This window comes from Jiella sp. M17.18 (assembly GCF_041027365.1).
Classification (GTDB): Bacteria; Pseudomonadota; Alphaproteobacteria; order Rhizobiales; family Rhizobiaceae; genus VKMB-3413.
This window is the reverse complement of record NZ_JBFTEH010000007.1, coordinates 115,344-171,114: the sequence shown is the minus strand read 5'-3', so window position 1 is coordinate 171,114 and position 55,771 is coordinate 115,344. Positions and strand designations below refer to the sequence as shown.

The 55,771-nt window shown below is 68.3% G+C and carries 50 protein-coding genes (2 of these 50 only partly in view); 18 read left to right on the top strand and 32 right to left on the bottom strand.

Going from position 1 to position 55,771, the window contains the following annotated elements; genetic code table 11:
* The 3 genes in view from AB5S17_RS14625 to moaA are tightly spaced (at most 12 nt apart) and all read left to right on the top strand, a layout consistent with a single transcriptional unit that may run on beyond the window.
* Positions 1-782, top strand: partial view of a peptidylprolyl isomerase gene (locus AB5S17_RS14625; RefSeq protein WP_369240605.1) — the 3' portion only. It extends 118 nt beyond the left edge of the window; the window shows 782 of its 900 coding nt (coding positions 119-900); its start codon lies off the left edge, out of view; its stop codon occupies positions 780-782.
* 12 nt (positions 783-794) lie between these two features.
* Positions 795-1,085 carry a hypothetical protein gene (locus AB5S17_RS14620; protein ID WP_369240603.1) on the top strand — a complete coding sequence of 97 codons (291 nt, stop codon included), beginning with the start codon at positions 795-797 and terminating at the stop codon, positions 1,083-1,085.
* Complete coding sequence (gene moaA / locus AB5S17_RS14615; RefSeq protein ID WP_369240601.1) at positions 1,082-2,086, top strand: GTP 3',8-cyclase MoaA; 1,005 nt, start codon at positions 1,082-1,084, stop codon at positions 2,084-2,086. Before AB5S17_RS14620 ends, moaA begins: the two co-directional genes overlap by 4 nt.
* Positions 2,087-2,211: 125 nt before the next feature.
* On the opposite strand, the gene AB5S17_RS14610 is transcribed toward moaA, so the two are convergent.
* The 6 genes from AB5S17_RS14610 to AB5S17_RS14585 all read right to left on the bottom strand — a co-directional run bounded on the left by AB5S17_RS14610 (position 2,212) and on the right by AB5S17_RS14585 (position 8,020).
* Positions 2,212-2,988, bottom strand: a complete 777-nt coding sequence (locus tag AB5S17_RS14610) for an ABC transporter ATP-binding protein (protein WP_369240599.1) — start codon at positions 2,986-2,988, stop codon at positions 2,212-2,214.
* Positions 2,985-3,821 carry an ABC transporter ATP-binding protein gene (locus AB5S17_RS14605; protein ID WP_369240597.1) on the bottom strand — a complete coding sequence of 279 codons (837 nt, stop codon included), beginning with the start codon at positions 3,819-3,821 and terminating at the stop codon, positions 2,985-2,987. Before AB5S17_RS14605 ends, AB5S17_RS14610 begins: the two co-directional genes overlap by 4 nt.
* Complete coding sequence (locus AB5S17_RS14600) at positions 3,818-4,750, bottom strand: ABC transporter permease (protein WP_369240595.1); 933 nt, start codon at positions 4,748-4,750, stop codon at positions 3,818-3,820. The genes AB5S17_RS14605 and AB5S17_RS14600 overlap by 4 nt, the downstream gene beginning before the upstream one ends.
* Positions 4,747-5,844 carry an ABC transporter permease gene (locus AB5S17_RS14595; protein WP_369240593.1) on the bottom strand — a complete coding sequence of 366 codons (1,098 nt, stop codon included), beginning with the start codon at positions 5,842-5,844 and terminating at the stop codon, positions 4,747-4,749. The genes AB5S17_RS14600 and AB5S17_RS14595 overlap by 4 nt, the downstream gene beginning before the upstream one ends.
* Before the next feature lie 55 nt (positions 5,845-5,899).
* Entirely contained in the window at positions 5,900-7,525 is a 1,626-nt protein-coding gene (locus AB5S17_RS14590; RefSeq protein WP_369240591.1) for an ABC transporter substrate-binding protein, read from the bottom strand.
* 336 nt (positions 7,526-7,861) lie between these two features.
* A complete protein-coding gene (locus tag AB5S17_RS14585; RefSeq protein ID WP_369240589.1) occupies positions 7,862-8,020 on the bottom strand; it encodes a hypothetical protein in 159 nt (52 codons plus the stop codon).
* 237 nt (positions 8,021-8,257) lie between these two features.
* Here AB5S17_RS14585 and AB5S17_RS14580 point away from each other — a divergent pair, with 237 nt between their 5' ends.
* From AB5S17_RS14580 to AB5S17_RS14550, 7 genes are all read left to right on the top strand, one after another.
* The gene (locus AB5S17_RS14580; protein ID WP_369240587.1) at positions 8,258-9,412 is read left to right on the top strand and encodes a transporter substrate-binding protein; all 1,155 of its coding nucleotides are present in this window, start codon (positions 8,258-8,260) and stop codon (positions 9,410-9,412) included.
* Entirely contained in the window at positions 9,409-10,062 is a 654-nt protein-coding gene (locus AB5S17_RS14575; RefSeq protein ID WP_369240585.1) for an ANTAR domain-containing response regulator, read from the top strand. Before AB5S17_RS14580 ends, AB5S17_RS14575 begins: the two co-directional genes overlap by 4 nt.
* Entirely contained in the window at positions 10,040-10,957 is a 918-nt protein-coding gene (locus AB5S17_RS14570) for an ABC transporter permease (RefSeq protein WP_369240583.1), read from the top strand. The genes AB5S17_RS14575 and AB5S17_RS14570 overlap by 23 nt, the downstream gene beginning before the upstream one ends.
* A gap of 1 nt (position 10,958) precedes the next feature.
* A complete protein-coding gene (locus tag AB5S17_RS14565; protein WP_369240581.1) occupies positions 10,959-11,879 on the top strand; it encodes an ABC transporter permease in 921 nt (306 codons plus the stop codon).
* 17 nt (positions 11,880-11,896) lie between these two features.
* Entirely contained in the window at positions 11,897-13,582 is a 1,686-nt protein-coding gene (locus AB5S17_RS14560; protein WP_369240579.1) for an ABC transporter substrate-binding protein, read from the top strand.
* Positions 13,572-14,516 carry an acetamidase/formamidase family protein gene (locus AB5S17_RS14555; RefSeq protein ID WP_369240577.1) on the top strand — a complete coding sequence of 315 codons (945 nt, stop codon included), beginning with the start codon at positions 13,572-13,574 and terminating at the stop codon, positions 14,514-14,516. The genes AB5S17_RS14560 and AB5S17_RS14555 overlap by 11 nt, the downstream gene beginning before the upstream one ends.
* Positions 14,517-14,745: 229 nt before the next feature.
* On the top strand, positions 14,746-16,542 hold the full coding sequence (locus AB5S17_RS14550) for an ABC transporter ATP-binding protein (protein WP_369240575.1): 1,797 nt from the start codon (positions 14,746-14,748) through the stop codon (positions 16,540-16,542).
* A 226-nt stretch (positions 16,543-16,768) separates the two neighbouring features.
* Here the strand turns inward: AB5S17_RS14550 and AB5S17_RS14545 are convergent, their stop codons facing one another.
* The 4 genes from AB5S17_RS14545 to AB5S17_RS14530 all read right to left on the bottom strand — a co-directional run bounded on the left by AB5S17_RS14545 (position 16,769) and on the right by AB5S17_RS14530 (position 20,993).
* Positions 16,769-17,839, bottom strand: coding sequence for a LacI family DNA-binding transcriptional regulator (locus AB5S17_RS14545; protein WP_369240573.1), 1,071 nt, complete (start codon positions 17,837-17,839; stop codon positions 16,769-16,771).
* Between the two features lie 23 nt (positions 17,840-17,862).
* Positions 17,863-19,386, bottom strand: a complete 1,524-nt coding sequence (locus AB5S17_RS14540) for a tripartite tricarboxylate transporter permease (protein WP_369240571.1) — start codon at positions 19,384-19,386, stop codon at positions 17,863-17,865.
* Positions 19,387-19,401: 15 nt separating this feature from the next.
* Positions 19,402-19,821 carry a tripartite tricarboxylate transporter TctB family protein gene (locus AB5S17_RS14535; RefSeq protein WP_369240569.1) on the bottom strand — a complete coding sequence of 140 codons (420 nt, stop codon included), beginning with the start codon at positions 19,819-19,821 and terminating at the stop codon, positions 19,402-19,404.
* Positions 19,822-19,934: 113 nt separating this feature from the next.
* Positions 19,935-20,993 carry an ABC transporter substrate-binding protein gene (locus AB5S17_RS14530; protein WP_369240567.1) on the bottom strand — a complete coding sequence of 353 codons (1,059 nt, stop codon included), beginning with the start codon at positions 20,991-20,993 and terminating at the stop codon, positions 19,935-19,937.
* Between the two features lie 248 nt (positions 20,994-21,241).
* Here AB5S17_RS14530 and araD point away from each other — a divergent pair, with 248 nt between their 5' ends.
* Genes araD through AB5S17_RS14515 form a run of 3 tightly spaced genes read left to right on the top strand, consistent with a single transcriptional unit; the run spans position 21,242 to position 24,644 of the window.
* Positions 21,242-22,966, top strand: coding sequence for an L-arabinonate dehydratase (gene araD / locus AB5S17_RS14525; protein ID WP_369240849.1), 1,725 nt, complete (start codon positions 21,242-21,244; stop codon positions 22,964-22,966).
* Between the two features lie 35 nt (positions 22,967-23,001).
* On the top strand, positions 23,002-23,901 hold the full coding sequence (locus AB5S17_RS14520) for a dihydrodipicolinate synthase family protein (protein ID WP_369240565.1): 900 nt from the start codon (positions 23,002-23,004) through the stop codon (positions 23,899-23,901).
* A 32-nt stretch (positions 23,902-23,933) separates the two neighbouring features.
* Entirely contained in the window at positions 23,934-24,644 is a 711-nt protein-coding gene (locus tag AB5S17_RS14515; RefSeq protein ID WP_369240563.1) for a ribonuclease activity regulator RraA, read from the top strand.
* 22 nt (positions 24,645-24,666) lie between these two features.
* Here the strand turns inward: AB5S17_RS14515 and AB5S17_RS14510 are convergent, their stop codons facing one another.
* On the bottom strand, positions 24,667-26,889 hold the full coding sequence (locus tag AB5S17_RS14510; protein WP_369240561.1) for a CHASE2 domain-containing protein: 2,223 nt from the start codon (positions 26,887-26,889) through the stop codon (positions 24,667-24,669).
* Positions 26,890-27,056: 167 nt separating this feature from the next.
* On the opposite strand from AB5S17_RS14510, the gene AB5S17_RS14505 reads away from it, so the two are divergent.
* Positions 27,057-28,304: a glycosyltransferase gene (locus tag AB5S17_RS14505; RefSeq protein ID WP_369240559.1), complete on the top strand. Its 1,248-nt coding sequence runs from the start codon at positions 27,057-27,059 to the stop codon at positions 28,302-28,304.
* A gap of 68 nt (positions 28,305-28,372) precedes the next feature.
* Here the strand turns inward: AB5S17_RS14505 and AB5S17_RS14500 are convergent, their stop codons facing one another.
* The 3 genes from AB5S17_RS14500 to AB5S17_RS14490 form a co-directional block, all read right to left on the bottom strand.
* Positions 28,373-31,408, bottom strand: coding sequence for a FecR domain-containing protein (locus AB5S17_RS14500; RefSeq protein ID WP_369240557.1), 3,036 nt, complete (start codon positions 31,406-31,408; stop codon positions 28,373-28,375).
* A gap of 11 nt (positions 31,409-31,419) precedes the next feature.
* Entirely contained in the window at positions 31,420-32,946 is a 1,527-nt protein-coding gene (locus AB5S17_RS14495; protein ID WP_369240555.1) for a hypothetical protein, read from the bottom strand.
* Positions 32,947-33,743: 797 nt separating this feature from the next.
* Entirely contained in the window at positions 33,744-34,766 is a 1,023-nt protein-coding gene (locus AB5S17_RS14490; protein ID WP_369240553.1) for a LacI family DNA-binding transcriptional regulator, read from the bottom strand.
* 202 nt (positions 34,767-34,968) lie between these two features.
* Here AB5S17_RS14490 and AB5S17_RS14485 point away from each other — a divergent pair, with 202 nt between their 5' ends.
* Positions 34,969-35,907 carry a sugar kinase gene (locus tag AB5S17_RS14485; protein WP_369240551.1) on the top strand — a complete coding sequence of 313 codons (939 nt, stop codon included), beginning with the start codon at positions 34,969-34,971 and terminating at the stop codon, positions 35,905-35,907.
* A complete protein-coding gene (locus tag AB5S17_RS14480) occupies positions 35,904-37,184 on the top strand; it encodes a D-tagatose-bisphosphate aldolase, class II, non-catalytic subunit (RefSeq protein ID WP_369240549.1) in 1,281 nt (426 codons plus the stop codon). The genes AB5S17_RS14485 and AB5S17_RS14480 overlap by 4 nt, the downstream gene beginning before the upstream one ends.
* A gap of 142 nt (positions 37,185-37,326) precedes the next feature.
* Here AB5S17_RS14480 and AB5S17_RS14475 read toward each other — a convergent pair whose 3' ends face one another.
* From AB5S17_RS14475 to AB5S17_RS14445, 7 genes are read right to left on the bottom strand one after another with little or no spacing between them, the layout of a single operon-like run.
* On the bottom strand, positions 37,327-38,406 hold the full coding sequence (locus AB5S17_RS14475; protein ID WP_369240547.1) for an ABC transporter ATP-binding protein: 1,080 nt from the start codon (positions 38,404-38,406) through the stop codon (positions 37,327-37,329).
* A gap of 55 nt (positions 38,407-38,461) precedes the next feature.
* Positions 38,462-39,415 (bottom strand): SIS domain-containing protein, encoded by a 954-nt coding sequence (locus AB5S17_RS14470; RefSeq protein ID WP_369240545.1) that lies wholly within the window; start codon positions 39,413-39,415, stop codon positions 38,462-38,464.
* A gap of 32 nt (positions 39,416-39,447) precedes the next feature.
* Positions 39,448-40,326, bottom strand: a complete 879-nt coding sequence (locus AB5S17_RS14465; protein WP_369240543.1) for a carbohydrate ABC transporter permease — start codon at positions 40,324-40,326, stop codon at positions 39,448-39,450.
* Entirely contained in the window at positions 40,326-41,231 is a 906-nt protein-coding gene (locus tag AB5S17_RS14460) for a carbohydrate ABC transporter permease (protein WP_369240541.1), read from the bottom strand. Before AB5S17_RS14460 ends, AB5S17_RS14465 begins: the two co-directional genes overlap by 1 nt.
* A gap of 14 nt (positions 41,232-41,245) precedes the next feature.
* Positions 41,246-42,502, bottom strand: coding sequence for an extracellular solute-binding protein (locus AB5S17_RS14455; protein ID WP_369240539.1), 1,257 nt, complete (start codon positions 42,500-42,502; stop codon positions 41,246-41,248).
* A gap of 2 nt (positions 42,503-42,504) precedes the next feature.
* Positions 42,505-43,473: an N-acetylglucosamine kinase gene (locus AB5S17_RS14450; RefSeq protein ID WP_369240537.1), complete on the bottom strand. Its 969-nt coding sequence runs from the start codon at positions 43,471-43,473 to the stop codon at positions 42,505-42,507.
* Complete coding sequence (locus AB5S17_RS14445) at positions 43,470-44,264, bottom strand: DeoR/GlpR family DNA-binding transcription regulator (RefSeq protein ID WP_369240535.1); 795 nt, start codon at positions 44,262-44,264, stop codon at positions 43,470-43,472. The genes AB5S17_RS14450 and AB5S17_RS14445 overlap by 4 nt, the downstream gene beginning before the upstream one ends.
* A gap of 441 nt (positions 44,265-44,705) precedes the next feature.
* Between AB5S17_RS14445 and AB5S17_RS14440 the strand changes: the two genes are divergently transcribed.
* Complete coding sequence (locus AB5S17_RS14440; protein WP_369240533.1) at positions 44,706-45,644, top strand: 3-hydroxyacyl-CoA dehydrogenase NAD-binding domain-containing protein; 939 nt, start codon at positions 44,706-44,708, stop codon at positions 45,642-45,644.
* A 13-nt stretch (positions 45,645-45,657) separates the two neighbouring features.
* Here AB5S17_RS14440 and AB5S17_RS14435 read toward each other — a convergent pair whose 3' ends face one another.
* The 7 genes from AB5S17_RS14435 to AB5S17_RS14405 form a co-directional block, all read right to left on the bottom strand.
* On the bottom strand, positions 45,658-46,590 hold the full coding sequence (locus tag AB5S17_RS14435; protein ID WP_369240531.1) for a 3-keto-5-aminohexanoate cleavage protein: 933 nt from the start codon (positions 46,588-46,590) through the stop codon (positions 45,658-45,660).
* 20 nt (positions 46,591-46,610) lie between these two features.
* Complete coding sequence (locus AB5S17_RS14430) at positions 46,611-47,399, bottom strand: SDR family oxidoreductase (RefSeq protein ID WP_369240529.1); 789 nt, start codon at positions 47,397-47,399, stop codon at positions 46,611-46,613.
* A 34-nt stretch (positions 47,400-47,433) separates the two neighbouring features.
* A complete protein-coding gene (locus tag AB5S17_RS14425) occupies positions 47,434-48,144 on the bottom strand; it encodes an ABC transporter ATP-binding protein (RefSeq protein ID WP_369240527.1) in 711 nt (236 codons plus the stop codon).
* Positions 48,141-48,905 (bottom strand): ABC transporter ATP-binding protein, encoded by a 765-nt coding sequence (locus AB5S17_RS14420; protein ID WP_369240525.1) that lies wholly within the window; start codon positions 48,903-48,905, stop codon positions 48,141-48,143. Before AB5S17_RS14420 ends, AB5S17_RS14425 begins: the two co-directional genes overlap by 4 nt.
* On the bottom strand, positions 48,902-50,176 hold the full coding sequence (locus AB5S17_RS14415) for a branched-chain amino acid ABC transporter permease (RefSeq protein ID WP_369240523.1): 1,275 nt from the start codon (positions 50,174-50,176) through the stop codon (positions 48,902-48,904). The genes AB5S17_RS14420 and AB5S17_RS14415 overlap by 4 nt, the downstream gene beginning before the upstream one ends.
* Before the next feature lies 1 nt (position 50,177).
* Positions 50,178-51,119 (bottom strand): branched-chain amino acid ABC transporter permease, encoded by a 942-nt coding sequence (locus AB5S17_RS14410; protein ID WP_369240521.1) that lies wholly within the window; start codon positions 51,117-51,119, stop codon positions 50,178-50,180.
* Positions 51,120-51,195: 76 nt separating this feature from the next.
* Complete coding sequence (locus AB5S17_RS14405; protein WP_369240519.1) at positions 51,196-52,428, bottom strand: branched-chain amino acid ABC transporter substrate-binding protein; 1,233 nt, start codon at positions 52,426-52,428, stop codon at positions 51,196-51,198.
* 322 nt (positions 52,429-52,750) lie between these two features.
* On the opposite strand from AB5S17_RS14405, the gene AB5S17_RS14400 reads away from it, so the two are divergent.
* The gene (locus tag AB5S17_RS14400) at positions 52,751-53,482 is read left to right on the top strand and encodes a GntR family transcriptional regulator (RefSeq protein ID WP_369240517.1); all 732 of its coding nucleotides are present in this window, start codon (positions 52,751-52,753) and stop codon (positions 53,480-53,482) included.
* A 70-nt stretch (positions 53,483-53,552) separates the two neighbouring features.
* Here the strand turns inward: AB5S17_RS14400 and iolB are convergent, their stop codons facing one another.
* From iolB to iolD, 4 genes are all read right to left on the bottom strand, one after another.
* Positions 53,553-54,368, bottom strand: a complete 816-nt coding sequence (iolB, locus tag AB5S17_RS14395) for a 5-deoxy-glucuronate isomerase (protein WP_369240515.1) — start codon at positions 54,366-54,368, stop codon at positions 53,553-53,555.
* A gap of 5 nt (positions 54,369-54,373) precedes the next feature.
* Positions 54,374-54,664 carry a DUF3329 domain-containing protein gene (locus AB5S17_RS14390; RefSeq protein WP_369240513.1) on the bottom strand — a complete coding sequence of 97 codons (291 nt, stop codon included), beginning with the start codon at positions 54,662-54,664 and terminating at the stop codon, positions 54,374-54,376.
* 37 nt (positions 54,665-54,701) lie between these two features.
* Positions 54,702-55,592, bottom strand: a complete 891-nt coding sequence (gene iolE, locus AB5S17_RS14385; protein WP_369240511.1) for a myo-inosose-2 dehydratase — start codon at positions 55,590-55,592, stop codon at positions 54,702-54,704.
* A gap of 92 nt (positions 55,593-55,684) precedes the next feature.
* Positions 55,685-55,771, bottom strand: the 3' end of a protein-coding gene (gene iolD, locus AB5S17_RS14380; RefSeq protein ID WP_369240509.1) for a 3D-(3,5/4)-trihydroxycyclohexane-1,2-dione acylhydrolase (decyclizing). Its footprint extends 1,764 nt past the window's final position; the window shows 87 of its 1,851 coding nt (coding positions 1,765-1,851); the start codon falls outside the window, past its right edge — the gene reads right to left on this strand; it ends in the stop codon at positions 55,685-55,687.

Sequence of the window (55,771 nt, the reverse complement as noted above, 5' to 3'; positions counted from 1 at the left end):
TCAGCGTCAACGGCGTCGCCATCTCGCAGAAGGCGATCGCCGCGGAAGTCCAGAACTTCCCGGCGCGCAATCCGGGAGAAGGGTGGCGGGCGGCGACCCGCGCCCTCGTCGTGCGCGAACTGCTGCTGCAGGAGGCGCGTCGGCTTACCGTCGTGGCAGAACCGCAGACCGACGCGGACGGGCGCCGGGAGACCGAGGAGGACGCGCTGGTGCGCGGGCTCCTCGACCGGGCGCTGCAGCTTCCCGAGGCGGACGATGCGACGCTCCGGCGTTTCTACGACAACAACCTCCGACGCTTCCGCACGGCGCCGCTCTACGAGGCGGACCATATCCTGGTGGCGGCGCGGCGCTCGGAGCCGGACGCCTTCGCGGCCGCCCGCGAGAAGGCGGACAGCCTGTGGGCGGCGCTTCTCGACGAGCCGGAGCGCTTCGAGGATCTGGCAAGGAGCTGCTCGGACTGCCCCTCGGCCGGCGTCGGCGGCAGCCTCGGCCAGATCGCACCCGGCGACACGACGCCGGACTTCGAGGCGGCGCTCGTCGCCCTCGAGCCGGGCGATATCTCGTTGCCGGTCGAGACCCCCTACGGCGTCCACCTGATCCGGCTCAACCGGCGCATCGACGGACGGCAGCTCCCCTTCGAGGCCGTGCGCGAGCGCATCGCCGCCTATCTCGATGAGCATGTTCGCCGCCAGGCGAGCGCGCAGTACGTCTCGCTGCTCGTCGGCCGCGCCGACATCGTCGGCATCGCGCTCGACGGCGCCAGCTCGCCGCTGGTCCAGTAGGAGGAACCCGTCATGCTTGGAGACATGATCGCGGCTCTGGGCCGCCCTGACGTCGCTCTCGGGCTCGTCGCCGCGCTCGACGATGCCGATCTCGTCAGGCGCCTTGCGGCGGCAGCCGATGCCGCCGGAACGGCGCCCTCGGAGACCGTCCGCGGGGCGGTGCACGGCTTCGTCGACACGGCTTCGGACGACGACTGGATGCAGCTGATGGGCATCATGAACCGCGCCGGCGACCCGAGCCTTGCAGCGCTCAGAGCGATCCTCTCGCACCGGCTCCCCGAACTTCCGGAGCAGGCGGCATGAGCGCGACCTGCGGCCTCGTCGACCTGTTCGGCCGGCGTGTCAGCTATCTCCGGCTGTCGGTGACGGACCGCTGCGACCTGCGTTGCGTCTACTGCATGTCCGAGAACATGAGCTTTCTCCCGCGCAAGGAACTCCTGACGATCGAGGAGCTCGACCGCCTGGCTTCGGCCTTCGTCGCCCGGGGCGTGTCGAAGATCCGGATCACCGGCGGCGAGCCGCTGGTGCGCCGCGGCGTGATGGATCTCTTCGCCGGCCTCTCGCGACATCTTGCCAGCGGCGCGCTGAAGGAGCTGACACTCACCACCAACGGTACGCAGCTCGCGCGGCGCGCCGCGGACCTCGCGCGGCTCGGCGTGAGGCGCGTCAACGTCTCGCTGGATACGCTCGATGCCGAGCGTTACCGCGCGCTGACCCGGCGCGGCGCGCTCGGCCCCGTGATGGAAGGGCTCCAGGCGGCGCTGGCGGCCGGGCTGAAGGTCAAGCTCAACGCCGTCGCGCTGAGGGGCACGACGGAAGACGAGATCGACGACCTCATCGCCTTCGCCCACGGCCACGGCATGGACCTGACGCTGATCGAGACCATGCCGCTCGGCGACACCGGCGAGGACCGGACCGCCCAATACCTGCCGCTGACCGAGCTGCGCCGCCGCATCGAGACCCGCTGGACGCTGACCGACACGGTCGAGCGCAGCGGCGGACCGGCGCGCTATGTCCGGGTGGCGGAAACCGGCGGGCGCATCGGCTTCATCACGCCGATGACGCATACGTTCTGCGAGAGCTGCAACCGCGTGCGGGTCAGCGCCACCGGCGTCCTCTACACCTGCCTCGGCCAGGAGGACCGCATCGACCTGAAACCGGCGCTGCGCGGCTCGGAAGCCGACGGACGCCTGCATGCGGCGATCGACGCCGGCATTCGCGGGAAGCCCAGGGGCCACGACTTCGCGATCGGCCGCGGCGGCGCGCCAGGGCTCGTCCGCCACATGTCGGCGCTCGGCGGCTGACCCGCCTGCAAACTGCCGGAACCTGTCCGAAGGATCGAGACCGTGTCCATCGCCGACCACCACGATCACCGCGATCGTCTGTGTCGCCGGATGCGCCCGGGCTGTGCGGCCCGCGCGCGCCCGTCCTACCGCTTGTAGCCCTCGCTCGCCGTCAGGAGATCGCGGGTGTAGTCCGAGCGCACTTGGCGGTCGGCGAGCGAGGCCCGGTCGAGCGCCTCGACCGCCTCGCCGCCGCGCATGACGAGGAGGCGCTCGCACATGTGGTCGATCACCGCGAGGTCGTGGCTGACCATGATGAAGGTCAGGCTCCTCTCCTCGCGCAGCCGGGTGAGGAGGTTCAGGACTTCCGCCTGGATCGAGGCGTCGAGCGCCGAGGTCGGCTCGTCGAGGAGCAGGATTTCCGGCTCCACGATCAGCGCCCGGGCGATCGCGACGCGCTGGCGCTGGCCGCCCGAAAGCTGGTGCGGCAGGCGGAAGCGGAAGCGGGCGTCGAGCCCGACATCCTTCAGCGCCTGCACGACGCGGTCCTCGCGATCGGAAAAGCGATGGATCGCCAGCGGCTCGGACAGGACGCGGTCGATCGTGTGGCGCGGGTGCAGCGAACCGTAGGGGTCCTGGAAGACCATCTGGACGCGCCGGGCAAAAGCCTTGTCCCGCGGCTGGGGGATCGCCTGGCCGTCGATGCGGATGTCACCGCCGGAGACCGGCGCGAGGCCGCAGATGGCGCGAAGAACCGTCGACTTGCCGGAGCCGGACTCGCCGACGAGGCCGAAGGATTCCAGCGGCTCGACGGCGAAGCTGACGCTCTTCACCGCGGCGACGCGGCGCCGCCCCTGCGCGAAGGTCACCGAGAGATCGCTGACGGCGATCTTGGCCGGCGCGGTGCTTGCGACCCCACTCATGCCCAGGCCGCGTCCCTGTGCAGCACCGGGAGCGGCGCGCGCGAGCCGCCGACCTCCGGCAGGCAGTTCAGCAGCCCGCGCGTATAGGGATGCGTCGCCTCGTGGAGGCGCGCGGCGTCGATCTCCTCGACGATCCGGCCGAGATACATGACCAGCACCCGGTCGCAGAAGGTCGAGACGAGCCGCAGGTCGTGGCTGATGAAGATCAGCCCCATGCCGCGATCCTTCACCAGGTCGTCGAGGATGCGCAGCACCTCCAACTGCACTGTGACGTCCAGCGCCGAGGTCGGCTCGTCGGCGATGAGCAGGTCCGGGCGCGGAATCAGCATCATCGCGATCATCACGCGCTGGCCCATGCCGCCGGAGAGCTCGTGCGGATAGGCGGAAAAGACCCGCTCGGGATCGCGGATCTGCACGTCGGCGAGCATCTCCAGCGCCCGCGAGCGGGCCTCGCGCGTGGCGATGCGCTCGTGCACCTTCAGCGCTTCGGTCATCTGCCTGCCGACGCGCATCACCGGGTTAAGCGAATATTTCGGGTCCTGCATCACCATGGCGATCCGCCGCCCGCGCACCGTGCGCATCTGCCGCTCCGAGAGCGACTGCAGCTCGGTGCCGTCGAAGGCGAGGCGGTCCGCGACGGCAATGCCGGGCGGGCGGACCAGCCGGAGGATGGCGCGGCCGGTCATAGACTTGCCGGAGCCGGATTCGCCGACGATGCCGACGCGCTCGCGCCCGACCGTGAAGGAGACGCCGCGCACGGCTTCCGTCACGCCGCGATTGGTCTCGAAGCGGACCCGCAGGTTTTCGACGTCGAGGAGCGGGGCCGGGCTCATCGCTGCGCCCCGCGAGGGTCGAGCACGTCGCGCAGCGAATCGCCGAGGAGGTTGAAGCCGAGCGAGACCGCGAGGATGGCGAGGCCCGGCATGGTCGCGACCCACCACTGGCTGAGCAGGAACTGCCGGCCGGTGGAGATCATCGCGCCCCATTCGGCGAGCGGCGGCTGCGCCCCGAGGCCGAGGAAGCCGAGGCCCGCGGCGGTCAGGATGATGCCGGCCATGTCGAGCGTCACGCGGATGATCAGCGAGGACAGGCACATCGGCATGATGTGGCCGGTGATGATCCGCAGCGTCCCGGCGCCCTGCAGCCGTGCGGCGGCGATGTAGTCGGCTCGGCGCACGGTCAGCGTCTCGGCGCGGGCGACGCGGGCATAGGGCGGCCAGGCCGTCAGAGCGATGGCGAAGATCGCGTTGACGATGCCGGGCCCCAGCGCCGCGACGAAGGCGAGCGCGAGGATCAGCCGGGGGAAGGCGAGGAAGATGTCGGTGATGCGCATCAGCACGCGGTCCGTCCAGCCGCCGAGCGTGCCGGCGACGGTGCCGACGATCAGGCCGAAGACCGGCGCGGTGACCGCCACGAGGGCGACGACCTGCAGCGTCACGCGGGAGCCGAAGACGATGCGGCTCCAGATGTCGCGGCCGAGTTCGTCGGTGCCGAGGAGATGCCCCTGGAAACCGGGCGGCATCAGGCGGTTGGCGAGGTCCTGCTGGTTCGGCGGGTCGGTCGCGATCAGCGGCGCGAAGACCGCCATCAGGATCAGCGCCGCGATGATCAGGAGGCCGATCACCGCGAGCGGGTTTCGGACGAGGCTCCGCCAGGCGAACCAGAGATTGATCGCCCGCGCCTGGAAGCGCGAGCGCGGCGTGTCGGTGGTGAGCCAGGCGGAAAGGCCGCCGGCGCCGGACGGTGCGGGGACGTCGCTCATTGCGCCCTCGGATCGACGACTGTGTAGAGGAGGTCGGACAAGAGGTTCAGGACGATGAAGGAGACGCCGATCACCACCGTCCCGCCGAGCACGGCGTTGAGGTCGGCGGCGAACAGCGCCTGCGTGATGTAGAGGCCGAGGCCCGGCCAGGCGAAGACCGTCTCGGTCAGCACCGAGCCTTCGAGCAGCGAGGCGTAGGAGAGCGCGATCACCGTGATCAGCGGCACCATGGCATTGCCGAGCGCGTGCACCCAGACGACGCGGCGCTCCGGCACGCCCTTCACCCGGGCCGCCGTGACATATTCCTGGCCGAGCTGTTCCAGCATGAAGGAGCGCGTCATCCGCGAGATGTAGGCGAGCGAATAGTAGCCGAGCACGAAGACCGGCAAGGCGATGTGCCGCAGCGCGTTGAAGAAGACCTCCCAGGCCCCGGACAGCGCGGAATCGATCAGCACCGAGCCGGTCAAGACGGTGACGTCGAGCTCGTAGTTCATCTGCTGCGTGACGTCGAGGCGACCGGGTCCGGCCGCCCAGCCGAGGTCGCCGTAGAAGATCAGGAGCGCGATCAGCCCGAGCCAGAACACCGGCATGGAATAGCCGAGCAGGCCGACGACGCGCAGCACGTGATCCGGCCATCGTCCCTGGTTGACGGCCGAAACGACGCCGGCGGGCACGCCGAGGAGGACGCCGAGGATCGTCGCCAGCGTCGCGAGCTCCAGCGTCGCCGGGAAGGCGTCGCGGATGTCGTCGATCACCGGCCGCCCCGTGAGGTTCGAATTGCCGAAGTCGCCCTGGACGACGGCGGTCAGGTATTTGACGAACTGCACCGGGATCGGCTGGTCGAGCCCCAGTTCGTGGCGCGCCGCCTCGTACTGCTCCTGCGTCGCGCGCGGCCCGACCACGGCGAGAGCCGGGTCGACCGGCACCACCCGGGCGATGGTGAAGGTGACGAGCAGGAGGCCGAACAGCGTGATGATCAGGCTGAACAGCGTCTTGCCGAGACGGCCGGCGATGCGCGGCAGGAGCGACGTGCCGGCGACGGCGGATTCCTCCTCCGCCGTCGCCGGATCATGCGCATTCTCCGAAAGGCTCATCGCCGCCGCTTTCGCAGGTCCGGCGACAGGCTCGCCGGCAGAGAGTGCAGGACCGTCACTTCGCGGATTTCGTCACGTCCTTGTAGAAGGCGGACGAGACGGCGCCGCCGGTGGAGAAGCCCTTGACGTCCTTCTGCTCGCCGTCCTGCTCCTGCTGCTGGAACATCAGGACGAAGGGCGACTTCTCGTTGCCGATCCGCTGCATCTCCTCGTACATCTTGGCACGCTTCTCGGTGTCCTTCTCGACGACGGCCGCTTCCGCCATCGGCGTCGTCTCCTTGGCGGCGTAGGAATTGCGCCAGGACAGGTTGCCGGTCAGCTGCGCCGCGTCGGAATTGTCGGGGTTCTCGGCGAAGACCGAGGCGTTGGTGTTCGGATCGGGGTAGTCCGGGCCCCAGGCTTCCAGCGTCAGCTCAGCCTTGCGGGCGCGGTAGATCGACAGGACCTCGGAGCCGGTGGCCGGATGGATGTTCACCTTGATGCCGGCCTGGCCGAGCGTGTTCTGCAGCGACTGGGCGATCGCCAGCCGATCCTGCGCGTTGCGGACCAGAAGCTCGACCGAGAAGCCGTTGGGATAGCCGGCGTCGGCCAGCATCTTCTTGGCCTTTGCGACGTCGAGCTTGAACGGCTTGTCGTCGATCGCACCGAGGAAGCCGATCGGCAGGAACTGCTGGTTGATGACCACCTGGCCCTTCAGGAACGAGTTCGCCATGCCGTCATAGTCGACGAGGTACTTGATCGCCTGCATGACGCCCGGCGTCGCCAGCTCCTTCATCTTCTGGTTCCCGGCCAGGTAGAAGATGCGGCCGCGGGGCGAATCCTGGACCTTCAGCTTGTCGTTCGACTGGACCGCCTTGATGTCCTCCGGCGTCAGGTTGCGGGCGATGTCGATGTCGCCGCGCTCGAGCAGCAGGCGCTGGGTGGCGGGCTCGGGAACGTGCCGGACGTAGACGCGCTTCATCGCGGGCTTCGTCGGGTAGTTGGGGTCCGCCTCCATGATGACCGACTCGTTCGGCTTCCAGCCGCGCAGCACGAAGGGGCCGGCGCCGGCGGAATGGGTCTTCAGCCAGGCGTTGCCCATGTCGTCGCCGGAGGCGTGCTCCATCGCCAGCTTCTCGTCGACGATGCCGCCGACGTCGGCGGTCAGGGCGTTGTAGAGGAAGGAGGGCGCATAGGGCCGGTCGGTCGTGATCGTGACGCTATCGTCGCCGACCTGCTTGATGGTCTGGTCGACATTGTCCTTGGTCAGGCCGAACTGCGTGATGATGAAGGACGGCGTCTTGTCGAGCTTCACGATGCGGCGCAGCGACCAGACGACGTCCTCGGCGCGCACCGGATTGCCGGAGGCGAACTTGCGCGAGGTGTCGATCTTGAAGGTGAAGGTCTTGCCGTCGTCCGAGACGCTCCAGCTCTTGGCGAGGCCCGGAACCATCTTCAGCGTCTGCGGATCGAGTTCGACCAGCTTGTCGTAGACGTTGTTGATGACGTCGCCGCCGGAGAACTCGAAGCTCTCGGCCGGGTCGAGCGACTTCAGGTCGTCGATCGTGTTGGCGACGACCAGCGTGTCGGCCGGCGTTTCCGCCAGGGCGGGAGAAACAGACAGGGCGGCGGCGGAGACGAGCGCTCCCGCCGCGAGGATCTGGAACGTGCGCTTGGCGGAGAACGGCGGCTGATGACGCATGAGCTGTCCTTGTTGAGGGTGCCGGGACGGCTGTCCATCCTGACACGAGGCGGGGGTCCGACAAGGGAGGTTAAGGCATCGCCTGTTTGTTGAGCAAGCTCGAAATCGGCGCAGACGCAGTGGCCGGCGCGCGACGCCGTCTCCGCCGGGCGAGGGGCGGACACGGCGTACGGCCGAAGTGGTTGGATCGAGTCGGCGGTGGCGGGATCGCCGGACTGACGGGATTCCGGCTCAGGTCGCCTCTGAAGCTTTCGGGGCTCAAGGCGAGGAGGAAGCGGCCGTCGATGCCATGGCCGCTTCGTCCCTCGGACGACGCCAGGCGCACCGCAGCGACCGTCAGCCGTTCTTCGCATTGCGGCGGAGCCTGGCGATCTGCGCCACCGCCTCCTCCGGCGGACCGTGCGGACGATGGCGCGCGGGGACCCCACCCCTGCCTTCCTTGCTGTCGATTCTGTCGCCGAGCGCGCCGACGAAGCCGGGTTCGTCGTAGGTCAAGGCGCCCGCGCGCAATCGGAAAGCTTGTTCTGAACGTGTGACGCCAGTCGCTGCCCAATCCTTGCGCACTTTGCCGCCCTGCCTAGCACGCTTGACTCCTCCATTTCCGCTGATACGCTCCCTCCCGACATACCGGCCCTGACCGCCGGACGGCATTCGCGCCCCGTATGAGCGACCGCAGAGCGGTCCGTTCTGCGGGGCGTTTTGTTTCGGGACCCTGTTCGAGGCATCGGCGACGTGAAGCAGCCCATCCGCATCGGCATCCTCTATTCGCGCTCGGGGAACTACCAGCTGCTCTCCGACGCCTGCCATGCCGGCGCGATGACGGGCATCGCGGCGGTGAATGCCGATCCGGCGTCGCGCGTCGAACTCGTCCCGGTGGAGCGCGATCCGGAGGGGCAGATCGACCGCTACGCCCCGCTCTGCGAGGAGATCGTGCGGGCCGGCGCGCGCCATGTCGTCGGGTGCGTCACCTCCTGGAGCCGCAAGGAGGTGATCCCGGTCCTCGAAAAGACCGGCGCGACGCTCTGGTATGCCTGCCCCTATGAGGGGTTCGAGGCGAACGAGCATGTCGTCTACATGCACGCATCCCCGAACCAGCACCTCGTGCCGCTCTTTGCTCATGTCCTGCCGCGCTACGGCCGCAACGCCTATCTCGTCGGCTCGAACTACATCTGGGGCTGGGAGACCAACCGCGTCGCCCGCGACCTCGTGCAGGATGCCGGCGGGCAGGTTCTCGGCGAGCGCTACCTGCCGCTCGGGGACACCGACGTTTCTCGCCTGGTCGCCGAGATTCGCGCGGTGCGGCCGAGCTTCGTCCTCAACCACCTGATCGGCCCGTCCTCCTACGCCTTCCTCGCCGCCTTGGGGGAGATGGCGAAGGAGGATACTGCCTTTGCGCCGGAGCGCTGCCCGGTGCTCTCCTGCAATCTGACGGAAATCGAGCTGCCGGCAATCGGCGCGGCGGGCGAGGGGCAGATCGCCGTCGGCCCGTGGTTCCTCGATGCTGGCGAACCCTGGCCGTGGCCGGCGCCCTCAGGCCTCGCAGCGGGCGCGGCGCCGGTCCCGGCGGAGCCGTCCTCCTTCTTCGTCGCGGCCTATTCCTCCGTGCTGGTGCTGGCGGACCTGCTGAACCACGGCCAGCAGGCGGGGGCGGTCGCCGCGGATGCGCCGCTCGCCTTCGCCGACCGTAGCTTCGCGACACCCTTCGGCGAGATCGCCATCGACCCGCAGACCCAGCATGCCAGCCTGCCGGTGAAGATCGGCCGGGTGCGCGGCGGGCGCTTCGAGATCGTCGAGTCGTCCGAGGGACGGGTCGATCCGGACCCCTATCTCTCGCGCTACGACCCCGTCCGCGTCTTCGGCCGGCCGAACCTTCGGGCCGTGTCATGACCCGGCGCGCTCGTATCCCCAATCTCGGCGGCGCCAGGGCCTTCATCCTGCACCGCCCGCACCAGACGACCGCGGCACTCGCTCGGCAACTCGCGGCGATCGGCCTGACCGCGGTCGAATGCTGGCCGGAACTGCCGGCTGAAGCGCTCGGTGCCGACTTCGTCTTCTTCGACGCCGACATGGGCCATGACGGGCAGTTCCCCTGGCGCCCGGGCGAGGCGCCGATGCCGCTGATCGCGCTGATCGGCTCGGAGGCGCCCGGCCGCATCGAGTGGGCGCTCTCCCAGGGCGCCGACAGCCACCTCGTCAAGCCGGTCGGCAATTCGGGCATCTATTCCGCGCTCCTGATCGCCCGCCAGGGCTTCGAGGCGCGGCGGAGCCTTGCGGCCGAGGTCGCGGCGCTGAAGGCGCGGGTCGGCGAGCGCCAGACCATCGTCAGGGCGGTCGTCGCCCTCGTCGCCGAAGGCGTCGACGAGGACCGCGCCTATGCGCAGCTGCGGGCGCTGGCGATGAGCTGGCAGGTGACGATGGAGGAGGCCGCGCGTCAGATGCTGGCGCTCGGCCGGCCGGGATCGGCGCCGGGCGCAGGCAAGGGGAGCGCAGAGCAGGACAGGGAAGGGGGCCGAGATGAGCGATCAGCTCGCCGCTGAAGTCGTCGCCGGGGCGCCGTCCGCGCCCGCGAAACCGAAGCGCCGCCGCGGCGTCTTCGGCCAGCTCCTCCGCCGGCCGCTGGCCCTCATCGGCCTTGCGATCATCCTCGTCACCGTCTGCGGCGCGATCTTCGCGCCGTATCTGACCCCCTTCGACCCGAACGACCAGATGTTCGACGGGCTGACGCTGGAGGGTGCGCCGATGCCGCCGGGGGCTAAGTTCCTGCTCGGCACGGACCTTCTCGGCCGGGACCTTCTGACCCGCATCCTCTACGGGGCGCGCACCTCCCTCATCATCGGCATCGTCGCCAATGGCGTCGCGCTCGTCATCGGCTCGCTGGTCGGCATCACCGCCGGCTTCTTCCGCGGCTGGATCGGCACGGTGCTGATGCGCTTTACCGACCTGATGATGGCCTTTCCCGCGCTGCTCCTCGCCATCTGCCTCGCGGCCGTGCTCTCGCCCAGCCTCTGGATCGTCGCGCTCGTCATCGCGCTGGTGAACTGGGTGCAGACGGCGCGGGTGATCTACACCGAGACCTCCTCGCTCTCGCGGCGCGAATTCGTCGAGGCGGAGCGCTCGATCGGCGCCTCGACGCCGCGCATCCTCTTCCGCCACATCCTGCCGCATCTCCTGCCGACGATCATCGTCTGGGGCACGCTCGGCATCTCGACGACGGTGCTGCTCGAGGCGACGCTCTCCTATCTCGGCGTCGGCGTGCAGCCACCGACCGCCTCCTGGGGCAACATCATCTTCGAGAACCAGACCTACTTCCAGGCCGCGCCCTGGCTGGTCTTCTTCCCCGGCGCCGCGATCCTCGCGCTGGCGCTGGCCTTCAACCTCGTCGGCGACGCGATGCGCGACATCCTCGATCCGACGCAGCGGGGGAGGGTCTGACATGTTCGCCTATCTGACCCGCCGCCTCCTGCAGGCGGTGCTCATCCTCTTCGGCGTCTCGCTGATCACCTTCGGCCTGCTCTACGTCCTGCCGGCCGATCCGGTGCGCCAGATCGCCGGACGCGCCGCGACGGCAGAGACGGTCGCCAACATCCGCCACCAGCTCGGCCTCGACCAGCCCTTCATCGTCCAATACGGGCGCTATCTGCTGGGGCTTCTGCACGGCGATCTCGGCCGCTCCTACCTCCAGCGCACCGATGTCGCGACGCTGATCGCCGCGCGGCTGCCGGCGAGCCTCCTCCTGATGGTCGGGGCGATCACCTGCGAGCTGATCTTCGGCCTGACCATGGGGCTCGTCGCCGCGCTGAAGCGCGGCACGGCGGTCGACCAGGCGCTGATGGTCGGCTCCTTCGTCGGCGTCTCGGCGCCGCAGTTCGTGGTCGGCCTCCTGCTCCTCTACATCTTCGCCGTCCGCCTCTCCTGGTTCCCGATCGGCGGCTACGGCTCCTTCTCCCACCTCGTCCTGCCCTCGGTGACGCTCGGCATCCTCGGTGCCGGCTGGTACTCGCGGATGATGCGCTCCTCGATGGTGGATGTCCTGCGCCAGGACTTCATCCGAACCGCGCGGGCCAAGGGCCTCGGGCGCGCCACCGTCCTCTTCCGCCACGCGCTGCCGAACGCGATCCTGCCGGTGATCGCGATGATCGGCATCGACATCGGCATGTTCATGTCGGGCATCGTCGTCGTCGAGAGCGTGTTCGGCTGGCCGGGCATCGGCCAGCTCGCCTGGCAGGCGATCCAGCGCGTCGACATCCCGATCATCATGGGCGTCACGCTGGTCTCGGCCTGCGCCATCGTCCTCGGCAACCTCCTCGCCGACCTCGTCACCCCGTTCATCGACCCCCGGATCAAGCTCCAGTAGAAGAAGGATTGTCGCGCATGAAAGCATTCCTCGCCTCGACCGTCGCCGCCTCGGCGCTGACGCTTGCGCTTCTCGCCGCTCCGCCCGCTTTCGCGCAGGGCGCCAAGGCCGCGGCCGGCACGCAGGATACCGGCGGCTACACCCGCGACCCGAACGCCAAGGAGGGCGGCTCGATCGTCGTCACCTACAAGGACGACGTCTCGACCCTCGATCCGGCGATCGGCTACGACTGGCAGAACTGGTCGATGATCAAGAGCCTGTTCGACCGGCTGATGGACTATGTGCCCGGCACGACCACGCTGCGCCCCTCGCTCGCGACGAGCTACGACATCTCGCCGGACGGCAAGACCTACACCTTCCACCTGCGCAAGGGCGTGAAGTTCTGGAACGGCCGGGAGTTGACGGCCGACGACGTGAAATACTCGCTCGACCGCGTCACCAATCCGAAGACGCAGTCGCCCGGCGCCGGCTTCTTCCGTTCGATCGACGGCTACCAGGCGGTGACCGACGGCAAGGCCGACCACCTGTCCGGCATCACCGTCGTCGACCCCTATACGATCAAGATCGCGCTCTCGCGTCCCGATGCGACGTTCCTGCAGGTGATGGCGCTGAACTTCGCCTCCGTCGTGCCGAAGGAGGCGGTCGCGAAGGCCGGCCAGGATTTCGGCCATCATCCCGTCGGCAGCGGCGCCTTCAAGCTGGCCGACTGGACGATCGGCCAGCAGCTGGTGTTCGAGAAGAACAAGGACTATTGGCGGAACGGCATCCCCTATCTCGACAAGATCACCTTCGAGGTCGGCCAGGAGCCGATCGTGGCGCTGCTGCGCCTGCAGAAGGGCGAGATCGACATCCCCGGCGACGGCATCCCGCCCGCGAAGTTCCGCGAGGTGATGGGCGATCCGGCGCAGAAGGCCCGCGTCGTCCAGGGCAATCAGCTGCAGACCGGCTACATCACCATGAACGTGACGATGAAGCCCTTCGACAAGAAGGAGGTGCGCCAGGCCATCAACATGGCGATCAACAAGGACCGCATCGTCCAGATGATCAACAACCGCGCGGTGCCGGCGAACCAGCCGCTGCCGCCGGACATGCCGGGCTACGACAAGAGCTTCACCGGCTACAAGTACGACCCGGCGAAGGCGAAGAAGATGCTCGCCGACGCCGGCTATCCCGACGGGTTCAAGACCGAGCTCTACGTCATGAACACCGATCCGAACCCGCGCATCGCCCAGGCGATCCAGCAGGACCTCTCGGAGATCGGCGTCAAGGCCGACATCAAGTCTCTGGCTCAGGCGAACGTCATCGCTGCCGGCGGCGCCAAGGACCAGGCGCCGATGATCTGGTCGGGCGGTATGGCCTGGATCGCCGACTTCCCGGACCCGTCCGACTTCTACGGACCGATTCTGGGCTGCGAGGGCGCGGTGCCGGGCGGCTGGAACTGGTCCTGGTACTGCAACAAGGACCTCGACAAGGAGGCCCAGAAGGCCGACGCCATGGTCAAGCCGGACCAGCAGCAGGCGCGCGACAAGATGTGGAGCGACATCTACGACAAGGTCATGGAAGACGCGCCCTGGGTGCCGGTGTTCAACGAGAAGCGCTACACCATGAAGTCGAAGCGCATGGGCGGTGCCGACGATCTCTATGTCGATCCCGTCCATATCCCGATCAACTACGACTATGTGTACGTGACCGATGTGCAGTAACTGCGACTACACCATCCATGGGCGCCATCACCACTTCGGCTGGGACAACTCGTTCCAGCCGGTGGAGCGGGTCGCGCCGGGCTCGACCGTGCAGTTCGAGTGCATGGACTCCTCCGCCGGCCAGCTGACCAGGGACTCCACCGTTGCCGATGTCGCGGCGATGGACTTCGGCAAGATCAACCCGGTGACCGGGCCGATCTACATCGACGGCGCCGAGCCCGGCGACGCGCTGAAGGTGACGATCGAGAGCTTCCAGCCGTCCGGCTTCGGCTGGACGGCGAACATCCCGGGCTTCGGGCTCCTCGCCGACGACTTCAAGGAGCCGGCGCTGACCGTCTGGAAGTATGACCCGGACAGCCTCGCGCCGGCCCTGTTCGGCAAGGAAGGCAAGGTGCCGCTGAAGCCCTTCTGCGGCACGATCGGCGTGGCGCCGGCAGAGTCCGGCCTCCATTCGGTGGTGCCGCCGCGCCGGGTCGGCGGCAATCTCGACATCCGCGATCTCTCCGCCGGCACGGTGCTCTACCTGCCGGTGGAGGTTCCGGGCGCCTTGTTCTCGGTCGGCGACACCCATGCGGCGCAGGGCGACGGCGAGGTCTGCGGCACGGCGATCGAGAGCCCGATGAACACCGTGCTCACCTTCGATCTCGTCAAGCAGGCGAACCTGAAGATGCCGCGCTTCACCACCGCCGGGCCGGTGACGCGCCATCTCGACGCCAAGGGCTATGAGGTGACGACCGGCATCGGGCCGGACCTGGTGACCGGGGCGAAGGAGGCCGTCGCGCAGATGGTCGACCTCCTCGCCGGCCGCTACGGGATGGACCCGGTCGACGCCTACATGCTGGTCTCGACCTGCGGCGACCTCCGGATCTCTGAGATCGTCGACATGCCGAACTGGGTGGTGTCGTTCTACTTCCCGCGTTGCGTCTTCGAATGACGAGGCGAGTGCTGCTGAAGCGGGGGCGCTTTGCGGCGCCCCCCTCTGTCCTGCCGGACATCTCCCCCGCAAGGGGGGAGATCACGCGCGTTTATGGAACTGCCAGTCCTGAACCGCCAAGACAGACGCGCGGCGCCGGCGACTGGCTGATCTCCCCCCTTGCGGAGGAGATCGGCGGCAGCCCAGAGGGGTGCGCGAAGGGCGCCGACCTGCCGTGACCGAACCCGCCATGCATCCCAACAAACCAGCCGCACGTCCGCAAGACCAAGACCCCGTCCTGACCGTCGACGGCCTCACCGTCGTCGTCGGCGGGGAGGACGGCCCGCGCCCAGTCGTCTCCGACCTCTCCTTCACCCTCGCGCGCGGTGAGACGCTGTGCATCGCCGGCGAATCCGGCTCCGGTAAGTCGATGACGTCGCTGGCGATCATGGGCCTTCTGCCGCGGCCGGGCGCGAAGGTCGGCGGCGGGCGCATCAGCCTCGGCGGAACCGACCTCACGGCGCTGTCCGAAGGCGAGATGCGGCAGATCCGCGGCAAGCGCGTCGCGATGATCTTCCAGGAGCCGATGACTTCGCTGAACCCGGTGCTGACCATCGGCCGGCAGCTCACCGAAGCCATCATGGCGCACGAGCCGGTAGGCCGCGGCGAGGCGCGGAAACGCGCGATCGCGGCGTTGGATGCCGTGCGTATCCCCGAAGCCGCTTCCCGTATGGGCCAGCACCCGCACGAACTCTCCGGCGGCATGCGCCAGCGCGTGATGATCGCGATGGCGCTGGCGCTGAAGCCGGACGTGCTGATCGCCGACGAGCCGACGACGGCGCTCGACGTAACCGTCCAGGGCGAGGTGCTGGAGCTCTTGCGCGACCTGCAGCGCGATCTCGGCACGGCGGTCATCCTGATCACCCACGACATGGGCGTCGTCGCCGAGATGGCGGACCGCGTCATCGTGATGCGCCACGGCCGCAGCGTCGAGAGCGGCGCGGCGGCGGACATCTTCGCCAATCCGCGCGAGGCCTATACGCGCGAGCTCCTCGCGGCCGTGCCGCGCATCGGTGCGGGCGCCGGCCGTGTCGAAACGCGCGTCCGGACGGCGGAAGCCGCCGAGGCCGCGCGGTCGGTTCCGGTCGTCGAGGTGAGCGATCTCGCGGTGCGGTTCGACCTGCACGGTGGCTTCTTCGGCCGGGTCGACCGGCGCGTCCATGCGGTGGAGGGCGTCAGCTTCTCCGTCGGCGACCGCGAAACGCTGTCCCTCGTCGGCGAGAGCGGCTGCGGCAAGTCGACCACGGCCAAGGCGATCGCCGGCTTGGTGCCCTACGAAGGCGACATCGTCGTCGGCGGGCGCAACATGGCCGGCCTTCCCAAGAAGGATGCGAAGGCGCTGCGCCGCGACGTGCAGATGATCTTCCAGGATCCCTACGCCTCGCTCGACCCGCGCATGAGCGTCGGCGATCTCGTCGCCGAGCCGATGCTGATTCATGGGATCGCGTCGGGCAACGAGCGCCGCGAGCGCGTCGCCGGCCTGTTCGAGCGCGTCGGCCTGTCGCCCGACGACGCAAGCAAGTATCCGCACGAATTCTCCGGCGGCCAGCGCCAGCGCATCTGCATCGCCCGGGCCCTGGCGCTGCGGCCGAAGCTGATCATCGCCGACGAGAGCGTTTCGGCGCTGGACGTGTCCGTGCAGGCGCGGGTCCTCGAACTCCTGCGCGAGTTGCAGGCCGAGTTCGGCATCGCCTTCCTGTTCATCTCGCACGACATGGCGGTGGTCGAGAACATCTCGGATCGCGTCGCGGTGATGTATCTCGGCCAGATCGTCGAAATGGGCACCCGCGACCAGATCTTCTCGAACCCGCAGCACCCCTATACGCAGCGGCTGATCGCGGCGGTGCCGGTGCCCGACCCGGCGAAGAAGCGCCATACCTTCCCCCGGCTCGACCGCGACATTCCGAGCCCCGTGCGCAAGCTCGGCGACGCGCCGGAGCGTCTGACACTCGCCGACGTCGGAGAGGGGCATCTCGTCGCCGCCTGAGGCGGAAGATCTTGAGGGAGAGCGCGGCTCCGCCTCGGAACCGCCCCGCTTCACGCTCCGTCCGACATTGCGGCGCAGCGCAGAACGATCTTGGCACGGCGCCGCGGCGGCTATGACGGCTATGGCGCACCGAATGGGCAAGTTCCCGATCGCGGCGCAGACGCGCAGCCTTCGGCCGGAGGGCATGCCGGAGCGGTGAGCGGGAAGCCGGCCGGGTCGAGCGGCTTCAGGCCGAGCCTCTCCGGACGATCTGGTAGCCGAGGTTGATGACCGCGTCCTTCCGAGGCTCGCCGGCAAGGCGGGCGATGAGGGCGCTTGCCGCCCGCCGTCCGAGTTCGGTCCGGTCCACCGAAACCGTCGTCAGCGCCGGCTCGGTGTACGGGGCGAAATCCTGATCGCCGAAGCCGATCACCGCTACTTGCCCGGGGACGGCGATCCCGCGGACGTGGAGTTCGATCAGCGCCCCATGGGCGAGGAGGTCCGAGCTGCAGAAGACGGCTCCGGTCGTGAAGTCCCCGCTCTCGATGAGGGTGGCAAGAGCGCGGCGTCCCTCGGCGAGGCTCGCCGGGCCCGGAAGTTCGACGGTCGTCACCGTCCGCCCCGCCCGAGCCTCGAACTGTTCGGTGAAGGCGCGGGCGCGGCGCCGCGCCCGCTCGTCGGCGGCCGTCACGGTGGCGGCGACCGAGTAGCCGCTCTCGACCGCGAAGTCGGCGACGCGGCGGCCGGCTTCCGAATGCGAGAAGCCGACGCACATGTCGATCGGGGTGTCGGTGATGTCCCAGACCTCCACGACCGGGATCCCGGCCCCGAGCAGTTGGTGGCGCGCCTTCGCCGTGTGATGGATCCCGGTCAGAAGAATGGCGTCCGGGCGGCGCGACAGATGGGCGGCGATCAGCGCCTCCTCCTCCACCGGATCGAAGCCCGTCTCCGAGAGGAGGATCTGGTAGCCCTGCGCGCGCATCCCTTCAATGAACGACTTCACCAGCGACGAGTAGACGACATTGGTGATGGAGGGCACGAGAGCGGTGACCAGCCGGCTGCGGCTGGAGGCGAGGGCGCCGGCCACCGCATTCGGCACATAGCCCGTGGTGGCGATGGCCTCCTCGATGCGGCGCAGCGTCTCCGCGGAGACCTTGGAGGGATCGTTCAGCGCCCGCGAAACGGTGACCTGCGAGACGCCGGCGAGCCGGCCGACCGCCTCCATGGTGACGCCGCCGCCGGTCGGTCGGTTGCGCCGGGTGCGCGGCTCGGCCGCACCTGCGGTTCCGCTTTGCTCTGCCGCGCCGTCGCGGTCCATCCGATCCTCCAGTTGCCCCCGGACTAGGTGACGGTCGGATCCTGCCGGGCGGCCGCGGCCTCCCGGGCGGCGTTGCGCCGCGACAGGAAGATCGAACCCGCTACCGATCCGATGATCAGCACCCATAGCACGACGGCGATCCAGCTCTTGGTGAAAAAGATGGTCAGATCGCCGAACGACTCCAGGCTCTTGACGAAGTAGACCTCGGCATTCGGCCCGAGGATGAAGCCGATGACGAAGGGCGCGATCTCCAGCCGCAGCTTGATGGCGAGCCAGCCGAAGACGCCGAAGATCAGCAGCGTCCAAACGTCGAACATGATGCCGTAGTTGATCGTGTAGGCGCCGACCACGCACATCATCAGGATGATCGGGAACAGGATCTGCTTCGGCACGGTCACGATGCGCGCCACGTGGCGGATCGCCAGGTACATCACGGCGAACATGACGAGGTTGGCGATGAGCATGGCGACGATCATCGCGTTCCAGGTCGCCGGATTGTTGCCGATGAACAGCGGGCCGACCTGGACGCCCTGCAGCGCGAAGGCGCCGATCAGCAGCGCGGTGGTCGAATCCCCGGGGATGCCGAGGGACAGAAGCGGCACCAGCGCGCCGCCGGTCAGGCCGTTATTGCCGGATTCCGAAGCGATGATGCCGGCCGGCTCGCCCTTGCCGAAGGTCTCGGGGTGGCGGGAGAAGGTCTTGGCGTTGGAATAGGCGAGGATCGAGGCGGCCGAGCCGCCGACGCCGGGCAGGATGCCGACGAAGGTGCCGATCAGCGACGAGCGGATGAGGTTCACCGTCTGGCCGGCGAACATGGAGAAGGAGAAGGCCGAGGACTTGCCGACCTTCACGTCCGATGCCTTCTGCCCCTCGGGAATGCCCCGCTCGGCGTCGTCGAGGATCGCGGCGAGGCCGAAGAGGCCGATCAGCACCGGCAGCAGCGAGAAGCCGGAATCGAGGATGTTCTCCATGCCGGGCGGGATCAGCCGGTATTCGCCGTTGCCGCCGACGTCGACGGAATAGGTGCCGACGAGGCTGACGAGGATGCCGAGGAAGCCGGAGAAGATGCCGATCAGCATGTCGCTGCTCAGCGCCGCCATCACGGTGAGCGCGAAGAGGATGATCAGGAACTTCTCGACATAGGAGAACTCGATGGCGAAGTTCGCCAGCGGCGGGGCGAAGAGATAGAGCACCAGGAGGCTGATCAGCCCGCCCACCAGCGAGGAGATGATGCCGAGCCTCAGCGCCGCCTCGCCTTCCCCCTTCAGGCACATCGGGTAGCCGTCGAAGCAGGTCGTGATGGAGGAGGGGGTGCCGGGAATGCCGAGCAGGATCGCCGGTACGAGGCCGCCGGAAATGCCGCCGACGTAGAGGCCGAGCAGCAGCGCCAGGCCGTTGTTCAGGCCCAGCGAATAGGTGAGGGGCAGGCAGACGGCGACGGCCATGGTGGCGGTCATGCCGGGCACCGCGCCGAAGACGATGCCGATCACCGTGCCGGCGACGATCAGGCCGAGAAAGAGCGGCGTGACGATGCTGAGGAGGTCCATGAAGGTCGCCTTCGATCAGGGCAGCGTGAGCAGGAAGACGTCGGTGAACAGCCACCAGGTGAGCGTCGGCGCGACCAGCGCCATCACCGCGACCGGAAGGACGGTGCGCGCCGTGCGGTGGTGCAGGTAGAGGACGCCGATGGCGAAGACGTAGGGGATCGAGCAGAAGAGGAAGCCGAAGCCGAGATTGGGGAACTGGTAGCCGACCGGCTCCATCGCCCAGAAGTAGACGAGCGTGAGGACGAGCGTTCCGAGGAAGCGCATCTTGTCCATCTCGCCGAGGATCCCGGCCCAGTAGCGGCCGCAGCCGGCGATGCGGCGGTGATCCCGGATCAGGATCGCGAGCGCGAGGACCGCGAGGATCGAACCGATGACCTCCGGGAAGATCAGGTGCGAGCGCGAGAAGTCGACGGTGACGTGCGTGAGGTCGCCCATAGCCGGTACATCCAGGGTGAGGAGGAGGCCGGCCGGCCGAAAGGCAGAGGGCGGCCGGCCCAAAAAGGCGGGAAGCGTGCGGCCGGGTTCGGCCGCCGCTCAGCCGGACAGGCCTATTTGGAGGCCTGCGTGCTGCGGATGTCGGCGATCACCTGGCTGTAGGTGTCGTTCTTCTTCTTCAGATGCGCCAGCGCTTCGTCGGAGGGACGGAAGTCGGGAATGAAGAAGGCCTTCTTCAGCTCGGCCTGGAGCTTGCCGTCCTTGTAGACGGCGGCCAGCGCATCGTCGATCTGCTTGACGATGCCGGCGTCCATCTTTTTGTTGTAGATGAAGAAGAATTCCTTGTCGAAGGTGAAGTTCTCGCCGTTCTTGAGCGGGACGCTGACCTTGGGCGCGGCATATTTCAGCATGTCGTCGCGCGTCAGCTTGCCCATCCCGGCCTCGGGAGCCTGGCTGAGCGCCTCCGGGCTCGCGGTGATCCAGATGAACTGCATGGCCTTCTGGTCGGATGCGGGCAGTTCGGCGAACTGCTCGTTGGCCTGGATCGAGCCGTTGATGACGTCGGCGAGGTTGTTCCAGAGCGCTTGGTTCTTGCTGGACTGCGAGCCGGTGTTGACGGCGACGAGGTTCGCGTCGGAGCCGGGCTTGGCGAGGCGGGCCGCGTTCTTCATCGCGGAGAAGCCGATCTCCGAGACGCCGCCCGGCTGGATCGCGACGCGCACCTTGGTGCCGTTCTCCGCCGCCTTCAGCACGTCGTCGACGGTCTTGTACTTGCTGCCCTTCTTCACGAGGTAGGCGTTGCCGGGATTGATCGCGACCGTCGGCCCGATCTTGTAGGCCTTGAAGATGTCCTGGTAGCCGCGCTGGCCGTAGAGATTGCCGAGATAGGACTGGTCGTGGTGCAGCATGATGGTGGTGCCGCGCGCATCGCGGCCGACCGCCTTGAAGGCCTCGTTGGGGCCGACGGCATCCACCTTGATGTTGATGCCGAGCTTCTTGGCGAGGGCGTCGGCCACCATCGAGGCGGCTTGATAGGTGTCGCCGCCCGTCGAATTCGAGCCGATCACCAGGCGCACATTGCCCGGCAGCTCGGCTGACATGGCCGCGAACGGGGTCGAGGCGAAAGCGACCGCGCCGAGCGCCGCCACGATGAATCTGCGGGTGAATGTCATGGAACTCCTCCTTCTGACGATGGCGGCACTCCGCCCCTGAAGCCGCAGCCTTTCCTCCCAGGCGATGCGACAGCGATGAATGCGCATACAATGCCTGACATGCTCGTGTGGCGCCTGTCAAGGCGGGTAATGCGAGCCCAACACGGCTGTTGCCATGTGGGAGTCATGGATTGACAGGGAATCATGTTAGCGCATACATCCGATGAGCTTTTGGAATGGGAGGTTGCATGCGGCAGCAAAGGCGAAGGATTGCAGCGGAAGAGCTCCGCTCGGCGCGCTGGTTCGCACCGGACGATCTGCGCAGCTTCGGCCACCGCTCGCGGATGATGCAGCTCGGCTATGCGGAGGAGGAATTCCTCGGCAAGCCGATCATCGGCATCCTGAACACCTGGTCGGAGCTGAACTCCTGCCACGGCCATTTCCCGGAGAGGGTCGAGAACGTGCGCCGTGGCGTGCTGGCCGCCGGCGGCTTCCCCGTCGAGATGCCGGCGCTGTCGGTCGACGAGAGCTTCACCAAGCCGACCTCCATGCTCTACCGCAATCTCCTGGCGATGGAGACGGAGGAGATCATCCGCTCGCATCCGCTGGACGGCGTGGTGCTGCTCGGCGGCTGTGACAAGACGACGCCCGGCCTCGTCATGGGGGCGATCACCGCCGGCGTGCCGATGATCTTCCTGCCGGCCGGGCCGATGCTGCGCGGCCATTATGCGGGGCGCGTCCTCGGTTCGGGCTCGGACGCCTGGAAGTACTGGGACGAGCGCCGCGCCGGCAATGTCACCGACGAGGAATGGCTCGGCATCCAGGGCGGCATCGCCCGCTCGGTCGGCACCTGCATGACCATGGGCACCGCCTCCACCATGACCGCGATCACCGACGCGCTCGGGTTGACGCTTCCCGGGGCCTCGTCGATCCCGGCGGCCGATTCCGGTCATCAGCGCATGGCCGCCGAATGCGGCCGGCGGATCGTCGAGATGGTCTGGGAGGACCTGAAGCCGGAGACGATCCTCACCGAAGCCGCGTTCCAGAACGCCGCGAAGGTCGCCATGGCGACCGGCTGCTCGACCAATGCCGTCGTCCACCTGATCGCGATGGCGCGGCGGGCCGGCGTCGATCTCACGCTCGATCATCTCGATGCGCTCGGCCGCACCACGCCGCTGATCGCCAACGTCCGCCCGTCCGGCAAGGACTACCTGATGGAGGACTTCTTCTACGCTGGCGGCCTCCGGGCGCTGATGAAGCAGATGGAGGCAATGCTCGACACCGCGGCGCTGACCGTGACCGGCCAATCGCTCGGCGAGAACCTCGAAGGCGCCAGGGTCTATAACGACGACGTCATCCGGCCGCTGTCGAACCCGGTCTATGCCGAGGGCTCGCTGGCGCTGTTGCGCGGCAATCTCTGCCCCGACGGCGCCGTCATCAAGCCGGCGGCCTGCGATCCGAAGTTCCACGTCCATGAGGGGCCGGCGCTGGTCTTCGACAGCTATCCGGAGATGAAGAAGGCGGTCGACGACGAGACTCTCGACGTGACGCCCGACCATGTCCTCGTGCTGCGCAATGCCGGTCCGCTCGGCGGCCCGGGCTTTCCCGAATGGGGCATGCTGCCGATCCCCAAGGCGCTCATCAAGAAAGGGCACCGCGACATGCTGCGCATCTCCGACGCGCGCATGTCCGGCACGTCCTATGGCGCCTGCGTCCTGCACGTCGCGCCGGAGGGCTATGTCGGCGGGCCGCTGGCACTCTTGAAGACCGGCGACATCGTCCGGCTCGATCTGCCCAACCGCCGGCTCGACATGCTGGTGGACGAGGCGGAGCTGGCGCGCCGCCGGGCCGAATGGCAGGCGCCGGAACCGCGCTTCGAACGCGGCTGGGGCTACATGTTCTCCCGCCACGTCACCCAGGCGGACAAGGGCTGCGACTTCGACTTCCTGGAGCGGGGCTTCGGCCGCGCCGCGGGCGAGCCCGACATCTTCTGACGCCGACCAGACGGCCCAACCGGGAGGTTCACACCATGGCGCACGATCTCGACGCCGCTCTCACCGGCATTTCCGGCATTCTCGTCACCCCCTACGACGGGGAAGGCGACATCGCGCCCGGCCGCCTCTCGCCGATCATCGATCGGGTGGTGGAAGCCGGCGTGCACATGCCGGTGGTGAACGGCAATACCGGCGAATTCTACGCCCTCACCACCGATGAAGCCTGCACCATGGTGCGCGAGGTGGTGGGCATGGTCGCGGACCGCCGGCCGGTGCTGGCCGGCATCGGTCGCGGCATCCGCGACGCCTGCCGGCTCGCCCGCGCCTCGGCCGACGCCGGGGCGGCGGCGCTGATGATCCACCAGCCGCCGGACCCGTTCGTGGCGCCGCGCGGCATCGTCGACTACGTCAGGGCGGTGAGCGACGCCTCCGGCGGCCTGCCGATCATGCTCTATCTGCGCAACGACGCGATCGGCACGCACGGCATTGCCGAACTCTGCGCGCTGCCGGGGGTGAAGGGCGTCAAATGGGCAACGCCGAATCCGATGAACCTCGCCAAGGCCATCGCGGCCTGCGGCCCGGACATCACCTGGGTCTGCGGCCTCGCCGAGGTGTGGGCGCCGCCGCTCTATGCCGTTGGGGCGCGGGGCTTCACCTCCGGCCTCATCAATGTCTGGCCGGAGCGGTCGGTGGCGATCCATGAAGCGCTGGACGCCGGCGACTATGCGCGGGCCCGCGACCTGATCGCCGGCATGCGGGCCTTCGAGGACATCCGCGCCGAGGAACTGAACGGCACCAACGTCACCGGCGTGAAGGCGGCGCTGCAGGCGCTCGGCCAGGACTGCGGCCCGACCCGGCCGCCGTCGGCCTGGCCTCTCACCGAGGCGCAGCAGGCCGCAATGCGGCAGTTCCTCGCCCGCAACGGCCTGATCTGACCGCCCGAAGCTTCGATATCGAGAGACCAGTCATGAACCAGGACCTTCGCGAAAAGCTCTCCGGCGTCTCGGTGGCGACGCTCGCCACGGCGCTCTTCAAGCGCGGGCTGCGCAATCAGGTGATCCAGGGCGTTCATCCGATCGCGCCGAAGGGGCGCAACATGGTCGGGCCGGCCTTCACGCTCCGCTACATGCCGGCGCGCGAGGATCGCAATCAGCTCGCCGAATTCCGCAACCCGCAGCATCCGCAGCGCGTCGCGATCGAGACGTGCCCCGAAGGCCACGTGATGGTCATCGACAGCCGCAAGGACGCCCGCGCCGCCTCGGCCGGCGACATCCTGGTGACGCGGCTGATGGTGCGCGGCGGGGCCGGGATCGTCACCGACGGCGGCTTTCGGGATGCCGCCACCATCGGCGCGCTCGACATCCCCGCCTATCACTCGCGCCCGTCGAGCCCGACCAACCTGACGCTGCACGAGGCGATCGAGATCAACGGGCCGATCGGCTGCGGCGACGCGCCGGTGTTTCCCGGCGACATCATCGTCGGCGACGACGACTGCGTCATCGTCATCCCCGCGCATCTCGCCGAGGAGGTCGCCGCCGAGGCGGTGGAAATGACGGCCTACGAGGACTTCGTCGTCGAGCAGGTGAAGGCGGGCGCGACGATCATCGGCCTCTATCCGCGCACCAAGGACGCGCACCTTGCCGCGTTCGAAGCCTGGCGCAAGACGAACGGACGGTAGGTCCGGCGCCGTGCCGCCCCGCCTATTTCTCGAGCGCCATCACGACGCCGTCCCAGTCCGCGGGCACGGGCTTGCTGCGCAACTCCTCGCAGCGCATGCGATAGGTGGCATAGAGCCGGCGCAGTTCCGGCACGTCGAATCCGGCCGCTTCGCCGAGGGCCGAACCGAGCGTGGCGGTATCGGCCCGCCGGTAGGCCGCGATCATCCGGCGATGTGCATCGGCGAGCGCCCGAAAGTCCGGGCGCGCGGCCATCTCGGCGTCGCCGAGAAGCGCGAACACCTGGAGCGGCTCGGCCCGCCCCACGACCTGCACGCGTTCCACCGCCAGGAAGGCGAGATCGGACGCCCCCTCGCGCACGGCGTCGGAGACGAGGATCGACAGGCCGTAATGCTTGGTCAGCCCTTCGATCCGCGAGGCGACGTTGACGCTGTCGCCGATCGCCGAATAGCTGAACCGCTGCCTGGAGCCGAGATTGCCGACGCAGCACGGGCCCGCGTTCAGCCCGATCCCGATGCGCAGCGGCTCGCCCCGCTCGCGGTTCAGGTCATCGAGCTTCGCCACCATCCGCAGGGCGGCCAGGCAGGCCTTGCGGCGATGGTCCTCGATCGGCAGCGGCGCGTTCCAGAACGCCATGATGGCATCGCCCATGTACTTGTCGATCATGGCCTCCGACTGCAGGAGGATGTCCGTCATCGGGGTCAGAAAGGCGTTGAGCAGCGTCGTCAATTCGTGCGGCGACAGCTGTTCGGACATCGCCGTGAAGCCGCGGATGTCGGAGAACAGCACCGTCAGCTCGCGCGTCTCGCCGCCGAGTTCCAGTGCGCCGGGATCCTCGGCGAGCCGCTCGACGAGGGTGGGCGACAGGTAGCGCTTGAAGGCGTTGCGCACGAAGGTCTTCTCCCGGTTGGTGATGAGGAGAAGCAGCGGCATCGTCACGGCGAAGACGGTCGCGACGGTCACCGCCGGCAGGATCGGGTCGATCAGCAGATGCGCCTGGTCGAAGGCGATCCACGAAATCGCAACGGCGGCGAGGACGAGGAGGATGGTGACGGCCGAGGAGATCAGCGCGCCGGTCCCGCGCACGGTGACGATCAAAAGCAGGCCGAGGACCAGGGCTGCGAGCGTCTCCGCCCCCTTCGCCCAGTCGGGGCGTGAGAGAAAGGACTGGCCGATGATCTGGTCGATGATCTCGGCATGGACCTTCACGCCGGGCATCGAGGCTGCGATCGGCGTGGCGACGAGGTCCCGCAGTCCGACGGCGCTCGTCCCGACGAGGACGATGTGGCCGTCGATCGCCTGCGCCAGATCGTCATGCTGTTGCGGATCGAACAGTGCCGTTGCCGATATCACCCTCAGGTCGGGCATGCCGGAGTAGTAGATCCACACGGAGCCGTCCGGGCCCGTCGGGATCTCGAGCGCGCCGTCCTTCAGCGCCGTCATCGCCGGCTCGCCGCTGTCGATCTCGCCGTTCGAACCGGTGCTCTTGACGATGTAGCTCCCGGCAGCCTGCGCCACGCGCAGCGCCTCCGCCGCGAGCGAGGGATAGAGGTTTCCTTGCGCGCTGGAGATGATCGGGATGGCGCGCACGATGCCGTCGCGGCCGGGCGGGAAGGAGAAAAAGCCGATGCCCGTCGCGGCCTCAGAGAGCGGGGCGAGATTCGTCACGCCGCCCCTGTAGGTGGGCAGGAAGCTCTTCGGATCGGCGCCGGCGAAGGAGAAGCCGGCCTTCGGCGGCCCGAGCGTCCCGGACGTCTCGTTGGAGATCGCGATTCCGGCGGTGACGCTGTTGCGCGAGAAGGCCTCGGCCAGCACCTGATCGTTGTCGATCCGGGTCGCCGCTTCCGGTACCTCGATCTCCGTGCCGGAGCGTCGCAGCTCTTCGACCACCTGCTTCAGCGAGGTCCGGTCCGGCTCGGGAAAGACCATGTCGAAGGCGATGTTCGCGGCCCCGAGTTCCCCCAGCCGGTCCACCATCCGTGCGAGTACGGTCCGGGGCCAGGGCCACTGGCCGAGCTGGGCGATCGACGCCTCGTCGATATCGACGACGACCACCGGCGCCCCGGACTCCTGCCGCGGCAGGACGCGCTGGTAGCCGTCGAAGACGAGGACCGTCAGCCGGTCGAGGATCGTCGTCGGACTGAAGCTCGAGATCGACAGGCCGATGCCGAGAGTCATCAGGCCGACCGTCCAGATCAGCACGCTCTTGCGGCGCTCGCTGCTGTGGCGCAGCCATCGTCCGATCATCGAGGCTCTCGCTTTCCCTGAACCGACGCGGCGTGGCCAACTGCAATCCGGCCGGCGCGCCCCCGCGGGCTCGACCGGATCCTGCGCCGTCCCCCGGCCCATTGCCAAGCCGCCGTTTCATGTGCACGAGATCGGAACATCGTCCGTCGGACAAAGGCTCGGCCGGGATGAACTCGCACAAGGATGTGCTGTCGCACGCCAGCGGCCCGCCCCGCGCCGCACCGGGCAAGCGTGTGCTGCTCGCCTGGGAGTTCGGTGCCGGCCGAACGCACATCGCCAACCTCCTCGGGGTCGCGCTCAGGCTGCGCGGCGCCGGCGTCGAATGCCTGGCATCCCTTTACGAGCCTCACTTCGCCGGAGAATTCGCCGCGCTGAACATCCCCGTCGTGCAGAACTTCGTGTGGCCGGCCCGCCGGCGGGCGCCGCTGACATGGCAGGAACGGCCGATCACCGGCCTCGGCGACGTCCTCACCAATCTCGGCTTCTGCGATTTCAGGACGCTGGGTGCGGCGATCGCTCATTATCGCGGGCTGTTCGAGATCTTCGAGCCGGATGCAGTGCTGTGCGAGACGGCCTTCGGCGGAATTCTCGCGGCGCGTGGCCGCATGCCGGTCTTCGCCTTCGGGTCCGACCTCTGCCTGCCGCCGATCAAGGACGACGCGTTCGCCCTCTACGACCGGGTGAGCGGGCCGCCGTCCTTCGACCAGCGCACGGTGATGACCGCGATCAATGCCGGTCTCGAGCAGTGCGGCGCGCTTCCCCTTGCCGAACTCGCCGACCTCCTGAGGATCGACGGCGTCTTTCCCTATGGACCCGCCGCCTTCGACGTCTACGCCGCCTCGCGCAGCGGCGAGCTTCTGCCGGCTCATCTTCCGGGCGTCCGCCGGCCGATCGAAGCAGGCGAGGGCGGGGAGATCTTCGTCTATCTCCACGGCTTCGTCCAAACGAGTCCGGAGGCGATGGAAGCGCTCGCCGCTCTTCCCGGTCCGGCGCGGCTCTATATGCCGGGATTGACGGATGCCAACCGGGCCCGTTTCCCGGCGGACCGCTTCACGATCGAAGACCACGCGGTTCCGGCCGATCTCATCCTGACGCAGTCGCGCTGCGTCGTCCATCATGGCGGATCGCAGCTGACGACGGCTTGCCTCGCCGCTGGCATCCCGCAGGTGATCCTCGCCAAGGAGCAGAACAACGAGATCGGCGGGCGCTTCGTCACCGAGCGCGGGCTCGGCATGGCGATCGCCATCGGCGCGGCGAGCGGGCGATGGCTGATCGAGGCGGTGAACCGGGCGCGGGACGATGCGGCCATGCATGCCCGCTGCCGCGCGGCCCGGCCCGAATTCCTCGCCTGGATCGAGCGCGACCCCTCCGACATCGTCGTCGACGCGGTTCTCGGCCGGCTGGCGGCGATCTGACATGCGCCGCCGATGACACCGCCGCCGCGCCGGATGCCGTGCCGGAACCACAGCGCGCATTCGGACCATCAGTTGTTGGTTCCGGTGCCCGACCCCGTCCGCTGCCCGGCGAAGACGCCCGTCGCCGACCACGCGCCGCCGGACGTCTCGAGGTTGAAGTTGCCGATCGTGCCCGCGAGTGTGTTGGCGCCGTCGTTGACGAAGGCGCCGTGGATCGCGCCTGCGGCGCCGTCCGACGCTTCGCTGATGAAGCCCTCATAGACGTTGCTGCCGTTCGGCAGGTTGAGCGGCCCGGCGAAGTTGCGCCCATCGAAATGGCCGATCTGCATGTCGCCGGTGCGGCTGCCGAAGTTCCACTGCATGTCCATGCTGCCGGAGGCGATATAGTTGGCATTGCCGTTGATGACGTTGCCGACGGCGTTGCCGGAAAAGGTCGCGGTCATGTTGCTGGTCACCGCAGCGTCGACCTGCGCCAGGGTGGAGACGTCGCCGGCGACCCAGGTGCCGAGATGGACGCTCGATTCGGCGACTTCGGTGCCTGATGCGGCGTCCACCGCGCGGATCTGCGTTCCCCACCACCCCCATTCGAGGAATTTGCAGTCGCATAGTCGGCCGTTCGGCAGGAGGGTCGTTTGCGGGACGGCGTCGCCGGAAACAAAGTATGTTCTGTTATTGGTGCCTTCTTTCTGATAGTAGCGCGTAGAGTTATTCCCGTTGTTCGAATCTATATATGTGCGCGCGGGATTTTTATTTCGCGCGGCAGCATATTTGTCATCATCTATGTAGCTGGATGGGCCGTAGCTGCCATTGCCGTTGATTCCGTCGCCAAACGCAACGCGAAGGCTCGAGTCTCCATAGGGGCTGTCAAGCTGGATCTCTCCGCCGACCGAATTCCTCTGTCGGTCGAAAGCCACCTGCATATTCGAGAGTTCGGCCTCGCTCGTCGCGGGCCGGGAGACCAGGTTTCCGCCGCCGGTGGCTGTGCTAGTGGGGGAATGTATCTCCACGGTGCCGGCCGCATAGCCGAGCAGCTTCGATTCTCCGAGGACCCGGGTCGTCGCCTGGCCAGTTAAGAAATCCTGCTGCGATTGCTCCTTCTCCAGATCGAGAACATGTAGCGTCGAGAAGTTTTCATATCCGCTCCCATTAGCCGGACTGTCCGACAGAAAGTCCAGGATTTCCGAGTCGGCGGAAAGTACGAGGTTTTGGCCGTTCGAGCCGAATATCTCGTTCCCACCCCCAGGGGCGGAAATCGAGCTGATTGCGCCGCTGAGGAAAGACGACGGCTGAGTGCTCCCTGAGCGATAGCTTCCGCGCCTGCCGTAGTCGATGCTCAAGCTTCCGCTTGTGTTTGCAGAAAGCGCGCCGACACTGATGCCGACGCCGCTCGTCTGGTCGGCACCCGATCCCTTGATCGACAGCCAGGCCTGGAACACCGTCGGATCCGACGTACCGTTAGCCGGTTCAGCGACGTAGAAGGGAGAGATCGTTGCGCTGCTGTAATCAGTACCCAAAGCAGCGGCACGCATGAACGGCACCGGCAGATCCTGCATCATATCTCTCGTGAACGAGTAAGTGCGGATGTCACCATTGCCGAACACACCGACGTTCTGCACGGGTGTCCCGCGCACCCCGTAGAGCGGCTGTGAATGATCGCCGTCGATCGCGAGCACGTAAGCGGTAAATCCATCCACGCCGGAATACGCAGTTCCGGTCAGCGGCTGCCCGGCGAGAGTGGCGCCACTCGCAGCTGCGATGGGATGCGACGAAAAGTGATCGTCGTCGTAGATCGGCAGCGTGAGCGTGCCCTTGGAGATGGCGCCGGTGCCTGTGGTGGTTCCTGCCTGGACTTGGAGATTGGCGACTTCGTCGGTCTCGGCAGATCCTCCGACCAAGCCGATTGCGCCGGGGTTCGAGAACGGCCCATAGGTCGCCCCTGCCGTCAGCACCCGCACCGGGATCGTCTGCGGCCCGCCGCCCGTGCCGTTCTGTCCGTCGATCGCATCCTGCCGGAGCTCGTCCTGCGAGGCGCCGGGGTTAGAGAACGGCCCATAGGTCGCCCCTGCCGTCAGCACCCGCACCGGGATCGTCTGCGGCCCGCCGCCCGTGCCGTTCTGTCCGTCGATCGCATCCTGCCGGAGCTCGTCCTGCGAGGCGCCGGGGTTAGAGAACGGCCCATAGGTCGCCCCTGCCGTCAGCACCCGCACCGGGATCGTCTGCGGCCCGCCGCCCGTGCCGTTCTGTTCGTCTATCGCATCCTGCCGGAGCTCGTCCTGCGAGGCGCCGGCGATCACCGGCCGGTCCGCATCGAGCGGAGGCTCAGGGCGGGGGGTCGGCGTCGGCGGGTGGTTGAACGGCGGCGTGACGTTGGAGTTGGTCTCGGCGATGCCGCTAGCGACGACGATCGCATCGGTCGGATGCCGGGTCGATCCGCCATGCGTGCCCGGCCGCCCGGACAGCGCCAACTGGATCTGGGAGACGCATTCCGGCGGCGTCTTGACCACCGTGCGCGAGTTCCTGTCGCGGCCGGTGGGATCTGTGACTACGGAATAGCCCGGCTTGTAGACCCGCTGCGGCGGCCGGCCTGCGCCCGTGACCGTCATCTCGTCGCCGAAGATGAAATCGACATGCTGGGGATAGGGGCAGCCGGAGCGGGACGTCGTCAGGCCGCTGCCGCTGAGATCGAGGTCGACGACCGCGCCGCGCACGCCCACCGTCCCGACCGGCGTGTTCAGCGTGACGCCGTTCGGGGTCTTGGACGTCTTCCCGCCGACGAACCGGAAGATGCCCTTGCTCAAGGTCGCCGCGACCTTGGCCGTGCCGGCGTTCGGATCGTAGACGAAGCTGTCGACGGTGATCTGCGATTTCGGGCTGACGGTGAAGGCGGTCCCGTCCTTCAACAGGATCTGCACGAGACCCGCCTGGTCGGTGGTGATCTGCTCGTTGTGGATGATATTGCCGCCGAGGCTGATCGTGCGGACGGGACGCGAGCCCGTCGCCTTCTGGTTGACGGCGGCTGTGACGCCGACGGACTGTGCGAAGGCCGGACTGGCCGCGAGCGCCAGGATCGAGATGGTCGACATAAGCCGCTGGGAATGACGCATGGCGAGCCTCGTCAAAAGCGCTTGGCAATGCCGAGCGAGGTGCTGACATTGTCGTAGGTGTAGAGATCGTAGTTCGAATGGACGTCGCGATAGCTCGCCGACGCCTGGACGGACCAACCGTCGCGGATCGGGACTTCCAGCGTGCCCTCGACGAAGCCCTCGTGCACTTCCTGCGCGATCGTGCTGCTGAAGACCGGGTCCGGACTGTCGTAGTCGCGGTGGACATAGCCGACGGCCAGACCGGCGGTCCAAGGATCGCTGGTCGGCATGGTGAAAGGGGCGGAGAAGTTCAGCTTGCCGCCGACCGTGATGTCGACCTCCGTCACGCTCTCGAAGGCGGCATCCGCATCGCGCCGATCGGCCTCGACGGTCGCGTAGCCGATCAGGTTCGACAAGAACTGGTGCTGGAAGGAGAGCGCACCGCGGTACCGGTCGCCGTTGCGGTTGGAGGACGTCGGTCTGAGGATGGTGTCGTGGAAGTCCTCGTAGCGGTATTCGCCGGTCAGGATGACGCGCGTGCGCGGGTCGATGACCTTGACGAAGTTCATCCCGACGCCGCCCGAGGCGAGATAGGGATCGCTGTTCAGCGTCACGCCGCCGAGAATGCCGTAGATTTCGAGTGAAGCGCGGGCGATCTCGAAGCGCTCGAGGTCGAAGACCGGGCCGACCGTCAGTTCCGCAAGACCGGTGTTCAGCTCGTCGTGGTCGGCATAGAGGGCCCCATAGGTCTTCAGCGTCGCTTCGAGCCGGTCGCCCTGGTTCTGCAGGTCGTGGGAATAGCGGAAGCTGCCCGCGACGAAGCCGTTGACGTCGGACTGTCCGAGCGCCGATCCGTTCAGCAGGAAGTCGACCCCGTTCAGCCGGATGCGGCTGTCCTGCGGCGCGGCGTTGGCGTTCGACTGCCAGCGCACGCCGGAGACGATGATGCCGGAGAACGTGTCGATCTGCTGGTCCTTGTCGATCGCCGCGAGGTAGCTTTCGACCTTGGCCTTGACCGGTTCGGGCACGTTGGGTGCCCCCAGCGCGCCCTGGAAATAGGTCTTCGCCGTCTCGTAGGCGCCGAGCCGGTAGTAGAGGACGCCGAGCTCCAGTTGCAGCCGAGGCAGGCCGGGCGCGAAGATCAGCATGCGCTCGAGTGTCGCGATCGCGGCCTCGAGATCGCCCGCCTGGGACGACAGGGCGGCATATTCGAATGCGGTGTCGAGGTCGGACGGGTTCGCCAGCATCCGCGCGAACAGCGCCTCGCGCCGGGTTCGGATCTGCGCAAGCGCGCCCGGCTCGGCGCGAGGCGCAACGTTCGGCTCGACCGTCGCGGCCTCGGCCGGCGCGGCATCCGTCGTGGCGGCAGCCGCGGTGCCTGGCGCGGCGACGCTGCACGCGAGCGCCGCCAGGAGCCAGGCGAGCGGCGACCAGGCACACGCGTCCTTTTCCGGCCGACGCGGCGCACGGGCCGACCTTCTGCGCAGCGACCCTGCCGCTCCGCCATGTTCGGATCGAGCCGTTTTTGCGGCGTCGTCCGGTCCCCCGCTACGCATCATGCGTCCCCTCATCGCTCTCGCGCGGGCGACCACGCCGGCCAAGCCGACGGGTGCTGCGCCGCGAGGTCCCCACCTCGAAGCCGGCTCCGCGTCATGCCTGCCGATCGCAAGCATGACTTCATCATCGAAACAGATACCGGAGCGGCATCCATGCCCCTTCGCACCGGCCATGCCGCCACAGGAGTCCCCTCGGATCGCTCGACCCGCTCCTGCGCCGCACCGCCGGCCGGCAGCGTCCGGCCCGAGGCCGATCTCTACCCAGCAGGGGAAGCTATGCTTACCTATAGTAAGATGTAAAGTGCGTATGAGCCACAGTGCGCGGTTCTGTTTGTCTTCCGCTTGGTTATGTCGACGCCGCGATGATGTCTTCCATGGGGCGAGGCTTTCGGAAGCTCACTTGGGAGAATAGAAGGTCCTTAAAGACCTTGGCCGAGGCGGTGGACAGGCGGCTGTACGCAGGACGGCATCAAGATCTTCCAAGGACGGTGCATCCGAGTGGCGAGGTCGCGCGGATCATGAAGACCGCGCGAAGCGCTTGGCCCGGCGTCCGCTACGGCATCGGGAAGCCCGGTTCCGGGCTGGCCGGGTGACAGCGCAACGCGACGGATTGCGGCCGGAACCCAGCGTCGGCGTCATCGCTCCCGCCTGCCACTTTGCGACCGCGCCTGCGGTACCGGCACCCGAAGTGATAGGAACATGAGCGGTCGATGCGTCGGCAGGCGCCGAGACGGCCGGATCGGGGCCCGTTCGAACCGACCGGCCGACAGAGCCGCGGCCATCTGTGCGGGGATGGACGCTCAGGCCGAGTCCCGCATCACCAGCCGCGCCGGCAGCCGCAGGTCCTTCGCCGGCGCATCGCCGTTCTGCAGCGCTTCGAACAGCATTTCGGTGCTGCGTTCGGCGAGGGCGGCGACGTCCTGCGCGACGGTGGTGAGCGGCGGGCAGGTGTAGCGGCTGAGCGGATGGTCGTCATGGCCGGCGATCCGAAGGTCGCAGCCGTCGCCGCGCCCGATCGTCAGGCCGCGCTCGAAGGCCGCCGCCATGGCGCCGAAGGCGATCCGGTCGTTGGCGCAGAGCAGCGCCTTCGTCGGCAGGCCGGGCCCGTCGAGGAGCCGTGCCACCTCGGCGATGCCGAGTGCCTCGAAGTCCCAGCTCGGCGCGCCGCCGCCGCCGATCAGGATCGGCTCCAGCCCGAACCGCTGCACGGTTTCGATGTAGGCAGCTCGGCGCTCGGCGGCGTTGCGGTTGACCTCGGGCATCTCGACGAAGGCGGGATGCGCGCCGGTGCGGCAGAGATATTCGGTGATCAGCGCCAGGCTCTGCCGGTTGTCGGTGCCGACGAAAGGCGCGCGGCCCTCCAGCGGCGCGTCCAGGAGGACCAGCGGGATATCGATGCCGAGACGCGAAAGCAGCGCCGCGTCGCTCGCCGCGCCGAGCGGTGCCATGAGGGCGCCGGCGACCTTCAGCGCGATCAGCGTGTCGACGGCTCGCGCCTCCAGATCGGGCGAGCCGTGCGAGGCGATGACGATCGGCCAGAAGCCGGCATCGAGGCAGCGCAATTCGATCCGCCGCACCAGTTCGGCATAGAAGGGATCGGTGAGGTGCGGGACGATCACGCCGACATGGCGGGTCTGCCGGCGGTTGAGGTTGCGGGCGAAGAGGTTCGGCCGGTAGCCCGACGTCTCCAGTGCCGCCTCGATGCGGCGCCGGGTGGCGGCGCGCACGCTCTGCGGATCGTCGAAATACTTCGACAGGGTCGGGCGGGAAACGCCACTCGCCTGCGCGAATTCATCCATCGTCCGGATCGGCTTCTGGCTCACGCCTCGCTCCGCCGCATCGCCTGCTTTCTCGTCATTCACCGAACTGTCCGCCGCGCCGAAAGAGCGATCAGGCCACATCGTCGAACTTCGACCAGATCTTTACGCGCGTAAAATGTCAAGTTGACGCCCGGGAGTCCGGGCGATAGATCCGAGGCACGCGATGGAAGAGGGCCGGTTCGGCTGCGAGACCAGCGGAGGAGGCATGCGCAAGATCGTCACCGCCGGCGAGATCCTCGTCGAGATCATGGCGCGCGACATCGGCCAGAGCTTTCTGACGCCGGGTCCGCTCGTCGGGCCGTTTCCCTCCGGCGCGCCGGCGATCTTCATCGATCAGGCCGGGCGGCTCGGCCAGCCCGCCGCCATCATCGCCAGCGTCGGCGCGGACGATTTCGGCCGGCTGAACATCCGGCGGCTCGAGGAGAGCGGCGTCGACGTCTCGGCGATCGCCGTGCATGACGGCGCCGCAACCGGGAGCGCCTTCGTGCGCTACGAGGCGGACGGACGGCGCCACTTCGTCTTCAACATCCAGAACAGCGCCAGCGGCCTGATCGCGCTGGACGAGCCGGGGCGGGCGCTGCTCGCGACCGCCGGCCACTTTCACGTCACCGGCTCCTCGCTCTTCTCGGAGCGGGTGATCGCGGTGGTGAAGGCCGGCATCGAGGCGGTGAGGGGCAGGGGCGGGACGGTCTCGTTCGACCCGAACATCCGCAAGGAGATGCTGGACGCTCCCGGCCGGCGCGAGGCGCTCGAATTCGTGCTGGACAGGACCGACCTCTTCCTGCCGAGCGGCGACGAACTCTTCCTGTTCGCAGACGTCGGGGACGAGGCGGCGGCCGCCGCCGAAATCCTGGCCCGCGGCGTCTCTGCGGTCGTCGTGAAGAAGGGCGCTGCGGGCGCTACCTGTTATGACCACGCCGGCGCCGTGCAAGCGCCGGCCTTCCCGGTCGAGGAAGTCGATCCCACCGGAGCCGGCGACTGCTTCGGCGCCGCCTTCGTCAGCTTCTGGCTCCGCGGCGAGCCGCCGGAGCGGGCGCTCCGCTTCGCCAATGCCTGCGGTGCGCTCGCGGTGACGAAGAAGGGCCCCATGGCCGGCACCGCCACCTTCGCCGAAGTCGAAGCCTTCCTGGAGAGCCAAAGATGACCAATGCCACCGAACGCCTGCGCCAGCTTCCGGCGCTTCACGCCGACGGCAAGCGCGCCGGCATCACCTCCGTCTGCTCGGCGCACCCGCTCGTCATCGAGGCGGCGCTCGCCCACGGCAAGGCGTGGAATGCCGACGTCCTGATCGAGGCGACCTGCAACCAGGTCAATCAGGACGGCGGCTATACCGGCATGACGCCGGCGGACTTCCGACGCTTCGTCGAGGTCATCGCGGCAAAGGTCGGCTTTCCGCTCGAGCGGCTGATCCTCGGCGGCGACCATCTCGGCCCCAATCCGTGGAAGGACCGACCGGCCGAGGAAGCGATGGCGAAGGCCGAGGCGATGATCGCCGCCTTTGCGGCCGCCGGCTTCACCAAGATCCACCTCGACACCTCGATGGGCTGCGCCGGCGAGACGGTGGCGCTCGACGATCGCACCACCGCCGAGCGGGCGGCGCGGCTCGCCGCGGTCTGCGAGGCGAATCTTGCGGGGACGAAGCCCGTCTATGTCGTCGGCACCGAGGTGCCGGTCCCCGGCGGCGCACTGGAGGCGCTCGACCATCTGCAGGTGACGCAGCCCGAAGCGGCGCTCGCCACCGTCGAGGTGCACCGCGAGGCCTTCACCGCTCGCGGCCTCGACGACGCCTTCTCGCGCGCCATCGCGGCCGTCGTGCAGCCGGGCGTCGAGTTCGGCAATGCCGATGTGGTGGTCTACCGGCCGGAGGCGGCGCGGGCGCTCTCGGCGACCCTCGGGCAGATGCCGCAGTTCGTCTTCGAGGCGCATTCCACCGACTACCAGCCGCGCGAGGCGCTGAAGGCGCTGGTCGACGACGGCTTCTCGATCCTGAAGGTCGGGCCGGGCCTTACCTTCGCGCTGCGCGAGGCGCTCTACGGTCTCGACGCGATCGCGGCGGTGCTGGTTCCGGACGTGGACCGCACGCCTCTGCCGGCGGTCATGGAGGAGGTGATGCTGGCAGCGCCGGGCAACTGGAAGAAGTACTATCCGGGCACGCCGCAGCAGCAGGCGGTGGAACGGCATTTCTCGTTCAGCGACCGGATCCGCTACTACTGGCCGGAACCGGCCGCCGGAAAGGCGGTCGACGATCTCCTGGCGGCGCTCGGCGATCGCAGCATCCCGCTGACCCTCGTCAGCCAGTATCTCGGCCGGCTCTACGTTAAGGTCGCCGCCGGAGCCGTGACGCCGACGGCGCGTGCGCTGCTTCTCGGCAGCGTCGAGGCCGTCCTCGACGACTACGCCTTCGCCACCGACGCCGACTGAGCCGCGCGACGGTCGCGTCGTTGAGGGCAGGGCGGCGGCTACGGGCGCTGCCGCTGCCCGTGCCGGGAACGGGCGGCGCGGCAGAGGGACGGAGCTGGCGCTCCGTCACCGGCCCGACGTCGCCGGCCTCTGCGGAACCCTCTCAGTTGAGGCGACGGCCGCTCGCCTTGTCGAAGAGGTGCAGGGACGCAGCGTCGGCGGCCAGGCGGATCACCTCTCCCTCCTGCACGTCCGGCCGGCCGTGGAAGGCGACGGTCGCGGGCACGGAAGCGATCTCGCCGGACAGCTGGAGTTCCGCTCCGGTTGGCTCGACGAGGTCCACCCGCATCGGCAGGACGGCGCCGGCGTCCGCCTCCGCCGCGAGCCGCAGATGCTCCGGCCGTATGCCGAGGACGACCTCCGTGCCATCCTCGGCGGCGCTGCCGGGGGCGAGCGGCACGGCAAGCGAGCCGACCCGCACCACCGCATCCGCGCCCGACCGCTCGATCGTCCCGTCGAAGAGGTTCATCGACGGCGAGCCGATGAACGAGGCGACGAAGACGTTGGCCGGGCGGTCGTAGACCTCCAGCGGCGCGCCGACCTGCTCGATACGGCCGGCGTTCAGCACCACGATCTTGTCGGACATGGTCATCGCCTCGATCTGGTCGTGGGTGACGTAGATCGAGGTCGTGCCGAGCCGCTTCTGCAGGCCGCGGATCTCCGAGCGCATCTGGACGCGCAGCTTGGCATCGAGGTTCGACAGCGGCTCGTCGAAGAGGAATACCTGCGGCTTGCGCACGATCGCCCGGCCCATCGCGACGCGCTGGCGCTGGCCGCCGGACAGTTCCTTGGGGTAGCGGTCGAGATAGGGCTCGAGGCCGAGCAGCTCCGCCGCCTGCCGGACGGCCGGAGCGATGTCGGCCTTCTTGACGTTCCGCAGGCGCAGGCTGAAGCCCATGTTCTCGGCGACGGTCAGGTGCGGATAGAGCGCATAGTTCTGGAACACCATCGCGATGTCCCGGTCCTTCGGCGCGACGTCGTTGATCACCCGGCCGTCGAGCGAGATGCGGCCGCCGGTGATCGGCTCGAGCCCCGCGATCATCCGCAGCAGCGTCGACTTCCCGCAGCCGGACGCGCCGATCAGCGAGACGAACTCGCCCTCGGCGATGGCGAGATCGACGCCGTGGATGACTTCGATCTTGCCGTAGTTCTTGCGCAGGTCCTTGATGTCGACGGCAGCCATCCGGCGTGTCTCCTGAGGGTTCGAAATGCTGCGGGGCGGTCCGGCGGCCGCGGCCTCAGGACAGCGTCACCACCTTGGTCAGGTGGCGCGGCGCGGTGGTGTCGATGTTCTTGGTGCGGGCGACCTGCTCGCCGAAGAGCTGCAGGGCGGGCAGCATCTCCAGGGCCCGGGCGAGGCCGTCCGCCTGCATAGGGATCGACAGATCGCCTTCGCCGCCGATGCCGACGACCGCCGCGCCCTTGTCGCGGACGTCGCGCGCGACCTTCTCCTCCTCGGCCCGGGTCTGCGGCGTATAGAGGAGGACCACCAGCGTCTCGTCGTCGACGAGGCTGATCGGGCCGTGCCGGTATTCGAGCGGATGGAAGAACTGCGAGTAGCTGAGGCTCATTTCCTGCAGCTTCAGGGCGCCTTCCGCGGCGATGCCGAAGAGCGCCGAGGCACCGAGATAGACGAAGTGCCGCCGGCCCGCGACGATGGCGGAGCCGCCCTGTTCCATGGCGCGGAGCGCAGCCTTGGCGGCATCGACGATGTCGGTGTCGACGGCGACGCCGGCCATCCGCAGCCCGGCGAGCAGCATCAGGCTCGCGGAGGCGGTCATGACGACGCCTTCCTCGGCATGGGTCGGAAGATAGACCGAGCGCGCGGCCGCCTTGGTGACGGCGCTGCCGTCCGCGCAGGTGATCGCCAGCGTGTCCATTCCGGCAGCGGCGGCCGTGCGCAGCGCCCGGACCGTTTCCGTCGACTCGCCGCTGCGCGACAGGCCGACGACGCAGAGATCGGTCCGCTCGCCGACATAGGCGCGGCGGTGCAGGTCCCACTCGGCGCCCGGCACGGCGAGGGCCGTCCGCCCTTGGAGATTGCAGGATGCGGCGAGCGTCTGGGCGAGGTAGTAGGACGTGCCGCAGCCGACGAAGACGATCGTCCGGTCCGGAAGGGGCGGCAGATCCGCCTCGAGGGCCTTCTCCCAGAACGGGAACTGCTCGTAGATGACGCGCTCGGTGACACTCATCACCAGCCTCCTTAGGATCAAGTTTCTGCTTGTTATTTCTGGGCGCCGGCCATCAGCCCGCTGACGAGGTAGCGGTTCAGGAACACGACGAGCACGATCGGCGGAATGATCGCGAGAATGCCCGCGGCGTTCATCAGGCCGTAGTCGACGTAGTTGCGGGTGACGAATTCCGGGATCAGGACGGTCAGCGGCTTGGTCGCGAGCGTCGGCGAAAACACCAGCGGTACGATGAACTGTCCCCAGGCGTTGAGGAAGGTGAGAAGCGCCGCGGCGATCAGCCCGGGCGCGGCGAGCGGCAGGACGATGCGCAGCAGCGTGTAGACGCGGCCCGCCCCATCCAGCCACGCCGCCTCTTCCAGCGAGATCGGCATCGCCTGGTAGACGGTGCGCATCAGCCAGAGCGCCAGCGGCAGGAAAGCCGAGGTGTAGATCAGCGTGATCCCGACATAGGTGTCGATCAGGCCGAGCTGGATCATCAGCCGGTAGAGCGGGATCATCACCGTGTAGGCCGGGATCGCCATCGTGGCGACCACGAGCACGAACAGCATGTTCCGGCCGGGGAAGTTCAGCCGTACAAATGCGTATGCACCGAAGGCGGCGATCGCCACGGTGACGATCGTGGCGCCGAGCGAGGTGACGAGGCTGTTGACGAGCGCGGCCGAGAACTCCGGCCAGACCGACTGCACGGTATTGCCCTGGGAGACGCTGGAGCCGCCGAACAGGCGGGCATAGTGCTCGAGCGTCACGTGGGCCGGCCAGAAGTGCGCCGTCTTCGAGACGAGCTCGTCCGGCCGCGTCAGGCTGGTCGCCAGCGCCCAGTAGATCGGCCCGAGCGACCAGAACAGGAGCACGAGGATCCCGAGGATCTTGGCCGCGGTCGGCGCGGCGCCGGTGAACGTGCGCTTCGCCATCAGTCCATCCTCGTTTCGCGATAGACCTTGAGGACGTAGATGAGCGAGACGACCAGCGAGGCGATCATCGCCAGGAGCGACAGCGCCATGCCGTAGGAAAACCGCAGGTTCTGGAAGGCGGACATGTAGACCTGGATGATGACCGAGCGCGTGTCGAGGCCGGAGCCGCCCATGATCCAGGCCTCGTCGAAGAGGTTGAAGGCGAAGACGGTGGACTGGCTCATGGCGATGGCGAGGCCGCCCGAGATCAGCGGCAGCGTCACCAGGCGGAAGGACTTGACCGCCCCGGCGCCGTCGAGCTTGGCGGCCTCGTAGAGGTCCTTCGGCACGCTCTGCAGCGCGGCGAGGAGGATGATCGCCGTCAGCGGCGTCATGCGCCAGACATGGACGAGCGTGATCAGGAAGAGGGCGGTGCCGCGGTCGTTGAACCAGACATGCGGATGGCCGATGACGCCGAGCGACAGCAGGACGTGGTTCAACAGGCCGTAGCTCGGATTGTAGATCCACAGCCAGACGATGGCGTTGACCACCGGCGGCAGGCACCAGGGCAGGACCACGGCGGCGAGGAGGAACTGCCGGCCGTAGCGGACCGAGTTGAGGAGCAGGGCAGCCGCAAGGCCCCCGAGCGTCTCCAGCGTCACTGCCATCAGCACATAGGCGAAGGTGTTCAGCCAGGAGGTCTGGACGTTGCTGTCGGTGAAGAGCCCGGCATAGTTCTGCAGGCCCACGAAGGGTTGGCCGGCGCGCATCGGATCGACGCGGTAGAAGCTGTCGACGACCGTCGTGACGAGGGGCATGAAGACCAGGCCCCCCATGATCACGACGATCGGCACGACGAAGGCGAGCCCGAGGGCCGCCTCGCCGCCGAAGGCCGGCCGCCTGGCGAATGTGGTGTCGGTTGCCATGCGGCCGGCGCCCCTCAGCGGTTCTTCGCCGACTCGGCGCGGTCGGCGATCTGGGCGACCGCCTGGTCGACCGTCATCTGGCCCTTGGCCAGCTGGTTGATGGTGCTGGAGACGGCGCTGGAAAACTCCGGATACCAGCCGGGCGTGCCCTGCTTGAACAGCGGCTCGACGGTCTTCGCCTGGGCGAGCAGCTTGTCGCCGGCAAACAGCTTGCCCTCGTCGTTCAGCGTCTTCAGCACGCTGAGCCGCGGCGGCAGGTCGCCGAGCGTGTTGTAGATCTCGATCTCGTTCTCGGGCTTCGCCATCCATTCGATGAAGGTCACCGCGGCATCGTGATTGTCGGCCGAGGTCGGCACGCCGATCGCCTCCGGCAGGCCGAAGGTGCGCGACTTGCCGGTCGAGGACGGCATCAGCGCCGCCGCCACCTGGTCGGCGACCTTGGACTTCTGCTTGTCACTGTAGACGGCGAGGTTGCCGGCCCAGCCGGCGACGTCGAAGGTGACGCTGCCGCTCTTGAAGAGTTCCTGCACCTCGACGTCCTTGAGGCCGGTCGCCGCCGGATCGATCAGGCCGGCCTTCAGGGCCTCCGCCTCGAACTGCAGCGCCTTGTAGCCGCCTGAGTCCTTGTCGGTGAACAGCGGCTTGAAGTCCTTGTCGAAGAGGTCGCCGCCGAAGGCCATGGCGAGGAGGTACCAGGCGGTGGAGGTGCCTTCCGTCGCCGACATCGGCAGTCCGATCGGATATTTCACGACGCCGGCCGACTTGATCGTCTTGGCCTGGTCCATCAGCTCCTGCGGCGTCTGCGGGGGCGCCTTGATGCCGGCCTTGTCGAGATGGGCCTTGTTGTAGATCAGGATGCGGAAGTCGTTGTTGTAGGGCAGCGCCAGCAGCTTGCCGTCATACTTGAAGATCTCCGCCGTCGGGATGTCGGAGACCGTGTCGGCCGGGATCATGTCCAGCGGCATGTACCAGCCGGCGGCGCCGAACTGGCCCACCCAGGACCAGTCCACCTCGGTCGCCTGCGCCGGCGCGGTGCGCGCGACCATGGACGTGACGATCTTGGTGCGGATGTCGTCCCAGCCCATGGTCTGGATGTTGAGCGAGATGCCGGTCTCCTTGGTGAAGCGGTCGGTCATCTGCTTCGGGATCGTCCCCCAGGGCGGCAGCAGCACCGTCAGGGTGCCGGACGCTGCGCTGGCCGAGCGCAGCGACGGAACGATGAGCGCGGCGTTGGCGGCCGCCATCAGGGACAGGAACGTACGTCTCTTCATCTTCATGCCTCCAGGGTTGGACTTGCGGTGGATATCGAAAGCTCGCGAAGGGATGCGTCGAGGCGCTCCAGCCAGGCTGGCGTCACCCTCCAGCCGGCCTTCAGCGCCGCACGGTAGAGCGCGCCGCCGACGGGCGGCAGCCGGGGCGCGACCGGCGCGCGTCCAACCCGCTCTTGCAGCCGCTGCATGAGAAAGCCGCTCGCCGTGACGCCGCCGGCATAGGTCCAGCGCAGCGGCCGGTCGCCCGCCGCGCGGCGCCAGGCGGCAAGCAGCGTATCGGCCAGCTCCGCTGCGGCGCTTCGCAGGATCGCCGCAGCCGTCGGGTCGTCCTCATCGGCAAGTTTGGAGACGGTCGGCGCGATACCCGCGACGGCGCTCCGCCGGTTCTCACGCCCGTAGCACCAGGCGATCAGCTCCGACGGATCGATCGCGAGCTCCCTGAGGATCGCGCCCGAGAATCCCGAGTTTGGCGCCCGGCCGTCGAGTTCACGCGAGACCGCGGCGAGCGCCTCGCGCCCGATCCAGAAGGCGCTGCCCTCGTCGCCGAAGACGTCGCCCCAGCCGCCGACCCGCACATGCGGATCGCCCGGACCGTTGAGGCTCGACCAGGCCATCGAGCCGGTCCCGGCGAGGATCAGCGCGCCGGACTTGCCGGCGAAGGCGCCGTCGAAGGCAATGCGCACGTCATTGTCGACCACGCGCAGAGCCGGCATCATCTGGCCGACGACGCGCTCCTGCTCGGCGGTGTAGGCAGCCACTTCGCCGTTAAAGGGCAGGCCGAAGGCGGCTGCGGCAACCTCGGCAAGCTTCGGGATCCCGGCGAGCAACGCCTGCAGGATCGACGGCCAAGGCGCTTCGCCGGACGGGTCGAGGCTCGGCGAGCGGCCCAGCCAGACGACCTTGCCGCTCTCGTCCGCGAGTGCCGCGAGCGTCTTCGTCCCGCCGCTGTCGACACCGAGGACAAGGCTCATCGCGCAGCCTCCCGGGCGCTGTCCTGGGGGCTGACGAGGAGCGGCCTGCAGCCGACGTCCCGCAGGCGACGCTCCCAGGAGGGGTCGATGCCGTCGTCGGTCACGATCTCGATCTCCGGCGACAGTGCCGCGACGCGGTAGGTCAGCCGCTTGCCGAACTTGCTGGAGTCCACGAGCAGCGTCTTCAGGCTGGCGCGGGCGAGCATCTTCTCGTTCAGCCGCGCCTCGGCTTCGTCCAGGCTGTAGATGCAGGCATCCGGGGCGACCGCGCCGGCGCCGAGGAAGAGCTGGTCGAACCAGAGCCGCTCCAGCATGTCCTCGGCGAGGCTCCCGACCATCGAGGCGTTCTCGGTGCGCAGCGTGCCGCCGATCAGCGTCACCTTGATGCCCGGCACGTCCATCAGGAACTGGCCGGTGACGACGCAATTGGTGAAGACCGACAGCGGCATCGGGTTGAGGCGGATGCAGCGGGCGAGCTGCAGCACCGTCGTCCCGGCGTCGAGAAAGATCGAGCAATGCGGCGTCAGCTTTTCGAAGGCGCTGTCGGCGATCGCCCGCTTGGCGGAAAGGTTCTGCTGCTCGCGCTGCTGGAAGGCGACTTCGATGCCGACGCTGTCGGCGATGCGGGCGCCGCCGCGCGTGCGGGTCACCGCCCCGCTCGACTCCAGCGCCAGAAGATCGCGCCGGATCGTCGCCGGCGACGCGCCGACCGCCTCGGCGATCTCCTCGATAGAGCTGCTGCCGGAGCTGTAGAGCATCTGCCTGATGGCCGAAAGGCGGTCGTGCTTCATCCCGCTGCCATTTTTGATCACGTTTCGATCATGATTATCCTTAGATTGATCACTGTCAATCATAATTGTGATCGAAAATGAAAATCGGAAAGAGGCATCGTGGTCGAGGAGCCGCGCCGCCGCCCGGCGCGGTCTGATGGCCTGCTCGGCCGATCGATGTTCGGGCAGGGGAGTTTCCGCACCATCACCGGACGGAGGGGATGCCGACGAAGGAACGGCGAGCATCGCCAGGCGTCGGACCGGTGCGCCGGAGCCGCTGGCGGGCGTGGCGGCAAGAAGTTGGGCTCATTCGCCAATTCCGGTCGAAACGCGCTTGCGTCGGATAGGGCCGGCGGTTGGAATGGGAGAGACCGTGGGGCCGTTGCCCTCGCAGGCGAGCGCCGGCCGACCGACCGACGATCAGCAGGGTCGGCTGAAAGGGCCGACGCAGGGAGGGAAGACGTGCCCGGACAAGAGATCAAGACCGTCGCGGTCGTCGGCACCGGCATCATCGGGGCGAGCTGGACCTGCCTCTTCCTGGCGCACGGGCTCGACGTCGTCGCGACCGACATCCGGGAGAACGCCGAGGCCGAATTGCGGGCAAGCGTCGACCGGTTCTGGCCCTCGCTCCCCGACGCCGTTCTCGCGCGGGGCGAGCGAGGCGCCCTGCGCTTCTCGCGGGATCTCGAGACCGCGTGCGCGGCGGCGGACTTCGTCCAGGAGAACGCGATCGAGCGTCAGGACGCCAAGATCGAACTGATGCGCCGCATCGATGCCGCGGCGCCGAGGCATGCGGTGATCGCATCGAGTTCGTCGGCGATCACCGTCACCGCCATGCAGAGCGCCTGCGCCGATCCGGGCCGCGTGGTGCTCGGCCATCCCTTCAACCCGCCGCATCTCGTGCCGCTGGTCGAAGTGGCGGGCGGGGAGCAGACGCGGGAAGCGGCTCTTGTGACGGCCGAGGCCTTCTACGCGCGCCTGGGGAAGGTCCCGGTGCGGCTGGAGAAGGAGATCTACGGCCATATCGCCAATCGCCTGCAGGCGGCGATCTTCCGTGAGGCGATCCACCTCCTGGAGAGCGGCGTCGCCTCCGCCGAGGACATCGACCGGGCGGTGAGCGAGGGTCCGGGCCCTCGCTGGGCTCTGATGGGGCCGTTCCTCACCTATCACCTCGCCGGCGGCGAGCGCGGCATGGCGGGGTTCTGGGACATGTTCGCGCCGATGCAGGAAAAGCTCTGGGGCGATCTCGGCAGCCCCGTGCCGGACGCAGGACTGAAGGCGCGCGTGACGGAGGCGGTGGAACGCTCCTATGCGGGCCGTCCGGTCCGCACGCTGGTCGAGGACCGCGACGTCCGTCTGCGCAAGGTGCTGGCGGCCCGCGGGCCCGGCCGCGAGCCTTGAGCGGCCGCCGCTCTCAGAAGTTCACGAGGTCGCCGCCCTTCAGCGACAGTATTTCGCGGGCCTCCGCGGGGGTGGCGATCTCCAGGCCGAGGCCGGTGAGAACCTGGCGGATGCGGCCGACCTGGTCGGCATTCGAGCCGGCCAGCTGACCCGGACCGTTCCAGAGCGAATCCTCGAGGCCGACGCGGACATTGCCGCCCATCGCGGCGGCCATCGTGGTGATCGGCAGCTGGTGCCGGCCCGCGCCGAGCACCGACCAGACATAGTCGCCGTCGAACAGCCGGTCGGCGGTGCGGCGCATATGCGCGACGTCCTCGGCATGGGTGCCGATGCCACCGAGGATGCCGAACACCGACTGCACGAACAGCGGCGGCTTGACGAGGCCGCGGTCGAGAAAATGCGCCAGCGTATAGAGATGGCCGATGTCGTAGCACTCGAACTCGAAGCGCGTGCCGTTCCCCGAGCAGGTGTGAAGAATGTGCTCGATGTCCTTGAAGGTGTTGCGGAACACCGTGTCGCGGGTCTTTTCGAGATAGGCCGGCTCCCAGTCGTGCTGGAACTGCTCGTACCGGCCGAGCATCGGGAACAGGCCGAAATTCATCGACCCCATGTTCAGTGAAGCGACTTCCGGCCGGAAGGTCTTCGCCGGCTGCAGGCGTTCCTCGACGGTCATCACCGGGCTGCCGCCGGTGGTGAGGTTGATCACCGCGTCGCTCGCCTGCTTGATGCGCGGCAGGAAGGCGGCGAAGGCGGCTGGGTCCTGCGTCGGCCGTCCGTCTTGGGGGTCTCGGGCGTGGAGGTGCAGGATCGCCGCGCCCGCCTTCGCCGCGTCGAGCGCGTGCTCGGTGATCTCGTCCGGCGTGACCGGCAGATGCGGCGACATGCTGGGCGTGTGGATCCCGCCGGTGATGGCGCAGGTGATGATGACTTTGCGGGGGCTTGCCATGGTCGTCTTCCTCCCGGTGTTCAGATCGTTTCGACGTTGCCGCAGACGCTGATCGCCTGGCCGGAGATATTGGCGCCGGCCGGCGAGCAGAGGAACAGCGCGACGCCGGCGACGTCCTCTGGCTCGACCATGCGGCGCAGCGAGATGTTGGCGAGGTACTGCGCCTCCATCTCGGCGTAGCTGAGCCCGGAGGCATCCGCCCGCTCGCGGATCACGCCCTCTATGCGCGCGCCCCGTACCACGCCGGGCAGGATCGCGTTCACGCGGATGCCGTCCGGCCCCATCTCCTTGGCCAGGCTCGCGGTGAGGCCGACGATGCCCCATTTCGCGGCGGCGTAGGGCGTGCGCAGCGCATAGCCGAGCCGTCCGGCGACCGAGGAGATGTTGACGATCGCGCCGGCTTCGCTGTCGCGCAGCAGCGGCGCGGCCCGGCGCAGCACGAGGAACGGGCCCATCAGGTCGACGTCGAGGGTGCGGCGGATCTCGTCCAGCGGCACCGCGTCGATGGCGCCGGTCGGGCCGGCAATCCCGGCATTGTTGACGAGGACGTCGAGGCCGCCCAGCCGCTCGGCCGCAGCGTCGAACAGCGTGTCGACCGCCGCTTCGTCGGAGACGTCGGCGCGCAGCGCCGCGACCGCGGGATGCTCGGCCGAGAAAGCCGCCAGAGCCGCGTCGTCGATGTCGCAGATCATCACCTCTGCGTCGGCCTCGAGGAAGGCGCGGGTGATCGCCGTGCCGATGCCGGAGGCGCCGGCGGTGACCAGCACCTTCAGGCCGGGACGCGGGCGCATCCGTTCGATCATGCTCATGGTCTGTCCAGATGATTGATGGGGAGAAGCCACGTCAGGCGACTTCGAGCCAGTTGCGACGCACCTGCGGCGCCGCGTCGAGTTCGGCCGGCGTGCCGCGGAAGACGAGTTCGCCATGGCCCATGACCATGACCTCCTCGGCGACCTTGAGGGCGATCGTCAGCTTCTGCTCGACCAGCACGACCGCCACGCCGCGCCGGCCGATGTCGAGGATCACCTCCATCACCACCTCGACGATCCGCGGCGCCAGGCCCTCGGTCGGCTCGTCGATCAGGAGGACGCCCGGATTGCCGAGCAGCGAGCGGCAGATGGTCAGCATCTGCTGCTCGCCGCCGGAGAGATAGCCGGCGCGGATGGCGCGCCGCTCCTTCAGCCGGGGGAAGTAGTCGTACATCTCTTCGGCCGACCAGCGGGGCGCGCCGGGGGCGCCCTTCTGGCCGCCCATGGCGAGGTTCTCCTCGACCGTCAGGTTCGGAAACACCAGCCGTTCCTCCGGCACGTAGCCGAGGCCTTGGCGGCAGATGTCGAACGGCCGCTGGCCCGAGAGCTGCCGGCCGTCCAGCGTCACCGTCCCGGCGGTCGGCGGCACCAGCCCCATCATCGCCTTCAGAAGCGTCGAGCGGCCCGAGCCGTTGCGCCCGAGCAGGGACACGATTGCCGCCTGCCGCACCTCCATGTCGATGCCGTGCAGGATGTGGCTCTTGCCGTAATGGGCGTGCAGCCCGCGCACTTCGAGCAGGCTCATGCGGTCTCCTCGCCGAGATAGGCTTCCTGCACCGCACGGTTGGCGCTGATGCCCGCGGGCGTGTCGGTCGCGAGAATGCTGCCATAGACCAGCACCGAAACCCGGTCGCAGAGGCTGAAGACGACGCTCATGTCGTGCTCGACCATCAGCAGCGTCTTGCCCGCGGTGACCGAGCGGATCAGCTCGGCGGCCTGCGCGGTCTCCTCGCGCGACATGCCGGCCGTCGGCTCGTCGAGCAGGATGACGTCGGCGCCGGTCGTCAGCGTCATGCCGATCTCGAGCGCGCGCTGCTCGGAATAGGTGAGGTCGCCGGCGAGGGTGTCGGCGCGCGGCGTCAGGCCGACGCGGGCGAGCACCTCGGCCGTCTCCTCGTTCACCCGGCGCATGCGGCCGACCGGGCGGAACAGGCCGTAGCGCACGCCGTGCCGCGCCAAGACGCCGAGCCGGACGTTCTCGAAGACGCTGAGGCGGTGGAAGATGTTGGTGATCTGGAAGGAGCGCGCGAGGCCCGCCCGGTTGATCCGGTGCGGCGACAGGCCGGCGATGCTTCGCCCGTTCAGGGCGATGTCGCCGGAGGAGGGCGCGAACAGGCCGGAGATCAGGTTGAACAGCGTCGACTTGCCGGCGCCGTTCGGGCCGATCACCGCATGCCGCTCGCCGGGCACGATGTCGAGGTCGAGCTTCTGCAGCACCTCGATCGGCCCGAACGACTTGGTGACGCCGGCGAGCCGCAGCGCCGGCGGGTTCGTCGTTCGGCTCATGACGCGCCTCCGAGCGGGGCCGGCTCTGCCGTCGGAGCGTCGCGCCGCCCCTTCACCCCGTCGATCTGCCGGCGGCCGGTGACGAGCAGGGCGACGCCGCCGAGCAACAGGATCGCCGGCACCAGCCAGGTGAGGACGCCGACCGGGTTCCAGCTGACGCCGAAGAGATCGTAGGCGGGCAGGGCGCCCGCCCCCTGCCGACGCGCCGCGTAGTCCTGGCCGAACAGCACCGCCGCGGACTCGGTCAGGAAGACGACGCCGCCCGCGACGAGCAGGCCGCCGACGACCGACTGCAGGGCCGGCCAGGCCAGCCTCGACCAGTCGATCTGCCGGCGGTTGCGGACGAGGCCGTAGAGGATGCCGCCGATCCCGGTCGGGGCGTAGAGCATGACCAGGACGAAGATCAGCCCTTGATAGAACAGCCAGGAGCGCGTGAGGTCGGAGACCAGGAAGGAGAACAGGGTGAAGATCGCCGCGCCGATCACCGGGCCGAAGAAGACGGTGGAGCCGCCGACGAAGGTCTGCAGCACCACCTGCGCCGAGACGTCTGTGGCGAACAGCGAATAGTTCGCCGTCTCGTTCGAAATGGCGAGAAGCGATCCGGCGACGCCGGAGGCCATGGCGGAGATGGCGAAGACGACGACCTTCGAGCGGTGCGCGTCGTAGCCGAGGAAGCGCACCCGCTGCTCGTTGTCGCGCAGCGCCAGCGTCAGCCGCCCGAACGGTGTGCGGGTGTAGGCCCATAGGCCGAGGCCGCAGAGCACAACCCAGCCGAGGGTCAGGTAGTAGACCTCGAGCATCGAGCCGAAGACGATCCCGCCCCAGGGCATGCGCATGGAGGAGATGCCGGCCTCGCCGCCGAAGGTGCCCGCGAGGTGCGGCGCCAGCGAGTGGAGCAGCTCGGCGATGGCGAGCGTCACCAGGGCAAAATAGACCCCCGAGCGCATCGTCGCGAAATAGCCGGCGACCAGCCCCGCCAGGAAACCCGCCGCCGCACCGGCGAGCGGCAGGAGCGGTGTCGGGAAGGCGAGCCCGTCCTCGACCGCGATCATCAGGTGCAGCGCGGCGAAGGCGCCGACGCCGAAATAGGCGGCGTGGCCGAAGGAGAGGAGCCCGGCCTGTCCCGCGAGGAGGTTGAAGGCGAGGGCGAAGAGGCTGGCGATCAGCACGTTCACCAGCGCGTTCTGCCAGGAGAGGTCGAGGAAGGGTGGTACGGCGATCAGGAGCGCCAGCAGGGCGGCGAGGAGGGAGAGGGTGCGCACGGTTCCCATGTCAGTTGCGTTCCCCCATCAGCCCCGCCGGGCGCACCAGGAGGACGAGGAGCATCAGGGCAAAGGGAATGGTGGCACTGATCGAGGACAGCTTCAGCGTCATCAGGCCGCCGATCGCGCGGGCCCAGTCGCCGAGCCCGACGAGGCCGAACAGGCTCGCCAGCGACCAGTCGAGCCCGACCGCGAAGGACGAGAACAGTCCGATCAGCAGCGAGGCGACGAGCGAGCCCTTCAGCGAGCCGAGGCCGCCCACCACAACCACCACGAAGACGATGACGCCGAGTTCGAGCCCCATATTCGGGTTGGTCGGGTAGAAGGCGCCCGCCACCGCGCCGGCGAGGCCGGCAAGCGCCGCGCCTGTGCCGAAGACGGCCATGAAGACCACGGGGATGTTGTGCCCCAGCGCTTCGGCCATCGCCGGCAGCCGCTCGGCGGCGCGCACCACGATGCCGGTGCGGGTGCGGGTCAGGAGCAGCCAGAGCAGGGCGAACATCACCACCGCCACACCGCCGATGAACAGGCGGTAGAAGGGATAGTCGCTGCCGAAGATCGTGAAGGCGGAGAAGCGCAGGGCGCCCGGCATCTGGTAGCTCACCGGGAAGTCGCCGAAGAACAGCTTGATCAGCTCCTGGATGATCAGCGCCAGGCCGAAGGTCAGGAGCAGCTCGTGCGCGTGGCCGTGGGCGTGGACGCGCGGCAGCAGGAAGCGCTCGATCAGCATGCCGACGATCCCGACGACGACCGGTGCCACCGCCAGTCCGCCCCAGAAGCCGAGGACCGACGACACGGCATAGGCGACGTAGGCGCCCAGCATGTAGAAGGAGGCATGGGCGAAGTTCAGAACGCCCATCATGCCGAAGATCAGCGTCAGTCCGGCCGAGACCATAAACAGCAACAGGCCGTAGGTCACGCCGTTGAGCGTGGAGATGATCGCGAATTCCATTGAAGCTTCCCGGACAGGAACGGGCAGGCGGATCCGGCCGGCAAGGGCACCGGCCGGGCCCCACGCGGAAGGGCGGTTATTCCTTCGGTCGCTTCATGTGGCAGCTCGACTGCACCGGGTAGATCGCCTGGTCGCCCGGGACGATCTTGACCGTCTGAAAGCCCATGTCGGTGCCGTCGGCCGGGTATTTCGGGTTCTTGACCACTTTCGAGACCACCACCGGCCGGATCGTCTGGTGATCCGCCTTGCGCACCGAGATCGGCCCGACCGGGCTGTCATAGGTGCTGTCTTCGAGGGCGAGCGCGATCTTGGTCACGTCGATCTTGCCGCCCCTGAAGTCGAGCGTCTTCAAGGCCTGCTGCAGCTGCGCGAGCGCCAGGGCCGAATTCCCTTCGACGAAGACCGGATAGTGGCCCGTCGCCGATTTGTAGGCTTCGGCGAATTTTCCGTCGGTGGCGGAATTGTCGTAGTTGTTGGCGATGTAGTCGCCGAGCGCGGTCTTGCCCGCATTGGCGATGTTGCCCGGCTGGTCCAGGAAGGCGGTGGCGAAGGTGACGTCGAGGCCGGCGTCGCCGGTCGCCTTCATCAGGAGCAAGAGGTCGTTCGACCAGTTGCCGGTGAAGACGGTGTCGGGATTGGCGGCCTTGATGCGCGCCACGAAGGGCGCGAAGTCCTGGATCTTGTTGACGTCGTGCAGGACCTGGCCGACGATCTTGTAGCCGCCCTTGTCCGCGGCGTCCTCGACCGCCTTCTGCATGTCCTGGCCCCAGGAATAATTCTGGTTGATCGAGTAGACCTTGGTGCCGAGGTCGCCCGCCGCCTTCATCGCGTTCACCAGCGCGTTGACGCGCATCGGCGCCGTGGTGGTGAAGCGGAAGTGGTAGAACTGGCATTTCTCGCCGGTCAGCTCCATCGCCTCGCCGCCGAGATTGATGAACAGGACCTTGCTGTCCGGATTGCGGATGTTGTGCTTGCGCACGTCCTCGGTCAGCTGGCCGGCGATCGCCGACGAGGCGCCCTGGAAGATGATGTCGACGCCGTCGGCGACCGCCTGGCGGAACTTGTCGGCGGCCTCCGGCGCGCCGCCGGCATTGTCATATTCGGTGACCTGCACCGGCTCACCATTGAAGCCGCCGGCCTTGTTGATCTGGTTGACGCCGTATTCGACCGCGTTGGCGTAGAGGCGCCCGGTCGAAGTCTGCGCGCCGGACAGGCTCTCGATGATGCCGATCTTCAGCGGTTCGGCCTTGGCCGCAGTTACGCCGAGCGCCGTTGCGGACGCCGCCGCGAGCAAAAGAAGTCGTTTCAAGATGGTCTCCTCCCGGGATTGTCGGTCCGGGTGCCGGCGCCGCCCCCGCCGTTGACGCAAGGTGCGGGCCCTCCTCAGGCACCTGGGAGACTGTAGCACATCACGCCGCGGCGTAAAGATGTTTGATATGTGATCTCACCTGATGCGGCGCGGGATCGTCGGCGGTCCGCGCCTTTCCGCCCGCCGACCTTTGCCTGCCCTGCATCTTCAACTTACATTCCCGTCCCCACGGCTGTATCCCTTCGCCGGCGCGGCTCCCCGCCGCGCTCGCCACTTCCAGCGGCCCCCTTCCTCAGCCCCAGCCCAGCGAGGCCCCGAACACGTGAATAGCTTCGACAACCCGACGAGAAAGCGCAGGCTGGCACCCGTCGACGTCACCACGGTGCAGGAGCGGGTCTATCAGAGCCTGCGGCTGGGGCTGCTCAAGGGCGAGTTCCTTCCCGGCGAGCAGGTCTCGATCCGTGGGCTGGCCGGAGTGCTGGGAACGAGTCCGATGCCGGTGCGCGACGCGGTGGCGCGGCTAATCGCCGAGCGGGCCTTCGAGCAGTCGGGACCGCGCAGCCTGCGGGTCGTGCCGTATCTCGCCTCGGACCATGAGAGCTACATCCGCATCCGCATGCAGCTCGAGGGCTATGCGGCCGAGCGGGCGGCCAGCGCGCCGAAGGACCCGAAGCTGATCGATACGCTGAAGCGCCACAACGACAGCATCGGCGAGGCGCTGGAGATCGGCGATTTCGACGCGGCGCTGGCCGGCAACCAGGCCTTCCACTTCGAGCTCTACCGCGCGGCCGGCTATCCGCAGCTGCTCGACGTCGTCTCCACGCTCTGGCTCCGCACCGGGCCGATCGTCGCCTCGGCGCGCAAGGACGCGGCGCTGTTCGACCGGCTGTTCCATACCGGCGTCCACATCCACGGCGACGCGATCGATGCCGTCGCGCGCCGCGACGCGGCGGCGGCGCGCTGGGCGATCAAGCTCGACATCCGCTCCTCCAATCTCGCGATCCGGCGCTTCTACAAGCGCGGCGCCGGCGAAACAGGGGGTGCGGCCAGCTGAGAGGGCGAAAGCCGCCGGACGAGCGCGGCCTGTTCCTCGTCGGGAGCCCGGTCGGCAGCGGCGGTAAGGCCTACCTCTTCACGAGCCATTCGTGGTCGGGCTCGTTGTGGAACTTCCAGGTCCGCACCGGTCCGGCCATGACGTTGAGATAATAGAGATCGTAGCCGTGCGTGGCGGCGCAGGGATGATAGCCCTTCGGGACCAGCGTCACGTCGGCGTCGTGGACGACCATCGCCTCGTCGAGCTCGCGCGTGCCGTCGGCCCGCGCATCGGTGTAGACCCGCTGGAAGGCGTAGCCCTGCGGCGGGTTCAGCCGGTGATAATAGGTCTCCTCCAGATAGGATTCGGCCGGCAGGTTGTCGGTGTCGTGCTTGTGCGGCGGATAGGACGAGGTGTGGCCGCCGGGCGTGATCACCTCGACGACGAGCAGGGAGTCCGCGCCGGGGTCGGTCTCCGGCAGGATGTTGGTGACGTGGCGCACATTGGTGCCCGTGCCGCGCGTCTCCTGACCGAGTGTTTCCGGCGCGATCAGCCGCGCCGGATGGCTGCCGCGGCTGCCGGGCGCCGAGCAGACCGCAAGCTCCACCGTCGTCTCGGCCGTCACCTGCCAGCGGTCGCCGGCCGGCACGTAGACCGACCAGGGCTTGCCCTCGAACGGGCTCATTCGCTCCCCGACGAGGCCGAAATCTTCTTCCTCGGTCTCGATCGCCGCCTTGCCGGAGACGAGCACGAGGCAGACCTCGCGGTCATGCGTGCGCTCGGCGACGCTCGCGCCCGGCTCCAGCCGGTAGAGTTCGAAGCCGACATAGGTCCAGCCGGCGCTCTTCGGCGTGACGTGGATCCGGCGGCCAAGCTCGCGCTTCGGATGGACGAGGAGATGGGACATGGCGGTCACTCGCTGTCGTGGCTGTTGGGATCGGCCGGCCGGTCGTTCGTATCCCTCGCCTCGGGCGCAGCGGGCTGGCCGGCAGGCTTTGCGCCCGGGCTCGCTGCCGTGCCGTCCGGCTCGTAGCGGACGAAGAAGGTCCAGATCGCCCAGACGGCCGCGGCGGTGGTGAGGACGCCCCAGAAGCCTTCGCCACTCGTCCACTCGATCGCGGTCCAGGCGAGGAGCACGCCGACGAGACAGATCCGCACCCAGAGTGGCCGATAGAACGGGTGCTCGGCCTCGCGTTCCAGCATGTGGCATGCCCTTCCGGTTCGGGGCCTCCGGCGCCGGTCAGGCCGCCCGCTCGAGGCCGGCCTCGGCGAGGAAGCGCGTCAGATTCTCGTAGCCCATCGTCACATAGCGCTTCGGATTGGCCTTTTCCGGGTCCTGCTCGGCTTCGATGACGACCCAGCCGGAATAGTCCGGCACCGCCTCGAACACCCGGACATAGTCCACCGTACCGTCGCCGGGGACGGTGTAGACGCCTTCGAGCACGGCGTCGAGGAAGGACCAGTCCTTCGCGGCGGCCTGCCGGGCGACGTCGAGCCGCACGTCCTTCACGTGGATGTGGCCGATGCGGGCGGCGAAGTCGCGGGCGAGGGCGACCGGATCGGCGCCCGCCCAGGTGGCGTGGCCGGTGTCGAGAAGGAGCTTCACGGCCTCGCCCGTCCCGGCCATGAAGCGGCGGATCTCGTCTTCGGTCTGGACCACCGTCCCCATGTGGTGGTGGTAGACGAGCTGCAGCCCGCCCTCCCGCACCAGCTCCGCGAACCGCGTCATCCGCGGCAGGAAGACGTCCCACTCCGCGTCGGTCATGACCGGGCGCGCCGACAGCGGCGCCGACTTCGTCCCGTGGACGGTGCGGGTGCATTCGCACACGATCAGAACCTCGGCGCCGGCGCCCTTCCGGAGGGCGATCGCCTCCCTGGCCGCGTCGAACTCGGCCTCGGCGTCGCGCTCGAGGAGGAAGGTCGAGTACCAGCCGGAGACGAAGGTGAGACCGAACTCGGCGAGCTTGGCCTTCAGCGCCTCGGGCGTCTTCGGGAACTTGTTGCCGAGTTCCATGCCCTCGATGCCGATTTCGGCAGCTTCGGACAGGCACTGGTCCAGCGGAATGTTGCCGCCGATCTCGATCATGTCGTCGTTGGACCAGCAGATCGGGTTTGCACCGATGCGGATCATGATGGGCTTCCTCCAGGATACGCCGCTGGGACTCTCAGCGGCGATGGGTCGTCGAGCGTGATCGGATGGAGACGGGGCGCGGCAGGAGGAGCTCAATCGGCCCGCTGCAGCTTCAGCCTCTCCTCATAGGCCTTGCGCGCCTCGTTGACGCTGCCGCGCGCCGAGACCTCCGGCACCGC

Bases quoted from the DNA above. Each gene is read 5' to 3' on its own strand.
- AB5S17_RS14530 (WP_369240567.1), bottom strand. From the start codon at position 20,993: ATGACATTCACCCGCAGATTCATCGTGGCGGCGCTCGGCGCGGTCGCT.
- AB5S17_RS14565 (WP_369240581.1), top strand. From the start codon at position 10,959: ATGTTCGCCTATCTGACCCGCCGCCTCCTGCAGGCGGTGCTCATCCTC.
- AB5S17_RS14435 (WP_369240531.1), bottom strand. From the start codon at position 46,590: ATGGCAAGCCCCCGCAAAGTCATCATCACCTGCGCCATCACCGGCGGG.
- AB5S17_RS14470 (WP_369240545.1), bottom strand. From the start codon at position 39,415: ATGAGTGTCACCGAGCGCGTCATCTACGAGCAGTTCCCGTTCTGGGAG.
- AB5S17_RS14485 (WP_369240551.1), top strand. From the start codon at position 34,969: ATGCGCAAGATCGTCACCGCCGGCGAGATCCTCGTCGAGATCATGGCG.
- AB5S17_RS14445 (WP_369240535.1), bottom strand. From the start codon at position 44,264: ATGAAGCACGACCGCCTTTCGGCCATCAGGCAGATGCTCTACAGCTCC.
- AB5S17_RS14450 (WP_369240537.1), bottom strand. From the start codon at position 43,473: ATGAGCCTTGTCCTCGGTGTCGACAGCGGCGGGACGAAGACGCTCGCG.
- moaA (WP_369240601.1), top strand. From the start codon at position 1,082: ATGAGCGCGACCTGCGGCCTCGTCGACCTGTTCGGCCGGCGTGTCAGC.
- AB5S17_RS14495 (WP_369240555.1), bottom strand. From the start codon at position 32,946: ATGATGCGTAGCGGGGGACCGGACGACGCCGCAAAAACGGCTCGATCC.
- AB5S17_RS14620 (WP_369240603.1), top strand. From the start codon at position 795: ATGCTTGGAGACATGATCGCGGCTCTGGGCCGCCCTGACGTCGCTCTC.
- iolE (WP_369240511.1), bottom strand. From the start codon at position 55,592: ATGATCCGCATCGGTGCAAACCCGATCTGCTGGTCCAACGACGACATG.
- AB5S17_RS14415 (WP_369240523.1), bottom strand. From the start codon at position 50,176: ATGGGAACCGTGCGCACCCTCTCCCTCCTCGCCGCCCTGCTGGCGCTC.
- AB5S17_RS14460 (WP_369240541.1), bottom strand. From the start codon at position 41,231: ATGGCAACCGACACCACATTCGCCAGGCGGCCGGCCTTCGGCGGCGAG.
- iolB (WP_369240515.1), bottom strand. From the start codon at position 54,368: ATGTCCCATCTCCTCGTCCATCCGAAGCGCGAGCTTGGCCGCCGGATC.
- AB5S17_RS14430 (WP_369240529.1), bottom strand. From the start codon at position 47,399: ATGAGCATGATCGAACGGATGCGCCCGCGTCCCGGCCTGAAGGTGCTG.
- AB5S17_RS14560 (WP_369240579.1), top strand. From the start codon at position 11,897: ATGAAAGCATTCCTCGCCTCGACCGTCGCCGCCTCGGCGCTGACGCTT.
- AB5S17_RS14515 (WP_369240563.1), top strand. From the start codon at position 23,934: ATGAACCAGGACCTTCGCGAAAAGCTCTCCGGCGTCTCGGTGGCGACG.
- AB5S17_RS14475 (WP_369240547.1), bottom strand. From the start codon at position 38,406: ATGGCTGCCGTCGACATCAAGGACCTGCGCAAGAACTACGGCAAGATC.
- AB5S17_RS14510 (WP_369240561.1), bottom strand. From the start codon at position 26,889: ATGATCGGACGATGGCTGCGCCACAGCAGCGAGCGCCGCAAGAGCGTG.
- AB5S17_RS14545 (WP_369240573.1), bottom strand. From the start codon at position 17,839: ATGGACCGCGACGGCGCGGCAGAGCAAAGCGGAACCGCAGGTGCGGCC.
- AB5S17_RS14500 (WP_369240557.1), bottom strand. From the start codon at position 31,408: ATGCGTCATTCCCAGCGGCTTATGTCGACCATCTCGATCCTGGCGCTC.
- AB5S17_RS14570 (WP_369240583.1), top strand. From the start codon at position 10,040: ATGAGCGATCAGCTCGCCGCTGAAGTCGTCGCCGGGGCGCCGTCCGCG.
- AB5S17_RS14535 (WP_369240569.1), bottom strand. From the start codon at position 19,821: ATGGGCGACCTCACGCACGTCACCGTCGACTTCTCGCGCTCGCACCTG.
- AB5S17_RS14410 (WP_369240521.1), bottom strand. From the start codon at position 51,119: ATGGAATTCGCGATCATCTCCACGCTCAACGGCGTGACCTACGGCCTG.
- AB5S17_RS14520 (WP_369240565.1), top strand. From the start codon at position 23,002: ATGGCGCACGATCTCGACGCCGCTCTCACCGGCATTTCCGGCATTCTC.
- AB5S17_RS14465 (WP_369240543.1), bottom strand. From the start codon at position 40,326: ATGGCGAAGCGCACGTTCACCGGCGCCGCGCCGACCGCGGCCAAGATC.
- AB5S17_RS14540 (WP_369240571.1), bottom strand. From the start codon at position 19,386: ATGGACCTCCTCAGCATCGTCACGCCGCTCTTTCTCGGCCTGATCGTC.
- AB5S17_RS14600 (WP_369240595.1), bottom strand. From the start codon at position 4,750: ATGAGCGACGTCCCCGCACCGTCCGGCGCCGGCGGCCTTTCCGCCTGG.
- AB5S17_RS14390 (WP_369240513.1), bottom strand. From the start codon at position 54,664: ATGCTGGAACGCGAGGCCGAGCACCCGTTCTATCGGCCACTCTGGGTG.
- AB5S17_RS14575 (WP_369240585.1), top strand. From the start codon at position 9,409: ATGACCCGGCGCGCTCGTATCCCCAATCTCGGCGGCGCCAGGGCCTTC.
- AB5S17_RS14480 (WP_369240549.1), top strand. From the start codon at position 35,904: ATGACCAATGCCACCGAACGCCTGCGCCAGCTTCCGGCGCTTCACGCC.
- AB5S17_RS14605 (WP_369240597.1), bottom strand. From the start codon at position 3,821: ATGAGCCCGGCCCCGCTCCTCGACGTCGAAAACCTGCGGGTCCGCTTC.
- AB5S17_RS14505 (WP_369240559.1), top strand. From the start codon at position 27,057: ATGAACTCGCACAAGGATGTGCTGTCGCACGCCAGCGGCCCGCCCCGC.
- AB5S17_RS14455 (WP_369240539.1), bottom strand. From the start codon at position 42,502: ATGAAGAGACGTACGTTCCTGTCCCTGATGGCGGCCGCCAACGCCGCG.
- AB5S17_RS14555 (WP_369240577.1), top strand. From the start codon at position 13,572: ATGTGCAGTAACTGCGACTACACCATCCATGGGCGCCATCACCACTTC.
- AB5S17_RS14550 (WP_369240575.1), top strand. From the start codon at position 14,746: ATGCATCCCAACAAACCAGCCGCACGTCCGCAAGACCAAGACCCCGTC.
- AB5S17_RS14420 (WP_369240525.1), bottom strand. From the start codon at position 48,905: ATGAGCCGAACGACGAACCCGCCGGCGCTGCGGCTCGCCGGCGTCACC.
- AB5S17_RS14595 (WP_369240593.1), bottom strand. From the start codon at position 5,844: ATGAGCCTTTCGGAGAATGCGCATGATCCGGCGACGGCGGAGGAGGAA.
- AB5S17_RS14590 (WP_369240591.1), bottom strand. From the start codon at position 7,525: ATGCGTCATCAGCCGCCGTTCTCCGCCAAGCGCACGTTCCAGATCCTC.
- AB5S17_RS14425 (WP_369240527.1), bottom strand. From the start codon at position 48,144: ATGAGCCTGCTCGAAGTGCGCGGGCTGCACGCCCATTACGGCAAGAGC.
- AB5S17_RS14610 (WP_369240599.1), bottom strand. From the start codon at position 2,988: ATGAGTGGGGTCGCAAGCACCGCGCCGGCCAAGATCGCCGTCAGCGAT.